Consider the following 57,671-nt stretch of genomic DNA (forward strand, 5'->3'; position numbering starts at 1 on the left):
ACTGACAAACAAATGCAGATCATCACCGAGCTATGGCCGGCCCTTCGGGCCGGAGTCCTGCGCTTCGCTCCGGACTAGCTCCGGGTTCCGCTGCGCTCCCTCGGAGCTGACCCCGTTTCACGGGGCTCGGGCCTTCGGCCCGTTGAGTGGAGCCGCTTCGCTCCTCCACCGGGCCTTCCGGCTTCGCCTCCAGGCCCAGCCCGCTACGCAGGCGTAGCAACAGGAACGGTGCTCCGGGGGGTTGAGTCGACCTCCAAAGCCTTGTGTCCCGGGTGGAAATTGTGATGATGACGGGGGCCGGGGCCCTCCCGCGGATAAAGGGGGAAAACGTGCACAGGGGACCACTTCGCTACCGCACCAGGCCAAACAAAACCTTCACCATCCTGTGGGCAGCGGGCATCCCATCCGCCCTCTTCCTGCTGGAAATCTGGACGGACGACCATCCCCACTCGATCCAGACCTCTATCACCGTCCTCATGACGGCGCTCTTCCTCTACATCCTCTGGTCGACGCCACGCACCTTCACTCATATCGACAACAACGGGATCTCCCTGCGGTCGAGCCTACGGACCCGGCGCCTCGACTGGGCGGACGTCTACGACCTCCGCACCGTTACCACGCCCACGCCTACAGAACCAACGGCCGACGCATACTCCTGCCGAACCTGAACACCTCCGAACTCGAACCAGAGGAGTTCCCTCAGGAAACGGCCGCCGTGCGACAGCTCCTGGAAAACCACCGCGGACCCAACTGGGTGCCAGACCCCCGCATGGAAGCAGACATAACCCGCCACGAAGCCCGGTACGCGAGGCGATACCGAGCCCTCACCGGCAGAACCTTCCTCACCCTGACCGTGATCGTCATCCTCGCCACCATCATCACCTGCACGACCGTATTCTGAGCACCCACAGCCAACGCCACCATCAAACTCCCACCACCCTCACGGCGGGCAGGAAACCTCCAGCCACCCGGTGACCAGAACCCCAGGCGCACAATGCCTGGGTTCTCCCCACCGGGGCGAGGCCGCGCCAACCCAACCCACCCGAGAAACTTCCAGACCGACCGGGAACGAGCAAAGACCCTCACTGCGATCCAGTACCACAATGCCGAACACTGCATCAAAATGATATCCAGCTCAACCCTGGACATCGAAGCGGGCATCGACCACACCCGGGCGGCCCTGCGAACCATCCGGGCCGCCTGACCGGACGGCGCCCCCATCTACGTGATCCTCGACAGCCTCTCCGCCCACACGAACTGGTGGATGAAAAGGTGGGCCGCCAAGAACAAGGTCGAGCTGTGCTTCACCCCGGCCTACGGCTCCTGGGCCAACCCCATCGAAGCCCACTTCGGACCGCTGCGGCAGTTCACCATGGCGAACTCGAACCATCTCAACCACACGGTCCACACCCGGGCCCTGCACGCCTACCTGCGCTGGCACAACCAGAACGCCCGCCACCCCGACGGCCTCGTCCACCGGCAGTCTCCGCGTCATGCCCGACCACCTCATCCACCGCAACCGGGCTCAGCGTACTGACCCGGTGAACCTTCCCGGTCAGAGCACTAGCGACCCTGAGGCCGGTGGGCAGCGTTGGCGGCGCCTGCCTCGTCTTTCGCCCAGGCCTCTTTCTCAGCGTCCGCCCCGCGCCGGGCGCGGTCCAGGAGCAGGAGGGCGTCGGCCCGGTACGGGCGGTGGCTGGTCTCGGTCAGGAGTGCAGCGGCCTGCTCGGCCCGCCGTGCGGCCGGCTCGAATTCGCCGCCCTCCAGGGAGACCTCGGCCAGCAGGAGCAGCGCCCTGGCCTCGAAGAGCCCGTACCCTCTGCGACCTGCCGACTCCCGCGCCTCCTCCGCGCATCGCGCCGCGTCCGCCGGCCGCCCCAGTCGCAGACTGCTGTCGGCCAGGCCCAGCAGGGCCCGGAGCTCGGGGGCGCGGGCGTTGCAACGCCGGGCCATGCCGCGCGCCGTCTCGAAGTGGTTCAGGGCGACGCCGTGGTTGCCGACGCTTTGCGAGAGCAGGGCCCGCCCGACGTACAGATAGGACTCGGCGCGGGCTTCACCGGTCGCCATCTCGAAGCCTTGGTCGATGTGGTCGAGGGCGCCCGACCGGTCGCCCGACCGGATCATGGTCAGCGCGAGCCAGAAGACGGTGTAGGCGATGTCGACCTGGTTGCCGAGCCGCCGCTGGATCCCGACCGCCCGGTCCAGGGCCGCGCGGGCACGCTCCGGGTGGCCGCTCTCGTACAGCACCGCTCCGAGATTGCGCTCGGCGAGCGCCGCCGCCGTCGGGAAGCCCAGCTCGTCGTAGAGGACCAGTGCCCGGGTGAGCTGCTCCTCGGCCTCGGCCAGTCGTCCCATCTCGTGGAGGATCGCCCCCACGTTGCCCGTGGCGATGGCCTCGCCGGTGCGGAAGCCCGTACTGCGGCCGAGCTCCACGCACTGCTCGCCGTGGCGCAGGGCCTCGTTCAGATCGCCCACGTACCACGTGGCGAGGCACAGACTGTTGTGCGCGGCGCTCTGCCCCTGCGTCGATCCCGTCGTGCGGTACAGCTCCAGGGCTCGGCGGTCGTGGGACATGGACATGTCGTAGTCGCTCTGGTTCAGGTAGGCGCTCGACAGGCTGCGGTGCGCCGCGGCCTGGCCGTTCAGGCTTCCGTCCGCCTCCGCCGCGGCGAGGCCCGCCGAGCCCACGGCGAGCCAGTCGACAGCGTAGGACCGCCGCATCATGTACGGACGCAGGGCGTCGGCGAGCGTCCACGCGAACTTGCGCGGTCCCTGTTCCGCGGCGTGCTGCACCAGGGCCACGGCGTTCGGCCGTTCCGCGTCCATCCACTCCAGGGCCGTGGCGGCGTCGGCGAAGCCGAGGCCTTGGCCGTCGCTCTCCACCGGGAGGCGCAGGGCTTCGGGCTGCAGCAGCCGCACGGCGTTGTCGGTGCTCCCCAAATACCAGGAGTGCAGCCGCTCCAGAGCGGCCGACTCCTCCTCCTGTTCCCGCACCCGCTCGGCGGCGTAGGCGCGCAGCAGGTCGTGGAAGGAGAACCGCCCGGGCGCGTGCTCTTCCAGCAGGTGGCTTCGGACCAGCTCGTCCAGCAGCGTCTCGGCGGCCTGGAGGTCCAGACCCGCCAAGGCCGCAGCGGCCTTGAGCGGGAGGTCGCCGCCGGGAACCACCCCGAAGAGGCGGAACATCCGGGCGGCGGTGGGCGAGAGCGTGGCGAAGGACATGTCGAGCACGGCGCGGACGGCGGTCCCCTCGTCCCCCGGCACCTGGAGCGCCCCCAGCCGGTCCCCGGCCAGCCGGGCGGTCTGCTCGGCGAGGGAGCGGTCTGGGTGGACGGCCAGGTCCGCCGCGGTGATCGCGACGGCGAGCGGCAGGTAGGCGCAGGCGGCGGTGAGGGCGGCGGCGGCCTCGGGCTCCGCGTCGACCCGGTGCGCGCCGATGATGTTGAGGAGCACCTCCTCGGCTTCGCCGGGTTCCAGCACCCGCAACGGCAGCGGCGTCGCACCCTCCCGTGCGACGAGTCCCGCGAGCGAGTCCCGGCTGGTCACCAGGACCAGGCACTCCGAGCTGCCCGGGAAGAGCGGGCGCACCTGGTCGGCGCTGTGCGCGTTGTCCAGGACGACGAGCATCCGCCTGCCCGCGCACAGGGAGCGGTAGAGGGCCGCGGCCCGGTCCGCCTCGACCGGGATGTGCTGGGCGGCCACGCCGAAGGCCTGGAGGAAGCCGCCGAGCGCGTCGATCGGCCGCAGCGGCCGGCCCGCGTCGTGGCCGCGCAGGTTCACGTACAGCTGTCCGTCCGGAAAGGAGTCGCGCCGGCGGTGTCCCCAGTGGACCGCGAGGGCCGTTTTTCCCGCGCCGCCCTGTCCGGTGATCAGCGCGGTCCGCACCACCCCGGTGGGCACGGTGCCGGTGGCGGGCAGCATGGCATCGAGCCGCCGCAGCGCGTCGGCCCGCCCGGCGAACGCCTGAGTGGATCCCGGCAGTTGGGCGGGCGGGGGCTGGCCCGCGGCCGCCCCGGCGCGGCGGCGCGCACCCCGCGGGTCCGCCTCGGTCCGCGGTGCGCGGGCGTCCATGAGGGCGGGGTCGCCGGCCAGGATGCGCCGGTGCAGCGCGGTCAGTTCGGGGCCGGGCTCAAGTCCCAGGTCGTGCACCAGTTGGGCGCGGGCCTGCTGGTAGGCGGTAAGGGCGTCGCCCTGGCGTCCCGAGCGGTACAGGGCGAGCATCAGCTGGCCGTGGAGCCGCTCGCGCAGCGGGTGGCCCCCGATCGCGGACCGGACCTCGCCGATGACATCGGCGTGCCGGCCCAGCCGGAGGTCCGCTTGAACCCGGTTCTCGAAGGCGACCATCCGCGATTCGTTCAGCCGGGGCGCCTCCACCTGCGTCAGCCGGTCCGCGCGGCTGCCTTCCAGCGCTTCCCCCTGCCACAGCGCCAGCGCCGCACGCAGCCGGGCCGACGCGGTGGCGTCGTCCCCGCGCTCCGACGCCTCCGCCGCGCCGCGGGTCAGCCCTTCGAACTCCCGCAGGTCCAGCACGCCGTGGTCGAGCCGGAGCACGTACCCGCCGGGCTCGGTGGCCAAGACGTCGCGGCCGGCGCCGCAGTCGGCCAGGGCGTGCCGCAGCCTCTTCACGTAGTTCTGCAGGGTGGTGCGGGCCGTCGAGGGCGGCGCCCCGCCCCAGATCCAGTCGATCAGCCTTTCGGCGGGCACCGGGCGGTCGGCGTTCAGCAGGAGCAGGGCTAGCAGATCGCGCTCCTTCGGCGCCGTGATCGCCACGGCCTCCCCCACGCGCTGGACGTCCAGCGGCCCCAGGACCCGATAGTGGAACACCCGCACCCCTCCCCTGCACCCGTTCGGGTATAGGGAGCTTACGGGAACTTTACGGGAACTCCCCGCTCGAGCCTCGCTAGCGATCCGCTAGTGGTGCCCTCGCATGCTGGCGCCACGTTGACCGCGCTACATCGGAGTTGCCTTCACTTTCCTCCCGCAGCGTCAACGAACGCACCGATGGTGCCGGATTTCGCCTTCGAACTCCCACAAGTGGTCGAGGCGACGGCCACGTACTCAAACCTGAGTATGGACGCCGGTCACGATAATGACAGGAACAAGCATTTATGTACGCCAGAACTGAAGCCGATGTTGAAGTGATCGTGACCTGGCAGAACAACGCCAGTCAGCTCCGCGGGACCAGCACCCGGGAGCGGATCAACCTGAAAGTCGGCGATCGGATGAACTTCGGCGTATCGAGCTGCACCGGCCAGTTCCAGCCCGGCGCGACGCCCAGCATCGGCGCCTTCGAGGTCTCAGACCGCCGACTGCTCTTCTCGAACTTCACCACCAGCACCACCTACGTGGTCGAGAACCTGGAGGGCGGCACGGAGCTGGTCAAGGCGCGCCCGCGCCACCTCGCCATGGTGGTCCCGTTCGAAATGTCACGGATTCTGATCCCGTCCAGCGAGGACGTGATCGAACTCACCGTCTTCGCTCCCGCGCCGCCCTTGCTCGGGCCCGCACAGGCCGCCACGGTCCCCGAGTCGGCGATGTCCAAGATGGACACGGCGAGCAAGTACTTCGCCGTTCTCGTCGCGCTGTGCGAGCCGCGGCTGCGCGGTTCCTCAATGGCCGCGGTGCCCTCCGTGCAGGAGGTGGTCAAACGACTCAGGGGGATCGAGCAGTTCAGGGATGCGAACCGCAGTAGCATCAACTACCACATCGATTATCTGACGGATCAAAAGCTCCCGGTCAGCCAGTGGGCGAAGTACGTGGATGAAGGCCGCATGCACTCCAAGCGCGAAGCCCTGGTCGCGTTCGCGCTCCGGTTCGACCTGGTGCGGGAGGAGCACCTCGATCTGCTCCCCGACCTGAACCGTTCGGGCCCGCGGCCCTCTTGAGGCGACGGGGTCACGCCGCGCGGCCGGTCTCCGTCGCCCGGGTTCCGGCCGCATCCGTCTCATGAGACACCGCGGGCGAGCCGCTTCGTCTCGGCTGGGCCGAGAACCCCGCAGTGCAGGTCCTCGAAAACCGCTCCCCGCGCAGCCTTCGGAGTCTCCGCCCTGAGACCGAGACGTATGTGGTCTATCCCCCGGGACCGGGCGTACTGGATCGGCAGGTGGAAGAGCAGGTTGACGTACAGCGCAAAGCGCTCGTCGCTGTCTTCGCCAGGCAGTCCGACCTCGTACACCTCCATTTCGTCCTCCCAGAGCAGGACTGTCTGCACGCCACGCAGACCGGGCGACTGGGCCGTGAGCGCCATCAGGTCCACAGCAGGATTCTGTTGCCAGTCGAAGTAGCGGAAGCTCACGAACTCGGACCGGTCCGGTTCGCCTTTGAGGGAGTTGTGCTCGGCTATCAACTCGGCGGCCCATGTCTCTATTTCGCACCACGGCGCCTCACTCACCGTCATGGGCACATCCGCGATCTTGCGCTGGTCCCGGCGGAGAGTGTTCCGGACCTTGGACGGGAGCGTGCTCTCCCACTGCGGGTCGGACAGGCCGAAGATGTGGGATTCACGTTCCAGCGCGGCCCAGACGATGGTGTCCTCGGTCGCCGCGGACAGCGCGTTCCGGGCATCGGTGTACATGTAGGGGAAGACCAGCGACCGGTCCTCGTCCACGGCGTGCCTGGCCAGTTCGACCAGGAGGCTGCGCAGTCGGGCCGGTGTCCGAGCAACCGCATCGACGTGGAAACCGGTGCGCCGGTCGGCACATCCGCCGACCAGCAGCGAATTTCCGGGGGAGCATCCGCCACCGGCGTCACCCAGCAGGTTCCATGACCGAGGATCGTAAAGCTTGTCGGGCCACGACTGGGTGCGGCACCGGTAGACCGGAACGGCCGCTCGCATCCGGTCTTCCTCGAACCAGCCGAGGTAGGACGTCAGCCATCTCGCGTCCTGCTCCTTCTGACGCAGCCGGTGGTAGGAGGAGGCGATACCAGCCGTTGTGTCGAGGGAGTCGAACTCCTTCTGGTCGAAATCTCCGATAGCCGAGGTAAAGCCCATAGCCATGTAGCAGCCCTCACGATCCCGTATGTACCGATACTGTTCAAGACCGGCGGGTGCCGGTGAGTTCGGGGTGGTCGCCGAAGTCGCCGGCGCTTCCCCGGCTGCCGGGCTGTCGGGCCGGCAGCCCCCGGCCACGAGGTTTCTCCGGAGGGGCGATCCGGGTGACCGGGCGGTCCCGCGTGGTCCGGAAGCAGCAAACGCGCTCATCGGCAGACCGAGGACTCTGCTTGCTCTGTCTGCCGACGTTCCCCGTCGGCAGCGGGCGAACCACGGCCGCTCGTGGGCCCCAGTCGCAACAGGGGGTTCGCCGTGTACGCGTCGGCCGTCCTGCGTCAAGCGTTCACTGCGAGGCGTGGTCCGATGCGGGCTTCGGGACGTCGCGCATGTGGCGGAGCGGGGAGAAGAACACGAACCAGCCAGCCGCCCAGGACCCGATGAAGGCCAGCCACAGCGCGGGCCGTACCCCGATCACCGTGCCGAGCACACCGCCGAGCACACCGCCGAGGGGCATCGTGCCCCACACCACCCAGCGCACCGCCGCGTTCATCCGGCCCATCAGTTCCGGCGGGGTCACCGACTGCCGGTAGCTGAGCTGTGCGACGTTGTAGACCATGCCTGCGAAGTAAGCGATGCCCCAGCCCAGCGGGAACAGCAGCACTCCCCAGCCCTCAAAGGCCATCGCGGCAACCACCTGTGGCGCGCTGAATACCAGCATCGACATCCAGATGATCCGCGCCGAACCGATCCTCTTCGCCAGCCGCCCGGCGAACGCGCCGCCGGCCATGCCACCGATCGCCGCGCCCGCCATGATCAGCCCGGTCAGCGCCGGACGCACGTGCAGTACGCGGATCAGGAACACCATCGCCAGCGCCGCACTCATGCCGGAGAACAGGTTGGCAGTACCCGTGCACGCCACGACCCGCCGCAGAATGCTGTGCCCGACGACGAACCGCAGACCCTCGGTGATCCGCCGCCGCAGCGGCTCGTCCACCCGCGGCGCCGGCGGCGGCTCCTCGCGCTTCCTGATCCCGAGGATCGACAGGACCGACACTAGGTACGACAGCGCGTCGGCCGTCATCGCACCCGCCGCCCCCAACAGCCCGACCAGGCCACCGCCCAGACTCGGACCGCCGAGCTGCGCGAATGCCTGCGTCGCCCCCATCTTGCCGTTCGCGGCCATCAGACGATCGGCACCGATCAACGACGGTACGTAACTCTGGTACGACACGTCGAAGAACACCGTGCACACACCAGCCGCCACCGCGACCGCGTACAGCTGGGCCATCGTCAGGACGCCGAACGCGGACGCCACCGGTATCGAGCCGATCAGCACCAGGCGGAGCACGTTGCAGATCATCATGATGGAGCGTTTGGGGCGGGCGTCCACGATCGCACCGGCCGGCAGCGCGATCACCGCGAACGCCAGCGTGGTGGCCGCGGTCAGCAATCCGACCTCCAGCGTGCTCGCCTGCAGTGCGACGACCGCGAGCAACGGCAAAGCGATCTGAGTGACCGCCGATCCCATCTCACTGACCGTCTGACCGCCCCACAGCAGCATGAAATCACGCTGCCGCCATAGGCTCGGACCGTCGAGCTCTGGCTCGACATCCTGCAAATCTTTCGCTACTTCCGTCACGGCATGAACGTAGCATGGCCGGTTCTGCTCAAGTAATGGTTCGCGTCCTGATACTTGTTAGGACTTCAAAGGCCGCGGTGCGGGCACAATGAGTTCACGTCGCATCGGGCAGGGGTTCGGATGCGGCGGTTATTCCCCCTGCGCTGGAAGACGACAGGCCGGCTGGCTGACCGGCTACAGCGGTCGGCATTTCTTTGAATTCTCATCACCGAGCTGGTCCGCGGGCGCAGAACCGCGGCTTACGGCCGAAACGGGCGAACCACATGACCTACAAGCTTCCCTTGTTGAGCGCGCAACTCGCCTTCGGGCTGGATGCGCAGCGCTCGGGCCGGCGGGCCACGGTCACTTTGATGTTCCGTACGCCGCCGTCCCGGATGTCGGCGGACGACGTCCGTCGGGTACTGCAATCGGTGGTGCTCCGGAATCCAGCGCTTTCGTACCGGATCCGGTTTTCGCGCGGCGTCGCGTATCAGGAGTGGCACCCGACCGTCGAGTGCGATTTCCTCGAAATCCGGGCGGCGAGTGCGGATGCTGTTCCGGGACGGGCGATGGAAGTGATCGAGGAATTCGAGACGTCGCTGGACGGCGCCGCGATGGCCGCCCGGCTCATCCGCTCGCCCGAGAGCGACGACCTGCTGCTGGTCTTCGACCACGCGCTGGTCGACGAGCAGTCACTGCTGATCATCAAGCGGCAGTTGGACTCCCCATCGCCGCCGGACGAACGGCAGCCGGCGCTCTATCAGGCTAGCGTCGAAGACCGGAAGGCCTTCGAGGCCGCGGTCACGAACGGGGCTGGGATCGGATTCTGGGCGGACCGCTTGAAATCCGCCGTCGGTGATTTTCCTCAGGCGCAGGAGAAGCCGACCAGGGTCATCCTGATCGATTCACTCCCGGCCGTCGCCGTGCCCCGTTCTTTTCGCGGCTCGCTGTTCCCGTACGTTCTCTTCTCGATCCATCGCGCCCTGCGCGACGTGGGGGAGCCTGGGCCAACCGTGATCGGATATCCATGGGGTGGACGGAACGCCGCCTATTCCGATGTCGTCGGTTGTTTCATGAACACCGCGATCTCCGTCGACGCGTCCACGCCTCATCAGGCTCCGCAAGCCGCGGGTGAATTCCTCAATAGGTGGTACGAGGAGATCGACCATGCGGATGTGCCCTTCACCGCAGTGTCCGCGCTCCGATCCGGGTTCTCCGGTTCGCTCACGGCACAGCTGAGTTACACGCACAGTGCGGCGCGCCCGGTCAAGATCGCGGGGATCGAGGCGGTGGAAGTTGTCTCGACTCTAGGCCGTGCTCCGCAGTCGTCGGCTTTCCTGGCCGCCGCAACGGTCCGCGAGAACGATATTCAACTCCGGCTGCTCCTCGACGAGCAGGCGGTCGGTTATGGAGCCCAAGAATTTGGCGCCCGATGGCGCCATTGGCTAAACATTGCCATCTTGAGTTCCATCGAGCAAAAAGCCTGAAGATCCGAAGAGCAGTGCCAATGGAGAGTAAAACATGCAGAATTCCACCTCGACGAGCTCACTGTGGCGGCCGTGGACGCCTATCACCAAGCAGGTCAATTCGCTGCGGATCGTCGAGACGCGGGGCACTCGCGTCCGCGATGCGGACGGCAACTGGTACCTCGACGGCATCTCCGGTGTCCTGAACGCCTCGTGCGGACACGGGCATCCGCGGCTGATCGAAGCCGCGACGCGGCAGTTGCAGCAACTCGTCCACTACGACCCCATGGTGTCCAGCCACGATCCGGCGGAGACCCTGACGGCGCGGCTCGCCGAGATCCTGCCGGGTGAGCTGAACGAGACCTGTCTGCACAACAGCGGTTCGGAGGCCACCGAGGCGGCCCTGAGGATCGCCCTGCAGTACTGGCGCAACATCGGCGAGGACCGCAATCGGGTCATCACCTTCACAGCGGGGTACCACGGTTCCACCTATCTCGCCCAGCAGCTTTCGGGCCTGCCGTTCACCGTCAGCGAGTGGGCCCGGCCCTTCCCGGTCGACCACGTCGACATGCCGATGTCCGCGCGCGAGGTGCGGACCGAGGAAGGCTCCGATGCGCTGATCGCCCTGTTTGCCAAGGCCATCGAGACCGGCCCGCCGGCGGCGGCTGTCATGGTCGAGCCGCTGCTCGGCCTCGGCGGCTGCGTGGTCCTTCCCGCGGGATTCCTCGCGAGGCTCCGGCAGTTGTGCGACCAGCACGGCACGCTGCTGATCCTCGACGAGGTGTTCTGCGGATTCGGCCGCACCGGCAGGATGTTCGGCTTCGAGCATGATGGGATCACACCGGACATCGTCACCATGAGCAAGGGCATCAGTGGCGGATACATTCCGCTGGCAGCGACAACGGTCACCTCGGCAATCAAGGCGTCGTTCGAGCACGAGCCGGTCACTCAGGGCCTCCGTTACGGGCACACCACGGGCGGCCACGCCGTCGCGGCCGCCGTCGCGAACGCCGTGCTCGATGTGATGGCCGACGAGAAGCTCGTCGAGAACGCGGCCACGCAGGGTACGGCGCTGCTGGAGGGTCTGGGGGAGCTCGCTTCGTGCCCGCTGATCACCGACGTCCGTGGTCTCGGCCTGGTCGTCGCGATCGAGACTGACAGCCCGGATTCGGCTGCGGCCATCGCGGCGGGCGCGGCGCAGTCCGGCGTGATGACCCGTCACGAGCGCGGCGTGGTGCGGATCGCACCGCCGCTGACGCTCACCGCCGAGGATACGGCGGAAATGCTCCAGAAGATCGGCACTGCGGTCGACCGTGCCGCTGCTGCAGCCAGCCGCTGAACCGGCCGGCTCGCGCCGCGTGTGGCCTGAACCGCGGCGATCCGGGGTGAGCGGGAATTCCAGCGTCCAGATGTCGATCGACGGTGATCCTCACTGAATCCCGGACAGTTCGAGTCAAGAGGAGAAAATCACATGAGCAAGGCTGCCCTCGCCCCGGGTGCCGCAGGAGTCGATTGGCCCACGGCTGGTTCGGCAGTCGCCGAAACGGCCGCGGTGCCTTCGCCGCGGGAAGGACCTCTTCCTTCCTTCTGCGCCCCGACCGGCTCACCGTTCTCGTGGCTGCACGACACGGCGGAGACCATTCGTGACCGCATGCTGGTGAACGGGGCAGTACTCGTCCGCGGCCTCCCGCTGGACGGCCCGAACAGTCTGGTCGAGGCGCGAACCGCCCTGGGCATCACGATCCACACCCCCGTTGAGGCATTCAACCAGCGGAACGACTTCGGGAACGGCATCGTCTCGCCGATCGGCTGGCCGGACGAGCGGAACATCTGCCCGTTCCAGGAGGGCTCCTTCAGCCGGGCCTTCCCTTCGGTGGTGCTCACGGCGTGTATCACCGCGCCGGACGGCGATGGGCAGGCCCACCTGAGCGACACCCGACGGATCGCCGCCCACCTGCCCGCCACCCTCGCCGACCGGATCCGCACAGATGGCTGGACGATGACCCGGGTCTTCCACGACGGGTTCGGCATCTCATGGCGGGAGGCATTCGGCGTTGCGGACCGCGCGGAGCTCGACCGGCTCCTCGCGACCGCCGGGATCGAGTCTCACTGGCTCCCCAACGGCACGCTGCGCACCGTACGGCACCGACCCGGCGTCATCGAGCACCCGGCGACGGGCGACGAGTGCTGGTTCAACCAGATCTCCTTCCTCAACGCCGGCAGCCTGGAGCCGGCCGAGCGCGCCATCATGACCAAGGCATTCGGGCAGGACATCCCGATGGACACCTTCTTCGGTGACGGCTCTCCGCTGTCCGAGGAGGACCTGGCGGCCATACAGCACGCCTACGACTCGGTGAAGATCGGTGTCCCGTGGCGCAGCGGGGATCTCCTGATCACCGACAACATCCTGACGGCCCAGGGCCGGTCGTCGTTCGCCGGTTCCCCTGAATTCCTGCTCGCCCTCGGCGAGGAGTTCAGCCCCGGATCGGTCCGTCGGCGCTAGCTGCGACCGGCGAGGTCCACCGGGTCGCGGCCAAGGCACTAGACCCGTACTTCGCGGGTGACCGTTTCAGGTCTGTGGCCAGCGGGTTTGTGTGATGTCGGTGTCGAGGAGGTCGAGGAGGTGGAGTTGGACGCCGCGGTTGATCTGGACGGTTGGCGGGTCGGTGACGTTGCCGATCCGCAGGGTGAGTTGGCCGAGGTGATAGAGGATCATCCGGCCGGTGGGGCGGACGCGACGATTGTCCGGGTAGAGGCCGGGCATGGTCTCGTCGGGGCCGAGCGCGCGTCTGACCTGCCGCTCGATCAGGCAGAAGACCAGCAGGGTCAGGCAGATGACCTGGATCAGCGCGGCGACGCGCCGGTTGTGCTGGACGAAGACCGGGGCGACTGCGAGGGGGCCCTTGAAGTCGTGGTAACGGCGTTCGACGGTGCCCTGGCCCTTGTAGTGGATCAGTACCTGGTCCGGGCCGGCCTTCTCGGGCGGGAGGCTGGTGATGAGCGCGTGCCACCCGTCGACGGCTGCTTCGGCCTCGAGTACGTCCTGGTCGAAGTGCCAGGCCAGGCTGGGGGCGCCGTTCTCGTCGGCGGTGATCTTCCGACGCAGGCAGGAGGTGACGCGGCGCTTGGCCGTAATAACGCCGATCCGGGCGGCGATCTTCTCCCTCGTCCTTTAATGCTGCCCGCCCGCCGCTGTGGTGAGTCCGTCGAGGTCTGCGGCGGCTTTGGCCAGTCGTTTGGCGCGGGCCGCCTGCTGGCCGGCCGCGACGGCGGTGGAGTGGATCAGGATCCGGCGCATGGTCAGCGGTGGGTCGCTCTTGCGACGGCCGGTAAGCGTGTGGGTGTCCTCCAGAACCCTGTATGTCTCCCGCTCCGCCTCGGGTTTCCTCTCATCCCGCTGGGGAACCCAGTCGACGGGCTCGGCCCGCCCACGGTCCAGGGCCGCGTAGAACTCATCCTTGATCTGCGCGGCCGGGACCGGTGCGATGAACTCCACCCCGGCCTGGAGCAGGGCGCTGATGTTGGAGTAGGACACCAGCTTGGAGTCGGCGGCCATCAGGAAGTCAGGGGTGCCGGCCATCGCTTTGAGGTCGTTCATCGCTCCGACGACCTGGCTGACCTCGGCGGCGGCACCGTCGAAGACCCGGGCGTGCACGGGGATCCCGCCGTCGGCCGTCACCGCGAGCCCGGTCTGGATCTGTTTCAGATCCAGACGACGGTCCTTGGGATGTCCGTTGCAGGCGACAAGCGGATACCGCTCGTCCTGGTCATGGGCGGGGAAGGCACCGTGGACGGACATGCTGGTCATGTCCCAGTGCAGCCGGGAGACGTCGATCCCGAACTCGGTGATCGCCCGCGCACCGACCGTGCCCGCGACAACCTCCAGCTTCGGGGCGATCGCGTCGAGCGCGCGAGCCAGGCGATCGTCGTTGAGGAGGTCCGGTGTGATGCCGAAGACCTCCTCCACCGCCCAGGTGCGGGCCCAGTCCCCGACCCGCACCAGCGGTGCGGGCGAGGTCAGCCGGCTGGCCACCAGCGCCTCGATTACCTGTCCATGCGTCAGTGGGCGCTCGCCCCGCCCGGACACACCTCGTCGACGATCCCGGCCACGTCCAGCCGGCGCAGAAACTCGGCAGCGACAGGCAGAGCGCCCAGACGCTTTTCCGCCACGGACGTCACCACAACTTCAAGGCGCTGACGCTCAGATCGTGGCCGCGGGGACCGGGAAGTCATCGACACATCCGGACCAACGCCAGACGACCGGTCCGGGACACTCCCGGACCGGTCACACCATACGAATCAACGACCCGCGAAGTACGGGACTAGAAGCAGAAGGCAGCGACGAGGTCCTGCCTTCCATCCCCACCCATCGAGTTGCTGGATTGCCAGCACCCAACAAAGGGAGACACAGGTCATGGTGCAGCTTCTTCGAGAGGCGACCCTGCAAGAGATCAAGGACCACCTGGAACTGGTGGTGGAGAACGGAAGCAGCATGAGTTTCCAGGACTCGGAGTCGGTGGTCCGCCGCCTCTCCGAGCCCAACGCGCTACGTTCCCTGCTCGGCCAGATCATGGAGGACGAAGACGCTCTCGCGGAGATCGCCGCCCGCTCGTACTACCACGCGAACGCCTTCCTGAAAGTCGTGCTCCTGGCCGGCGACAAGAACCCGTGGAAGCTTCGCCTCCACGTCTGGCACCCGCAGCCGGACGCCTTGGGGACCATCACCGAAGACATCCACTCGCACCGCTGGGACTTCACGACCGCTCTCGTGGTAGGAGAGTACTTCGCCCGCGAGTTCCAGATCGGCCCCGGCGAGGAGTACTACCACTTCAAGTACCTGCCGGTGGGCGAGGGCCAGGCCTTCTCCCTGGAGGCGCAGGGCACGGAACGTCTGCGCAGCGTGTTCGAGGCGATCCTGCCGGCCGGCACGGTGTACCACATCAGCCACGAGGTCCTGCACTGCATTTCGCGGTCGGCCGGCAAAGCGGCGGCCTCGGTCGTCCTGCAGCGGCCCGCTGTGGAGGAGTTCACGAACGTCTTCCGGACGTCCCCGGTTGCCGAGCAAGGCAAGAGCGAGATCAAGGTGCAGCGGCCATCCGTGGACCAGCTGCGGGCCGAACTGGCGCACTTCCTGAGCTGGCTCGACTGACCTCGCACCTCCGTGACAGCCCGTCGGTTCATGCGGCTGGTGGTTCGGGCCCCCCGATCTGGTGACGGGTCCGCGGATGGTCGCTGCGCGCCGGAGCGTGACGGACGGTCTGCGGTCTGCAGGGTGGGGCCGCGACGGCGAGACGGGGCGGCTCGTGTCGCGGTCCGTCCGACATCCAGCAGCAGGCTCCCGGAAATCCGGGAACGGGTGGGAACGCGGACTTCTGCGCGCCGCCCGTTCGTCCACCGGGCGCCGCGGATCAGCAGCCGGTTCCCTGACACCCGTGGTCGGCCAGGAGGCCGGTTCGGAAGCGTCAGACCCTTCCTCAAGACCTGAGAGACAACTCATGCGCGATGCCATAGCCGCTGACCAGCAGCGGTCCCACCTCAATAAGGCCGTGTCCCTGCCCAATCTGTTCCGTCAGGTCGCGGCGGTTCGCGGCGATGCTCCGGCACTTCGCGACGACGGACGGACGCTGAGCTACCGCGAGCTCGACCTCGTCTCGGACCAACTGGCGGCGAAGCTGGTGGCGGAGGGGGTCCTGCCCGGCGATCGGGTCGGGATCCTGCTCCAGCGCTCGGCCGAGGTCCAGATCTCCATCCTCGCTGTGATGAAGGCGGGCGCTGCCTACGTACCGCTCGAACCGTCCTACCCTGCGGAGCGGCTGCGGTTCCTGGTGGGCGACGCCGGTCTGGAGCTGGTCATCGGCGACGCCGAGCACCTGGCTGCCAGCGGGCTCACGGACGTCCGTGCGGTCGCGCCAAACATCGACGGGGACACACCGCCGCTGCCGCATGTCGAACCCGACGGCAGCGGACTGGCGTACATCATCTACACCTCCGGTTCGACCGGCACCCCGAAGGGCTGCATGGTCACCCATGACAACGTGCTCGAACTGCTGCGCGGCGCGCTGTCCGTGTTCGACCTGAACACCCAGGACCGCATCACGCTCTTCCACCCGTTCATTTTCGACGCCTCCGTCTTCGAGTTCTGGCTGGCGATGGCGTCCGGGGCCACGTCCGTCGTCGTTCCGCATCCGGTGGCACAGTCGGTACCCGACTTTCTCGAGCTGCTCCGCCGAGAAGCCGTGACTCTGATTTCCCAAGTCCCCACCGCCCTGCGGGCGCTCGCCCATTCCTACGAAGAGGCCGGCCGGCCGCAACTCGCCCTGCGCTACCTCCTTCTCGGCGGCGAGAGCGTGGAGCTCGGCGTGATCTCGGCTTTCCTGGAGAACTATCAGGGTTCCCCACCGAAGGTCGTCAACGTCTTCGGCCCGACCGAGGCGACGTGTGTCGCGACCTGCCGGGTTTTGACACGAGCAGACCTGGACGGTCCCGTGCGCTCGCCGATCGGCACTGCACTCCCCCACCTGCTCGTGGAGGTGCGCGGTGAGGGGATGGAACCGCTGGCAGACGGCGAGGTCGGAGAACTGGTGATCGCCGGCCCAGGGGTGGCGGTGGGGTATCTGGGGCGGCCCGAGCTGACGGCCGAACGTTTTGTCGTGATCGACACCCCGACAGGGCCACTGCGCTACTACCGGACCGGGGACCTGGCAAGACGGTTGCCGGACGGCTCCTTCGAATACCTCGGCCGCAATGACCAGCAGGTCAAGGTACGGGGGGCTCGGGTCGAACTCGGCGAGGTGGAGGCCTTCCTACGCACCCACGGACTGGTCAAGGACGCCGCTGCCGCCGTGGTCACCACCGCGGCCGGCGCCCAGTTCTTCGTCGCCTGCGTGGTGCTGGCAGATCAGGCCCCGGCAAGGCCCGAGGCGCTGCTACGGCAGCACATGCTGCACAACGTGCCGCGCTTCATGGTGCCGGATCGCTACCAGTTCGTGCCCGAGCTGCCGTTGACGGCTTCGGGCAAGCTGGACCGCCGCGCGGTACAGGAGCTGGCTGGTCCGCGCCGAACTCGGCATAACGAGCGCTAGCGCACCCGACGCAGGTACGAACAGCAGCGTGCCCGGCAGCCGACGATCACTACGGCCCACCCGTACGGAATTCGGCCGACACAGAACCACCGTGGATATTCAGTCGTGCACAAAAAGGGGAATCAAAAGATGAAGCCAGCCGAGATCGCAGCACTCATGGCAGAGGTCCTGCAGGTCAACGAGGTCACTGAACACGATAATTTCTTCGAGCTGGGCGGCAGTTCACTTCTCGCAGTGGCACTCGTATCCAAGATAAACGAAAAGTCGAGCGCCGAGGTTTCCCTCATCGACCTGATCTACGCTCCCACCGCTGCCGGGATCACAGAGAGATTGGCACGTGGCGGCGCCCGCTGAACTGGATATTGACCAGCCTCCCAGGTCAAGCAGAAATGGAATCACATGCTCATTTGCGGAATCAAAGCCTCGCACGATGCAGCCGTGGCTGTAATCGAGGACAATCGACTGCTATTCAGTATCGAAATAGAGAAGATCAACAACGCACATCGCTACTCCTCGCTGGGTTCGTTGGAACGCGTTGCGGAGATTATCCGGAACGAAGGTATCGACCCGGATGACATCGACCAGTTCATTGTCGACGGATGGTGGGCGGAGGGTGGCGGTGACGAGCCGTCCGTGGTGACATCGGCGAAATCGACCACTTTCCACCTCCCGGTTGCTCCCTACGTGGAAAATCCGCAATCCCCTGCCGTCCTCCAGCGGCACCGCTTCGACGACTACATGTTCAACGGACGGGGAATCGGCTATGCAAGCTATCACCACACCACTGGCCATGTGCTAGGCGCATACTGCACCAGCCCGTTCGCCCAGAAGGGTGAGGGTGCACTCGTCGTTGCTTGGGATGGCGCGGTGAGTCCTCGCCTGTACTGGGTGGACCCCAAAGAATATTCTGTAAAGTCCCTCGGCCCCCTCATGTGGATGAGCGGGAACATGTTCGCGGACTTCTGTTCCCACTTCGAACCATTTTACAGCCCCACTTACGAAGACGTCGACGGACGTCACGACGAAGCCTCCCTGCTGAACCATCTGGGCATCGCTGGAAAAGCAATGGCGTATGCAGCGCTCGGGTCGGTACACCATTCCACGTTCTCGTATTTCGACGCCTTTTTTGGCTCACTCCAAGGAGTGTCCAGGAGTGATGCATTCGAGCTGGGCAAACGAGTGGTCGACGAACGCGGCGGAATCTTCGAGGGTCCGAGCAGTCGTGCCGGAGTCTTTCACGGTCTGACTGGCGCGGACATCGTAGCCTCGTTCCAGCACTATTTGGGACGGCTTCTCTGCGACCGGCTGACGGATTTCACAACCCGCAATTTCCCCGAGCAGAGCGTGAATCTCGTGATGGCGGGCGGGTGCGCGCTGAACATCAAATGGAACGCCATGCTTCGCGACAGCGGCCTCTTCAGTTCCATATGGACCCCGCCGTTCCCAAACGACGCGGGAGCCGCCATCGGCGCGGCCTGCTCCGAAATGTTCACTTCCCGGCAGTCGGCGGCACTGACATGGGACGTCTACAGCGGCCCGTCGCTCACTCCGGAGCCGGTACCCGTCGGCTGGGCGGCTGCGGCGTGTGACGAGCGCCAGCTCGCACGCCTCCTCCACGAGGAAGGCGAACCGGTCGTCGTACTGTCCGGGCGAGCCGAACTCGGCCCGCGGGCGCTCGGGAACCGAAGCATCTTGGCCCCGGCCGTTGATCCGGGAATGAAAACTCGCCTCAATGAGATCAAGCGGCGCGCCGGCTATCGCCCGGTCGCCCCGATCTGCCTTGCGGAAGAATCGGCAGAAGTGTTCTCCCCTGGCGGCGTGGACCCCTACATGCTATTCGAGCACACTGTGCGGCCGGAATGGCGTGAGCGGGTCCCCGCAATTATGCACCTGGATGCCACCGCGCGCCTTCAGACCGTCGACGACACGTCGAGCTCGCGCGTGACTCGTATCCTGAGGGAGTACCACGCACTCTCGGGGATTCCGCTCCTCTGTAACACCAGCGCCAACCGCAACGGCAGTGGCTTCTTTCCAGATGTGGCGTCGGCCGCCCTGTGGGGCCGGACTGCGTACATTTGGTCGGACGGCACCTTGTATTCCCGGTCAAGCTGACCGTCCGTTCTTTGAATTCTGTCACGGGCCCAGCCGCCGAGCGGTTCGGCGGTCCTCGGACGCGTGGCGGCGGGAGCGCAGGGTTTCCGTCCCTGCGCTCCCAGATGGCGATGCCCGAAGGGAACGCGGCGACATCGAGCCGACGCATCTCGTCGCGGTGGTCAGCCGGGCCGCGGACGCCGTGGTGCAGCCGGTTCCCGACCTAGGCAACTTCCTGAGCCGCCCATGCACACCGGGTGCCTTGTGCATGACGGCCAGGTCGATGGCGGTCAACGGTTGGATGGCCGTAACGGCCGGCCCGAGAGCCCGAGCTCAACCCGTACGGCGGGCGACCGCGGTCACGGGTTGAGGCTCGGGTGGTTCCCGCGCGGGTGAGCCCGCAGTGCCTGCAGGTGTACGCAGATACCGCGTCACGAGCGTCGGCGCGGAGGCCGACGCCGACGCCGACGCCGACGCGTTCGAGCATCCGCCGGACATCCCCCGTACGGGGTGCCGGCGGGGGCTGGTCAAAGGGCAGCCGGAAGCCGTGTCAGGGGTCATGGCTGTCTGCTCCGGCACGAGTCGGACGTCGGTCGGAGCCTTCGCCGACCGGTTCTCGGGAAACGCGAAGGGCGCGACCGACACGGAGGGCGGGACGCGCTTCCTGTTCATCGGAGTCTTCGATGCGAAGGTCATGTGCCGGTTCATCGTCCGGCCGGATGCGCGACCCACCGCCCGAAGGTCGTCCGAGCGGGAGTGTCGGCCACGACGAGAGCGAGCTGCGCCTCTTGCCCTCGTACTCGCCCGAGCGACCCGGCCAGGAACACGGTGAGTCTCTGATCAATACGCCAGAACACTCACCTGGCAATACGAGTGGTCAGACTCGGTCGCCGCCACAGTAGTGGTGATCAGCCGCATCGCATGGCCGTAGAGGATGAAATCCTTCTGAACGCCCTTGGGCGTTGTGGGAGTTCCCTCGAACGCATTGAGATATACACCCGGCCGCAGAACGCCTGCGAGCACTTCCCCTATCTGACCATGGTTCAAGTCCATGGCGGCGAGGGCAGTGCCGGAATCGCCGATCGCCAGCAGATCTTCCGTGAGCATGTCCCACATCTGCGCGAATCTCGGCTCGGCGGAGTTCGCGCCGAAGCGATGCAGGGGGAAACAGTGCCCGTTTATGAGACCGAGCTTGCGATCCCCCAGATCTACCGACGCGACTGCATAGCCCTTGTCATGGAGTCTCCACTCGTCCCCGTTCGGGCCGGAAGCCTCCAGCCGAGGATTTGGAAAGGTCTTGTACACCGCATCCTTGATGGGAAACCGGGACAGGATCCCGAGTGCCAAGGAAGCATTCTCGGCCAAATGGGATGCGCTGGTGGGGAACGATGCGAAGTACGCGTATCCGGCGGACCTCGCCAGATATTCCGACTGGCTTTCTCGCCGTCCATGATAATCATGAGCCTCTTGCAGACAGACCACGTCAGGAAGATATTCCTTCAGGACTGAAACGTGATAATCCAGCGATGGACTCCTGCCTCGCTGATGGGACTCGCCAAGGATTCCGCCCCCGATGTTCCACGTCGCGAGCTTCAGAGGTATAGATCTCATGCATGAATCCTGTAAAGAGAGGGAGGAGGGCGGCCGGAACAATTCCGGCACGCGTTGTCGACCGCGACAAGATCCAGGGAACACCAAGGTGGAGCCAGTACAGCCCGCGACGTTCTCCCAGCGGTAGCCGGGGGGAAACGCCGCGGGCCGGAAGACGATTTGACGCCGGGCCCAAGCGCAGGCGCTGCCTGCGCGGGCTCGTCGGCACCCGTGCTTCAGTCCGCCTCGCGCACCACATCCGCCACGATCGCCGCAGCGGCGGAGATGTCCGGCGAGCTGAGACCGCGATGGGTGACGGCCCGGATCCGACCGTGGCCGAAGTCGGCCATCGCCAGGCCCCGCTGTCTCGCGGCGTGCAGGAAGCGCTTGTCGTCCAGCCCCTTGGCCGTGACACGGAACAGGACGATGTTCGTGGTGACCGAGCTCGCGTCGACCTCGATGCCGTCCACATCCGCCAGGCCCGCCGCCAGCTGCGCCGCGAGCTCGTGGTCCTCGGCGAGCCGGTCGATCATGGACGTCAGCGCAACCACCCCGGCTGCCGCGAAGACGCCCGCCTGCCGCATGCCGCCGCCGAGCATCTTGCGGATCCGCCGCGCCCCTTCGATGAAGCCGGCGTCACCCGCCAGGATCGATCCGATGGGCGCCGACAGGCCCTTGGACAGGCAGAATTGGATCGAGTCGGCGTGGGCGGCGATGTGCTTCGCGGGCACGCCCGTCGCGACGGCGGCATTGAAGATCCTGGCGCCGTCCATGTGCACGGGGATGCCGTGCCCGGCGGCGAAGCCCCTGAGCTGAGCCAGATACACCTGACTCAGCACCTGGCCCCCCATCCGGTTGTGGGTGTTCTCCACACAGATGAGCCCCGGGAGCGCGAACTGCGGGTCGTCCGGGTCCGGGGGCAGAGCCGCTGCCAGGTCGTCCATCGCGAGAGTACCGTCGGACTGAGTGGGTATCGGCTCGTACACGATCCCACCGCACACGCTCGCCCCGCCGGCTTCGTAGAGATAGATGTCGCTCTCGTTACCGACAAGCACTTTTCCGCCCCGCGGCACGTGTACGAGCAAGGCGGCCAGGTTCGCCATGGTTCCGCTGGGCATCAGGCACGCGGCGGCCTTGCCGACCATTCCCGCGGCGAGTTCCTCAAGGCGGTTGACCGTCGGGTCCTCGCCGTACACGTCGTCCCCGAGCACTGCCTGCGTCATCGCCGACACCATCTGCGGGGTGGGCAGCGTGAAGGTGTCGCTTCTCATCTCGATCATGTCAGGCTCGCCCTCGCTTCTTCGTTCGCCAACTGGACGGTGATGCAGTTCAGTGCGGCATCGAGCGACTGGTCGAGCTGCGCGACCGAGCTGGCCGAGGCGATGACGTAACCGATCCGGTCGTAGGCGTCGGTGGCCGGCCGAACCGGGTCGCCCGGCCGACGCGAGATCTGGACTTCGGTGACACCGCGGAGCTGCCGGGCCGACTCGACGCCGTCCAGGCTCGCCAGCTGTCCCTCCGCGGGGCACGTGACGAAGGCGACCCCGGTCGGGCTCAGCGGTCCCCACGGCAGCTCGATGGTCATCCCGGCCGCCGCGCGCAGCTGCTGCGTCAGCAGGTCGGGGCCGCCGGCCTGCCTGATCAGCTCGGGGATCATGCCACCCGCGAGCCGGGCATTGATCTCGATGATCGTCGGCCCGGCGGCGGTCAGGCGCAGCTCGGTGTGGCACGCGCCGTGGCGCAACCCGATGGTCTCTATGGCGGTCCGGACGGCTTGCTCGATCTCGCGGGCCGCCGCCTCGTCCAGCAGGGCCGGGAAGGTGTGTCGCAGCTCGACGAACGAGGGCGGTGCGGACAGCGTCTTGCGGGTGATGCCCACCACGTGGAGCACGCCGTTGGCGAAGATCGCCTCCACGCTGAACTCTGGACCCTGGGCGAGCTCCTCGACCAGCACCTCCGGCGGGACGGCCTGCCCCCGCACGTTGTGGGTGACCGCGAGCAGCTTCGCTGCGTGATCCTGTGCCTGCTCGACGGAGGTGCACAGCAGCACGCCGCTCGACGCCGAGTCGGAGGCCGGCTTGACCACGCACGGCAGGCCGGTCGCCGCGACCGCAGCGGGCACCTCGGCCGCCCGTGCCACGGGTACCGAGACCGGCTGGGGCAGTCCCGCGTTCGCCAGCATCCGACGGGTCACCGACTTGCGGCGGCAGGCGCGCACCGCGGCGGGCGGATTGGCGGGCACACCTAGCGAGGCTGCCAGGGAGGCGGCGGCCTCCAGGTAGAACTCGCTCGTGGTGGTGACGCCGCCCACCTCGTCGGGTTCGATGTGGGCGCGCACGGCCGCTTCCAGCGCGTCGGCATGGTTGGTGTCGCAGCGGATGACCTGGCAGTCGGCCTCGCCGATGCCCGGGTAGCGGCTTGGCAGGTTGGTGAGCAGGACCGGTGCCAGGCCGAGGTCCCGGGCACGGGAGAACGCGAGCATGCCGGTGCCCGTGGTGTTCGACTCGACGAACAGCAGGCGCCGCCGCGGCGAGGACGGCACCCGGGACCGCGCCCAGCCGTCGACCTCAGTGCCGTAGGGCACCTCGATCGGCTCGGCCCGGACGGGGAGTTCGTCGAGACCGGCCTGTTGCCCGTAGTCGTCGTGGTAGATCGAGTCGGCGTAACGGTCGCCCCGGTCGGGGAAGATACCGACGATGCGGGTGCCGGGTGCGGCGGTGGCGGCCAGGTGCTTCAGCACCCGGTAGACCGACCCGGAGGAGTTCCCGGCGAATATGCCCTCGTCGCGTGCGAGGTCACGGGTGGCGACGAAGGCCTCCCGATCGTTCAACCAGTGGATCTCGTCGATCTCCCCGTAGTCCAGGTTGCCCGGGATCAGGCTGTTGCCGATGCCGCTCTGCCTTCGTCCCGGTTGGTCTGGCTGGCCGAACAGGACGCTGCCGACGGCGTCGACGCCGACTACCCGCAGCGCATCGGACTTCCCGGCGGCCTCCAGCGCCCGGCGCAGGGCGCGGGCGGTGCCGCACAGCGAGCCGCCGCTGCCTGTGGCGCCGACCAGCACATCGATCGTGCCCAGGTCCGCTACCAGCTCCTGTGCCAGAGCGGCGTAAGCGAGCGGGTTCTGCGGGTTCGTGTACTGCCGCGGCCAGAACGCCCCCGGATACTCCTCGCGGAGGGCGGCCAGCCGCTCCAGCCGGGCACTCTGCCAGCCGTTCGCGGTCATCGCCTCGACCACGTGCACCGAGCAGCCGAGTGCCTTCAGCTTCGCGAGGGTGATCGCGTCGATGCGGGGATCCGTGACGATGTGCACCGGATGGCCGAGTGAGCTGCCCACCAGGGCCAGTCCCAGCGCCATCGTGCCCGAGGAGCTTTCGATGATGGGCGCGCCGGGGGCGAGTACCCCGTTCTCGCGCGCCTCGGTGATGACCTGACGGGCGACCCGGTCCTTCATCGCGAACAGGTTCTGCAGTTCAAGCTTGGCCACCGCCGTCACGCCTGCTGGCGCCGCCCGTAGCCGCACGGCGGGCGTATGCCCGATGGCGTCGACGAGGTCATTGAAGATCATTGCTTGTTCCACTTCCTGTGGGCTCAAAGCCCAACGTCTGGTAGCAGTACACTCGTTCGCGGTGTACGAGATGACCGCACCGGTTGATGGCCTCGGCCAGGCGGCTCCGGAAACCCGGGAGGTCGTGCGGGATCATCAGGCCGATCGTCGATCCGCTGTGCGCGGTCACCACGCCGACCCCGCCGATCTCGGCGCTGAGGGCGGTCATCGCACTCAGCGTCCGCTTGCGGCACAGTCGCTGATTGAGGTGGGCGCTGCGGGTCGCCACCCGGCCGATCGCCGCGACGTCACCGGCCCGCAGTGCCGTCCGCGCCTCGTCCAGCAGCCGGGCGTATTCGTGCCGCTCCTCGGCCGTGAAGTTCTTTGGGATCCGGTTGAACGCGACGGTGTCTACGGTGCCGCCTTCGTCGATGCCCACGATGGTCATCGGCGGCAGAACGCCCAGCCTGGCCAGCAGCGCCACATTGCGGTGCTCGAACGCCACCACCCCCGGATACATGACTCCGTCCGTCGGCTCGATCTGCCGCAGCAGGTCCTCGATGAGCGGCGGCGGCATGTCGGTGCCGAGTGCACTCCCCACAGCCCGCGCCGTCGCCACCAGATCGGCGGAGGAACTCGCCAGACCCTTTCCCTCCGGGAGCGAGCCGCTCAGCGTGAGCGTTCCACCGCCGCCGGCCGCCCGGGCGAGCACGGTCTCGGCGACCCGGCGGGCCTTCGACTTGGCGGCCGGGAACACCTCGACGCCGTCGCGGGCGCTGTCGTACTCGAACGTGGCGGTGGCCCACCGGGCGATCGGCAGGGTAACCAGGAAGTCCGGACCGTCGTCCGGCAGTGCACCCTGCAGCAGCTCCCCGAACGTACCGAAAGCGGAGCTCACCGCGACGGCCCGGGCGGGAGATCCGTGGTGCCGGGACGGGCGCGCGACCAGCTGCGGGACCAGCTGTCGGCCCGTCATCCCGCGCTCCCCACCGCGGGCGACAGGGCGGCGTCGGTGGCGGTGATCGCATTCCGCACGGTTGCCCTGCGGTTCTTCCATTCGGCCGTCAGCACGTCGAGGCGATTTCGCTGCTCGGCCAGCAGCACCAGCACGGAGGCGGGGCCGGCCGAGCCCGCGGACACCTTCGCGCGCAGTTGCGCGTCGACGTCCGTGGAGTTGGCCAGGTACGAGGCGGAGTCCTCCACCGGGTAGCCCGCCTCGCGGGCGGCCGCGGCGAGCGCGGCCGGGTCGCTGAGGCCGGCCCGGCCTGCGCCCTCGGTGAGCACGGCGGTGACGTACCGGCCGGCGATGACCTGAGCGGTCCGCCACGGCACTCCGGCCCGCAGTGTCAGCTCGTTGGCCAGGCTGAAACCGCCGAAGTGGTCCTCCTCGCAGACCGCACGCATCCGGTCGGTCCGCCACTGCAGCCGGTCGACAACCAGGGTGAAGCCGGCCAGCACCGAGCGGGCCGTGTCGAACATCGTACTTGCGTGCAGGCCCGCTTCCTTGGACACCTCCACCATGTTGCTGTACGGCGTGTTCCGCTGACCGGTGGCGAAGTCGACGTAGAACGCGGTCAGGTGGGCGGTGCGGCCGCGGAGGCGCTCCAGCAGCGGATAGTTCTTCTTCTGTGGCATGGCCGCGGAAATGCCTGCCAGTTCGTCCGGCAGCTCGACCAGCCCGTACGCGCTCGACGACCACGCCATCAGGTCGGTCAGGAAGCGGCTGAAGCCCACGCCTGCCGAGGCGATGTCCGCAGCGATGTCGAGCAGCCAGTCCCGGGACGCGACCGCGGCCAGCGCATGCGGAACCGGGCCGGTGCAGCCGATCGCCTGCGCCAGCCAGTCACGGTCCCAGGCCAGTTCCTGCCCGGCCATGGGTCCGGCGCCGAGCTGCGCATAGTTGATCCGGTCGTAGGTGCCGAGCAGCCTCGACGCCACACCCAGCGCATGCTCCGCCACGGCACTGAGGTAGAAGCCGGGGGTGACGATCTGCGCCGCCTGCAGGTGCGTGTACCCGGGCATCGGCGAGGTGACGTCCTGGGCGGCCCGCTCGTGCGCGGCTTCGGCCAACTGCAGGAGCATGGCTGCGATCTCGGTCACCTGCTCGCGTCCGTAGAGCAGTTGGGCACAGGCCTGCAGGTCGTTGCGGCTCCGGTCGACGTGCCAAGCCGGCACCGGCTCCGGCAGCGCCTTGGCCACCCCGGCCTCCATCGCCAGTGCGATGTCCGACAGTGCGGCGCCGGCGCCGGCGGTGAGCTCCTCTGCGGTCAGCCCGTCGAGCGCCACCGCAAGCCAACCCACCTGACGGACCGTGAGGACGCCCAGGCGACGGTACTCGCGCAGCAGCGCCTTCTCTATCAGCACGTACCAGCTCAGCAGGTTGGCGACTTCATGCCGGAACTGCGGTTCGAGGAACTCCTGCCTGATGAAGTCGTCGGGCGCTGCCGCGAGACGGCCGGTCAGCCTCAACGGGTGCCGCCCATCTCCATGGCCGAGATGGTCGCGGCGACCAGATCCGCCGCCGCGGCGGGGTGGCTGCGGACGAAATACCGGCCCGCGCCATCGAACTCGGCGAACTGCGCCGTGGGAAGCAGGGCAGAGTAGCGGGCCGTGGCATCGCTCTCGCCCGGCGCCCGTGGGATCGGGATGATGGTCGTGGGCAGGTCGAGGGCCGGGGCGCCCGCGCCGAGGTAGCGTTCCGCCTCGCCTAGGTCGTGCAGGTAGGCGCGCTCGACCAGCTCGCCGCGGGTCGACCGCCACTGGTCGACGTCGGTGAGCGCGCCGGCGTCGCGCAGCCAGGCGCCGACGTCTGCCGGGCCGGCCGCCTCGCCGCCCGCGGTCTGCTGCTGGGCGGCCGCCGCCAGGAACAGGTGCTGTGGCGGCGCGCCCGCGGCCTGGAGCGACCGGCCGGTCTCCAGCGCGAGCGCCACGCCCGCGCCGTGTCCCCACAGCGCCACCGGCTGTTCGATCCGGTCGAGGATCTCGTGGCACAGCCTGTCGGCCAGCCGGTCGAGGCCGACCAGTTCGTCGTCCGGCCGGGCGACGTCGTGGCCGGGCAGCTCCACCGCGTACACCGCCACGTCCGAGGAGGACAGTGCCCGCGCCATCGCCTCGAAGTTGAGCGCGTTGCCCGCCTCGTACGGCACGCACACCAGGGCCACCGATGCCTTCTCCGGCACCGACAGCGGCTGCAGCAGCGAGGTGCCGCCCGAGCCGGTGCTGTCTGCGGCCGCGGCCAGGTGTGCCAGGACCGGGTTCGCCATCAGGTCGACCAGCGAGATCAGCCCGCCGAGCTGCACGACGAGCCGGACGCCCGCCAGCGAACCGCCCCCGCAAAGGAAGAAGTCGTCATCGCGCCCGATCTCGTCGAGCGGCAGGCCCAGCACCTCCGCCCAGGCGGTGGCGATCCTCCGCTCGGTGGCGGTATGCGGCGGCATCAGGGTGTTGCCGTTGGCGCTGCTGGTCTCAAGGTCCGCCAGCGCTCGCTTGTCGACCTTGCCGTTGTCGGTGAGGGGGAGCTCGGGCAGCCAGCGCAGCGTGCGCGGCACCAGTTGCAGTGGCAGCAGTTCCGCCAGCTGCTCACGGGCGGCCGGGATCGCCGCCGCTGCGGTGTAGAAGCCCGCCAGTCGCTTGCTCGCGCCGTCGGGCATCACGATCACGCATGCCGACCGGACCCCTGGCACCCGCAGCAGCTGGGACTCGACCTCGCCGACCTCGACCCGGACACCGCTGATCTTCACCTGTTCGTCCCGGCGGCCGACGAACCTGAGCCGTCCGTCCGCCAGCCAGTGCCCGTAGTCCCCGGTGCGGTAGCGGCGCAGCCCGGGCCGGACCGGGTCGTGGCCGAACGCCTCCGCCGTGTGCTCCGGATCGTTGATGTAGCCGCGGCCGACACAGACGCCGGAGAAGGTGATCTCGCCGATCGCCTCGTCCGTCACCGGCAGCCCGTCCGCGCCGATCACGTCGACCAGGACGTTCGCGATGGGCACACCGACGGCGACCTGCTCGCCGTCCGCCATGCTGCGGATGACCTCGTGCGTGGTGTCGTCCGACGCCTCGGTGGCACCATAGGCGTTGACCACGGGTACCGCCGGGCACTGCGCGAACCAGCGGGTGAGCACCTGCTGGCTCACCGCCTCGCCGGTGACGCCGAGCATCTGCAGCGAGTCCGGCGCGCAGTCCCCGCGCTCCAGCCGGGAGACGACCACATCCAGGTAGCTCGGGACGAGTTGCAGGACGCCTACGCTCTCGGCGGCCAGCAGCCGCAGCAGCGCGGGGACGTCCAGCATCACCTCCGGGTCGATGATCACGGTGCTGCCGCCGACGATCAGCGGCGCGACCGCCTGCCACAGCGAGATGTCGAAGCACTGGGACGCGGTCTGGGCGACTACCGTGCCCGGCTCCAGGCCGAAGGTGTCCGCCTTCGCCAGCAAGTGGTTGAGCATGCCGGCGTGCTCGCAGGCCGCTCCCTTAGGAGCGCCCGTCGACCCGGAGGTGAAGTAGATGTAGGCGAGCGCCCCGGCCGAAACCCGGCCCGGCCGTGCGTGGGCGGCGGCCTCCGGCGCCAGCGGCAGCGCGCGGACGGCAGCAGCCTCGATCGGGGCCGCAGACGCCTGCTCCTCAACCAGCGCCAGTCGGCAACCGCTGCGGCTCAGCAGGTCGGCGATGCGCTCGTCGGGATACGCCGGGTCGACCGGAAGGTAGACCCCGCCCGCCTTGAAGATGCCGAGAATCGCGGCCAGCCAGTCCAGCGAGCGCTGGCTGATGACCGCGACGACACCCTCCGGATCGAGCCCGACCGCCAGCAACGCCCCCGCGACCCGGTCCGCGGCGGCATCGAGCTCCGCGTAGGTCCAGCGGATGTCCCGGTGCACGGCGGCGACAGCCGAAGGCGTGTTGCGTGCGCACTCCTCAAAAAGCTCGTGGGCGCGGCGGTCGGGAAGCGACCGCATCGGGCCGACTCCGCGTGGCTGCTGACCGCTGACTGCCTCGACGTGCTCCGTCACAGTGCCAGCCTTTCTGGCCGAACGTAGTGGCGGCCTGGATTTTTGAGCGAACATGACTAAACGAGGAAATGTGCGTTGAAGCACCGCCGCGGGATCCGGAATGACGATTCGCCGACAGTTCAGAAACTACCGCGCTGCCGACGGGACGGGTTCTGCACAGGGCACCCACGGGTCGCCATGGGTGCACCTGTGCAGCAGGTTCCGTGCCGCGAAGTCATGAACCGCCGAAACGGGCTGGTCGATTCACGGTACGGTCACCGAGATGACCGGAATCATGGGGCCATAGGCCCAGATGCCCTCGCCTCGAAAATCCGGATCAACGGTCATCAAAATTCAAGTGGTACTCGGCCCGACGGCAACGGCCTCTCATGGGACGGATGCTAGTGAGATGCCGGCTTGCCCCGTACTGACATCGGTCAGGGCACCTGCCGCTGCCGCCCAGCAGCCGGTATAACCACAGCTCAGCAGGGTGAAAGCTGGATCGACCGCCCCCTGAGGCCAGGTCGGCGTACTGGCAGGTATCAGTACCGGCAGAGCGCCGGGGTGACCGCATACTCGACTCCAGTCGCATCGACAAGGAGACCCGGTGTTCCCGCTCAGCGCCCCCCAGCAAATCATTTGGCTGCAGCATCAGATGCTTCCTGAAAGCCGCGCCTACTACAGCACCGCAGTGGTCGGATTCCATGGTGAAATCGACCCTGCGCTGCTCCGCAAGTGCGTCACCGGCGCAGTCGATCGGAACGATGCATTCCGGCTCCGGCTCTGCGATGTGAACACTCCGATCGCCTACCAGGAAGTCGTGGAAGTCGACTTCGACATTCCTGAGTACGACCTGCGCGGCGCAGAGGACATCGAGGAGCGCAGGACCGAGCTGCTCCAGCGGCAGATGCACACCGAATTCGACCTGCACGCGGCCCCGCTGGTCCGCTGGACGCTGGTCCGTCTGGCGGACGACCACTGGCAGCTCTTCATGACCGAGCACCACTTGGTGCACGACGGCCGGTCGACGGTGGCGTTCCTCGGCGACGTGATCGAGCAGTACGCGGCGGAAGCGGCCGGCCGGCCGTTCGTCGCCAAGGACGCGCCCACTTACCAGGACTACGTCGCGTACACCACCTCCGACGAGTACCTCGAAATGATCGGCTCCGCCATCGAGTGGTGGATCGAAAACCTCGACGGCGCCACCTTCAATGTCGACTTTCCCACCCTGGGCACCCAGCGCTCGGGCCTGTTCGACTACCGGGGCGGCCAGTACCGCCAGTCGCTGTCCGCCGAGCTGATGGCCGGCGTACGCGCCGCAGCCCAGCAGAGCGGCCACACCGTCTTCGCCGCAATGCTGGCGGTCTACGGCGAGCTCTGCCGCCGCCACTCCGGCCAGGACGACCTGGTCATCGGCATCCCGTTGGCCAACCGCCCGGCCGAGTTCGCGAGCACCGTGGGCATGATGGTCAACACCGTGCCGGTCCGGCTGGCGATCGACCCGAGCACCCCGGCCGGCGAGGTCGGCCTGGACGCCATGGTCTCGCTCTTCGACGCCGTCGACCACGAGGCGGCCCCCGTGCAGGACCTGGTGAAGGCGCTCGGGCTCGGCGGCAAGGGCCTGGACAACCCCTTGTTCAACGTCACGTTCGGCATGCACGACCAGCCGTTCCCCGACGTGGACGTCCCGGGACTCTCGGTCGACATGCAGGTCGCGCTGAGCACCAATAGCGCCCGCTTCGACCTCAGCGTCTTCGTCACGCCCGCCAACGTGCTCCACGGGGGCGACGGCGACTGCGGTTACGAACTCAACTGGGACTACTCCACGCAGCGCTTCGGCCCCGAGGACGCCGAGCGGCTCGCCTCGGGTTTCGAAGCCCTGCTGCTCGCATACGCCACGCACCCGCTCGACCCGATCGGCACCCTGGCCCTGGACACGGTCGCGCCGCCGGTGCGCATCCGGCACGTCGAGGGCGACCGGGTGACCGACGGGGCCGCGCCGGTCACCGGGGGCGCAGGCGACGAAATCCGACCCACTTCGGCGGACAACTGCGAACAGCGCGCCGAATCGCCGTGGTTGCAGGCTTTCCGCGACATCCTCGAGCACGACGACATCGACCAGGACACCGACTTCTTCCAGGCCGGCGGCTACTCGCTGCTCGTCCCCATGCTGCTGTCGCGCTACGAGTCCCTCTCGGGCTGGCGGCCGCCGACCAGCCTGCTCTTCGAGTTCTCCTCGCCGATCCTGCTGGAAGCCGCGTCGGCCGAGCGGCGCCCAGCCGAGGTCGGCGTTGAGCGCTGACGACGAGCCGGCCGGCCACCGGGACAAGAAGCATCGGACGATGGCCGCGTACAAACGCACGGCCGCCGAAGCGGAACGCTTCAGCAAGCACGGCATCGACCTCACCGTCTACGGCCAGAACGCCCCGTCCGCGACGGTCGTCCACGTAAAGGTCGAGCGCGGGCACTTCCAGGAGTTCTACAACATCGAGAGCGCCTACATCTACTACATCGTCAGCGGCCGGGGCACGTTCCGTCTGAACGGGGAGTCCGTCGCAGTGAGCGCCACCGACCTGGTCACGGTCCCGCCGAACACCCGGATCCACTACTTCGGGACGATGGAGATGGTGCTGACCGTGGCACCCGCGTTCGACGAGTGCAATGAACGGCACGTCAGGTTCATCAGCGAGAGCGAGAACCCGTACTGACACCGGACCGCCGCTGCTGTGCCCGGAGATTCCGGGCACAGCAGGCGCACAGGCGGCAGCAGAACCCATACGTCACAGGACCGGACCCGGCATGCACGCACGCATGCTCGGGACGGCCTCGTTCCATGCCGGCCCAGGGGCCATGCGATGCCTCTCGGCCCATTCCTCCCGGGGCCGGACACCACTACCAGCTGGATGGAGGACGGCATGTCGATCACAGACGACGCCGCACTGCTCACCGACTACGGCCGGCGCTCTCTGGCCTCGCTACCGAATGAACTGGTGCTGCCCACGGATCGCCCGAGACCGGTGCGCGGCTCGTCCGTCATGGACGTGCACCGCTTCGGCCTCGCTCCCGAGACACACCGGGCCATTCTCGCGGCAGCCGGGGAAGCCGGGGCGACGCTGTCGGCGGTGGTCCACGCCGCCGTGGCTGCCCTGCTGACCCGTCTGGGGGCCGGTGGCGACGTTCCGCTCGCCGCTCCGGTGGCGACCCGGCCCGGTGTCCCGCTGGGCGGTCCGGCGCAATTCCTCGCGCACCACCGTGTCCTGCGCATCGACACCTCGCGCGACCCGAGCCTGCGCGAGCTGCTGGAGCAGGTGCAGGAGGTCGACCGTGCGGCTCGCGCGCTCGACGACGTGTCCGTCGAACGGCTGGCGGAAGTCGTGGACCTGGCCCCGTACGCCGGGCGGAGCCCGCTGGTCCAGGTCTGCGTGCGCGTGAACGAGCAGACCGGCGCGACGGGCACCTCTGGGTTCGACCTCGCCGTCGCTCTCACCGAGTGCCATGACGGTCGGGAGCCGGCCGGCATCGTCGGAGAACTCGCCTACGACACCGATCTCTTCGACCGTGCGACGGCCGAGTCACTGGCCGAGCGGCTGGTCCGGCTGTTGACTGCATTCTCGGCCGAAGCGGGCACGCCGCTGTCCCGGGTGGAGCTGCTGTCCGGTCGGGAACGCCAGACGCTGCTGGAAACCTGGAACGGCGCACAGCGGGCGGCCGATGAGCACACGCTGGTGGAGCTGTTCGAGGCGCGGGTGCGGGCGACGCCCGACGCGGCGGCGGTAGAGGGCGGCGAGGTGTCGCTGACCTTCGCCGAGCTGAACGCCCGGGCGAACGCGCTCGCCCGGCGGCTGGTCGGGGACGGCATCCGGCTGGAGGAGCCGGTAGCCATCTTGATGAACCGGTCTCCGCAGCTCATCGTGGCCGTCCTGGCGACGCTCAAGGCCGGCGGCTGCTACCTGCCGCTGCACCTGGCCCACCCGGCCGAACGCATGCTCCGCACCATGGGGGACGCGGATGCCCGGATCCTGCTGACCGACGCGGCGCACGCCCGGCATGAGGCGGCGCTGAGCGCCGCGACGGCGATCGTGGTGCCGGAGGCCGGCCCGCACGGCTCGGACACGGCGAACCTCGACCGCAAGCCGCTGCCCGAACAGGCCGCGTACGTGATGTACACCTCGGGCTCGACCGGCGTTCCCAAGGGCATCCTCGTCTCCCACCGGAGCGTGGTGTGCCTGGCACTCGACACCAGCTGGAACGACAGCTCGCTGTCACGCATGCTGGTGCAGTCACCGCTGGCCTTCGACCCGTCGACGGGTGAGATCTGGCCGGCGCTGCTCCGGAACGGGCAGCTGGTGGTCGCACCGCCCGGAGACCTGGACGCGCGGGTGGTCAAAGGGCTTGTCGAGCGCCACGGCGTGACCAGCGCGCTGCTCTCCGGCGGGCTGTTCCGCATGATCGCCGACGATTCGGAGGATGCGTTCAGCGGGATGCTCGACGTGCACCTGGGCGGTGAGGTGATCTCGCCGGTCGCGGTGCGGAAGGTGCTGGAGGCCTGTCCCGGTCTCGTCGTGCGCCCCCAGTACGGACCCACCGAGGCCACCCTGGCCGTCACCCACCACCGGGTGGAGCGGGCAAACGAGCTGACCGGTGACGTCCCCATCGGGCGGCCGATGGACAACCGGCGCGTCTACGTGCTGGACGAGCACCTGAACCCGGTCCCGCCGAACACCACCGGCGAGCTGTACCTTGGCGGCGCCGGCCTGGCCCGCGGTTACCTGGGCAACCCCGGCTTGACCGCTGCACGGTTCCTGCCGGACCCGTTCCACGGCACCGGGGCACGGATGTACCGCACGGCCGACCTGGCCCGCTGGACCAGGGACGGCGTCCTGATGTTCGTCGGCCGAACCGACGACCAGGTCAAGGTGCGTGGCTATCGCATCGAGCTCGGCGAGGTCGAGACCGTCCTGGCCCGGCAGGAGTCGGTCCGGAAAGTCGCGGTGATCGTCAGGGAGGACCAGCCGGGCGACGAGCGCCTGGTGGCGTACGTCGTGCCGAGCGCAGGACGGACCGTCGACCCGGTGGTGCTCGCCGAGCAGGCGGGCACGACCCTGCCCGGCTACATGGTGCCGTCGGCGTTCGTCGCACTGTCCGAGCTTCCGCTGACGGCCAACGGGAAGCTGGACCGCACGGCGCTGCCGGCGCCGGACTACGGCGGCGGGTCCGGCCGCGGCCCCCGGACCTCCCGCGAGGAATGGCTGTGCGACCTGTTCGCCGAGGTGCTCGGCCTGCCGCGGGTCAGCATCGACGAGGGTTTCTTCACGCTGGGCGGGGACTCGCTGCTGGCGACCCGGCTGAGGGCCAAGATCCGGGCTGGCCTCGGGGTCGATCTCCGGGCGCAGGTGCTGGTCCGGAACCCGACGGTCGAGGAACTCGCGAAACTGCTCTGACCGGGCGGCAGGCAGGCTGGTCCTGTTTCGGAGGGCGGCCGCACACTGGTGCGGTCGCCCTCCGGGCGTTTGAACCAACGAACGAATGTCGTTACCTGTGGCCCTTGGCCGAGTGTCCGTCAGCTCAGCCATCGGCCGCCTCCGTGGAAGCGTCCTGGTGGCCCGACCGTGTGCAGCGGCCACCACGACGGGAGCGCCGCCCCCGATCGGGGGACGGCGCTGCGCTGGTGCGCGGCCCGGGAGGACCGGGCAGCTACTGCACGGGGGTGCCGAGGTAGCCGGGGAAGCGGCCGTCGGGGTCGCGGGCGGCGCGGATCCGCTGGAACTTCGACCAGGCCGCGTCGGACATGATCGTGTCGGGCCGGACGTCCAGGTCGCTGTCACCGAGGTAGCAGCCGGCCGAGTACGGTGCGACTCGCTCCATGGTGGCATCCAGCCACGTGCGGCAGTGGGCGTCCTCGTCCGGAGTCTCGCCGATCACGTAAGCGGCGAAGTACAGGTCGGTCTGTACCGACAGGGCCATGTCCGGCCGGTTCCGGTGACGGGACATCAGCGGTGTGAAGTCTCCCAACACGGTGAACGTCTTGGAGGTGGGTAGATCCGTCAGTGCGGGCAGCAGCGCCGGTACGAGATCCGCGGCGGTACCGGCGAGGAACGCGTTGTCCACGAAGTAGCGGTGGCGGTCCGGATTGGACCGCAACTGCTCGGCGTACAGGTCGCCGATCTTCACCGGCTGGGCAGCCTTGGACACCAGGGCCTCGTCGGCGACCGGGCAGGTGCCGAGCGGGGCCAGCGAGGACGGTCCGCCGTCGAACGACACCGCGTCGATGATCAGCACCGGAACGTCGAAGCCGGGGGGAGTGCAGCCGACGGCGGCCAGCTCCACGGACGTCGGCACGTCGTGGCGCGCCGCGTGGTACCACGTCAGCACCTCGGGGGCGAGCTCGGCGGGGTAGATGGAAGTGGACCGGGTCAGCTCCCGGAATCGGGGGCGGGTACGCAGTCGGAACTCGGTGACCACGCCGAAGAAGCCAGGGCCCGATCCGCGCATCGCCCAGAACAGATCGGCGTTCTCCGTCTCGGAGCACGGCACCAGCTCTCCGGAGGCGGTGACCACCTCCATGGACTCGATGGACTCCGCGGCCCAGCCCCAGCCGCGGCAGTTCCAACCGAGTCCGCCCTGCAGCAGGAAGCCGCCCATGCCCACGGTGGGGGCGTGCCCGATGGCGAAGAACCGGTCGTGTTCGGCGAGGTACGGGTCCAAGTCCAGGCCGCCGCGCACCGCCGGGCCGACCGCGACGATTCCGCTCAGCGAGTCGTAGGACATCCCGGTGAACAGGGCCAGGTCGATGAGCAGGGTGTCCTCGCGCAGCGACCAGGCGGCCCAGCTGTGCCCGCCGGAGCGGACCGCGACCTTCCAGCCCTCCGCCGCCGCCATCCTGACTCCGGCCACCACGTCGGCGGGGTTCGCGGCGCGCAGCACCGCCGCCGGCCGCCGTGACGGCAGCCGGTGGTTGAAGATGCGTGAGGTCGCGGCCTCGGCGAACCCCGTGTCGCCGCTCCGCCAGAAGGCCCCGGTGAATGCAGTCATCAGTGCGCGATCTCCAAGTCGCTCTGCACACCGCGCAGATCAGTGGACATGTGGACATACGTTCGGTCGCGCCTGGGAGGTAGGCCGAACAGGTGGTGGGTGTCGGTGGTGCGCCCGGCTCGGCGCACCACCACGGCCGAAGCCGTCGATCCTCAGACGTCAGACGTCGGGCGGCCGATCTCCCCGTGGCCGGACAGGCTCCGGCGCAGGCTTGCGGGCCTCAAGTCCGTCCAGGACCGGTCGAGGTAGGCGAGGCACTCGGCCTTCCGGCCCCTCGTACCGACCTCGGACCAGCCTGCGGGGAGATCCCGCCCTGCAGGCCAGATCGAGTACTGCAACTCGCTGTTCCGCACCACGCAGAACTCGCGCTCTTCATCGTCGAACATGCCACTCACCAACCTTCCTTGACCGGCACGAGCGCTGCGAGCGGTTCTCGCAGCGCCGGTCGACGCGGGCCGGACCGTCCGGCCCGGGCGTCGGCGCCATCACCGTGATGCGCCGAAAGAAGCGGCCGCGGCTCCTGGGTGCCGGGAAGCGGGTCGCCGTCCCATCGTCCCGTTGCCGTCCGGCAGCGCGAACCTCTCGGCTGCCTCGAGAAGTTGTTCCACAGCCGCGCCGGGGAAGTAGTTCTCGTTGTAGTACGCGGAGAGCCGCGGACCCGTCTCGTAGAGGTTCCACTCGACGACGACGGTCTCCGGCCAGCGCTTTCCGCCCTTGATGTCCAGGTCTGCATACTCGGCCTCGGTTCCGGTGAGCGGCGGCAGATCGGCCGAGGACGGCAGGTCCTCGTTCAGGGCCATGTACAGCCCGGGCTCTTGGTCCGGCACCATCAGGTCCTCGTTCCAGTACCGCCCCGCCACCCGGAGCGGAAGGCTGCACTCGAAGACGTCATGGGTGCGGAGGAACACCTCGCGGACCGTTTCGAGCGGGCTCCGGACCTCCAAGCCGAGGTGCAGCGGGACGGTCTGGACGAACAGCCCGACGGTCTGTGAGGTACCGGGCAGCATGCGACCGTGCTGGTTGGTCGAGATCCCCACCAGCGGATCGCCGGTGACCTCCCGCATGCCCGCGAGCACGCTCGCGGAAGTCACCGCGAACGGAGTCGCCCGGGCCTCCAGTGAGAACGCGTGCACCCGCGCCTTGGCATCCGCCGGCAGGTCGCGGGTGACGACCCTCAGCTTCGGCTCGCCCCTGTGCTCGGCACCCACCTGGAAGCGCGGAGGATACGTCCCGAACTCCTCGGCGTAGGAGTGCCAGAACGCCCGGCGCTCCTCACCCCAGGCACCAGCAAACCGGCTGCGCTGCTGCGCCGCGAAATTCTGGTAGGTGTTCTCCTGGGCGACATCGTCGGTGTCGCCGACCAACGCACGATTATAGAATTCGGCGAAATCACCGCGGATGCGGGCCCAGGAAATCTGATCGCTGATGATGTGGTCCACCGCGATACCGAGAAGGTGCCGGCGCTCACTGCGCTGCACGACGGCGATGCGCGAAAATCCCGGGCTGTCCAGGCTGAACGGAGTGCCGAGGATCCGGCCCATCAGTTCGATCCCCTCGGCGTCCGAATCTGCCGTATGGAATTCCACCTCGCTCACCATGCCCTCGGACGTGAACGCCTCGTCCGCCGACACGAAACTGCGGCGCATGACGTCATGGCGCAGACAGAGGCGTCGCCAGGCATGACGAACCGCATCGAGGTTCAATTCCCCGGTGAGCCACGTCGCCTTGTAGAGCAGATTGTGCCAGTCCGCGAACTCTCCGGACAGTCGGGCCATCTCGGCGAACGAAGTCGGACCCATGGCGCCCTTGACCTGCGCTGCCGTCATTTTCTACCTCCGGGCACGCAGGAGCGGCATGTCCTAGGCGCTGATGCCGTCCGCACCGGAATCCTCCTGTTTCGACTCGTTCTCCAGGAAGTCCGAAAGGCTGCGCGGGGAGGCGTGCGAAAACACGTGACGCAGCTTCACGTCCGCACCGAGGACATCGTAAATCTTGCCGGTGATCTGCAGGACGTGCAGCGAAGAGCCACCATTCTCGAATACGTCCGAATTCTCGTTGAGTTCGGGTATTCCGAGCACCTCCCGCCAGATTTCAGTCAGGGCTGCAACACGATCCGGCGCCGTTTGATATCGTGGATTCATGCCGGAGCACCTTTCGATTACTGTGCGATCCTTGGCGGAAATTTTCAGCCTGGTACGGGACGGCAATCTAGCGGTCGGCAGGATGCGCCTGTACTGACATCGGTCAGGATCTCGGCTTCGGCTTTCCCAGCCCGTGGCCGTTGCGTGCGGGTCACGGGCGGCGGTCCAGGAGGTCGCCAACGATCGAGTCGCGGTGGACGTCGCGCACGCCGTGACCGTCGCCGCCTTGGACGTCGCCACCCCGTACGTCAAGGCGGGCCGAGAACGGCGACATGTGGAAGGTTCTGGCCAGGTCGGAGATGTAGCCGGTACGGCACTGCCCCGACCGCGCGGTGATGCTCCAGGACCCGGCGTCGTGGCTGCCGGGCATCGCGATCCGGTTGAGCGGAGTACGGGCGAGGCGCGGGGCCAGGTCCCCCATCCACGAGCCGAGGCGGGTCCGTTCCGCTGCTGCGGGGCTGTCGGCACGCGCCTGGGCGCCAGCGGGCAGCCACGTCGTGGCGAGTGTCGCTGCCAGGACGAGGAGACCGTTCAACGCGGTTCTTCCTGGTGGTGAAGCACTTCTTCGCGATGCGGACATGGGCCCGTGCCTCCAGGGCATACACGGCGACGCCTGTCGGGCGCAGCCTGAGGGGCGCCGGTCAGAATGCCATGATGAATTGGCGTGGCCATGGCATTGCAGGGGCGCTCCGGGCGTTCCCCACATGTCCGGCTTCCTCTGGCCGCCGCCCCGGAGCTCCCCTCGATGCGAACGGGAGGGAACCTGGGCCGGGTCGTCAAACCGGCCGGCGCCGGGCGGCCCGTGGCGGGCCGGCCCGGGGACGTCGGCGGCCACCGAGCGCCGGTTGATCAAGCGGAATCGATTTTTCGGCTCAGGCACGTATCGGCCGACGAGCCGCTGGGGAGCCTCTTGTGGCACCGATCGTTCCGCATACCTCACCGCCGCCGACCGGTCCTGGCCCCTCGCCCGAGGCGGCGGCGTCACCCTCCCGACCTGACCACCCGGCCTGCGCTGAAGCACCGGCTGCCGGGCCAGGGCCGGCGAGCCATCTGCGGCAAGAAGGGCAACGCCTGATGGGCATCTACGGACAGGACTGGGCGTCCTACCAGAGCGACGAACCGAGCCTCGCCGGACTCGACTTCGTCTTCACGAAGATCACGGAGGGCCTCGGCTACACGAATCCGAGGTGGGTCCGCCAGCGCGACCACGCCAAACGCCACGGCCTGGTCTGGGGCGCCTACCACTACCCCCACATGGCAAACGACCCGGAGCGCGAAGCCGACTTCTTCCTCGACCAGGCGGCCTGGCAGCCCGGCGACATCCTGGTCCTCGACTGGGAGGGCTACGACAACGCCAACGCCGGTGTCTCCCCATCCCGCCAGCGGGCCTACAAGGAGGACTGGCTCCGCTATGTGAAGGGTCGAATGCCGGGTCACCGGGTCGGCATGTACTGCAACGCCGACTACTGGAAGAACGTCGACACGACCAGCTACTGCGGCGACTTTCTGTGGATCGCCACCGCGGGCCGCCGCGCGGGCGACCCCGGGATCAAGGCCGGATGGATGTTCCACCAGTACGACGACAACCCCGTCGACAAGGACTACTGCCCCCTGCCCAGCCGCGAGGATCTTCGCACCTGGGCCCTCGGATCCCCGGAGGACGACATGCCCCTGTCCCAGGCCGATCTCGACGCCGTCGCGACCGCCGTCTGGCGTCACACCGAAACCAACGCCGCCACCGGCCGCCCCGTCGACATGGGCGCGGTCATGGCCTGGATGGACAAGGTCCACAACAACCAGACCGACGCCGTCGCACGACAAATCGCCGCGACACAGGCAGCAGTGACCGCACTCGCCGCCCAACTCGGCCAGCAACACGGTGTCGACACCGACACCGTGGTCGCCGCGGTACGGCAGGCCATCGCCGACGCCGTCATCAACGTGGACATCCACGTGACCAGCACCCCCGCCCCGACCAGCTGAGAGGCAACACCCCCGCTCCGCCGCCGTCGGCCGCGAAAGAGGCGAAGCCGAACGCGCAGCGATCCGCTCAGCCGCCCCTCCACTTCACGAACTTCTGAAACGATCAAGGCATCCCGCAGCCTCCGCGGTGAACGCACCGGTGTCAGCGGCCCTCCAGGTCGCTCCTGATCAGGGACACGGCGGAGGCTGGCCGGCCGATGCCCTTCTGCACCTCGCGGATCCCCGCGGAGGCCCTGCGCTCGTCGTTCGCCCCGGCCCCGGCGACGCACTCACCGCCCCCGTGCTCGAAAGGCATCCAGGGCGTCGTTCCAGAAGCTCCGGGCCCTGTCGCTGGGGATGTTGCACCGATGCCGTCAGGAACCACGGCCCTGGGCAGGAAGAACAGCGGAACGGCCCCCGCACACCTGTCGGCCATCGCCGAGCTCTTCGGCCATGGCCGGGGCCAGGCGGAGGCGCATCACCGTCGTCGAGGCGCTCACCGGTGACCTGCCGCACTCCGGCCTGGTCCGGCTGCCGTTACTCCGGGCCCAGCCGGGTGCGGTAGCGCGCTGCGATGGCCGCGCAGGCGGCCATCGTCGCCACCCCGGCTCCCACCAGTACCGCCCGTGGTCCGAACCGGTCGGCGCACACCCCGAGCAGGAGTGCCCCGGCCAGTCCGCTGCCGTAGAACACCGTGGTCTGCAACGCGATCACACGGCCCCGCAGTCCAGGGGCCGCGCTCAGTTGCAACAGCACTGCGGAGCAGGTCGTGAACAGCATCGAGGCGAATCCGGCGGGCACCAGGAGCACCACGAAGACCGGATAGTTCGGTGCGAGGCCGCACGCGGCGCCGGTCAGCCCGGTGGCGGCGGCCGCCGCGAGGACGGTGACCGGGGACGGCCTCTCGGCGCGGCCCGCCACCAGGGCGCCCAGCAGGCAGCCGACCGTCACCGCCATGGCCAGGGAAGCGAACCCGGTCGCCGTGAGCCCGAAGGCGCGCGTCGCCATCAGGGTGTTGGTCAGCGTGAACTGCACGCCGATCGAACCGACCACGCCCGACGCGAGGACGACGGCCGCCAGCCGGGGCACGCGTCCCGCTTCGGCCAGGGCGTCCCGGAGCCCGCCGCCCCTGCCCGCGCCGGCCGCCGTGGCGGTGTCGTCCGTGGCCGGGTCGGGCAGGGTGAGCAACACCGCGGTCATACCGGTGAAGGTCGCCGCGTCCAACACGAAGATCCAGCCGACGTGCGCCCAGCCGACGATGATTCCGGCCACCAGCGGACCCAGGATCTGACCGGTGTTGAGCAGTGCGGTGTACAGGCCGAGCGCACGCGACAGCCGGGTCTCGCCCACCAGGTCGGTCAGGAAGCGCTGCCGCGCGGGATTGTCGACCACGGTCACCAGGCCCGCCGCGAAGGTGAGCAGGTAGATCTCCCACACCTGCACCGGGCCGAGGAAGACGACCACGGCGAACATCGCGGACAGTGCGGCGTGCGTGCTCTGGGTGGCGATCAGCAGTCGGCGCCGCCGGTACTGGTCGGCGATCCGGCCACCGCGGCCGCCGAACAGCAGCAGGGGCCCGAGCTGGAACGCGGCGAGCAGCCCGACCAGGGAGCCGTTACCGCCCGCCGAGGCGGCGAGCAGCCACGACTGGGCCACCTTGTACATGGCGTTGCCGAGGCTGGAGACCAACTGGCCCATGGCGAGGTGACGGAAGCCGCGCAGGCGCAGCGGGGAGAGGGCACCGGTGGTCCGTGAGGCCTCGGCGGGGCGTGAGTCCATGGGCTCTCCAAGGAGGGAAAGGACAAGAAGACATCGTGCGGAACGCCGATGCGGCGGGAGGACGGGAAGGCTCCGGTCCTCCCGCCGCGAGGCCCCTCGGGGGATGGGGGTCGGGACCGGCCACGGGGGTACTGCGCGTGGCCGGTACGGACGTCAGGTCATGGCGTCGAACCAGAGCCTGCGGATCACCCTGCGGCCGTTGAACGGCCGGCGGCGGTGCAGCATCGTCCAGTTGTCGACGAGCAGCACTTCGCCCGGCGCCAGCTCGCCGACCGTGACGACCTGGTCGGCCGCCGCCTCGACGGCCCGGTGAGCCGCCTCGACAGCGGCGCTGTCGTCGACCGCGATCATGCGGTCGCGCCGGTAGCGCAACAGCGGACCCTGTCCGTCGGGCAATTGTTCGAGAATCGGTGCGACCTGAACGCCCTCGACGGTCAGATAGGAAGCCCGCGCGGCGAGCGGTTCCGGGTCGATGTGCTCGACGGGCAGCAGGTCGAGCCCGCCGCCGCCGTCCGCCTCCACGACGGCTATGGCCATCCAGCGGGGCGGCACGGGCAGGAACGCCGCATCGGTGTGGAACCAGAAATCTCCGTGCTCGGCCACGAGTTCGATGTCGGTGTCGCCCGGCATGCCGATGGTGACGTCCCGGATCAGCCGCGCCTTGCCGCCGGTGAGTTCCTGTACCCGGTGCAGCAGCGTGCCGGAGGATCCGCCGGAGGCGAACCGCACGGCGCGGGGCGGCTCGCCCGGCCGCTCGGCGCCCTCGGCCGGCCACAGGCGGACGCCGGTGGTCCCCTCGTCCGCCCCCCTCACTTGGTGTACCCCAGCTTCAGGTAGTACATGGCGTCGGCGTCGCTGGCCACACCGTCCAGACCCAGCAGCGAGGCGGCGCGGCTCTCGGCGATGGCCGGCGTCAGCCATCCCGCGAGCCCGAGCTGGTATGCCGCCTGCAACACCTCCTGCGCGAACTCGCCCATCTGGATGAGGAGGTTGAGGTAGGCGCGCGAGTGGCGGTACAGCCACTGGTAGCGGTCCCACTGCACGGTGACGAAGAGGCTGACACCGCCGCCGCCGATCCAGTTCTGCCCCTGGATCGTGGCCGCGACCTCCTCGTCGGTCGGCTCCCCGCCCGTGGCCAGCAGGGTGTTGCGGACGGCGTCGTACTGGTACACCCCGCGCGGCACGCCCTCGACGCCCTGCACCACCACGTAGACGTGCAGCCAGGTGTAGAAGGAGTTGAGCAGGAAGTACGGGTCGCCGGAGGCCTTGGACTCCTCGGCCATCCGGACGTTGGCCGTCGCGTGGTACAGCACGGCACCGAGCGTCTCGGCGGTGACGGGCTCGTCCGCGAACTTGCGGACGCTGCGGCGCCCGAGCATGGAGTCCAGGCTGTAGGTGATCGGCTCGTCCGGTGTCGGCAGCGCGATCTCGTGGACGGGGTCGATCCGGAAGCGCTCCGGATATCCCTGGGCCGACTGGAACCCGGCGATCTGGCCACGCCGGAAGTCGGACAGCGCGGTCAGCTTCTCACCGCGGCCGACGGGCTCCACGTAGGGCAGGTCCTGCTGGGAGTAGAGCAGATAGGCGGCGCGCGACCAGCGCTGCTCCTCCCAGCGGAACATGTCCTCGGTGGCGGTGGCGTCCGCGTCGACCAGCAGGCCTGCCGCCAGTGCCTGTTCCCGTTCGGCCGGGCCGAATCCGGCGGCCGCCGCCTCGGACCCGGTGCGCGCTTCGAGGTGGAAGTAGAGGAGTTCCCAGGCGCGGGCCCCCACGGTCCGCAGCCGTTCGCGGGCCGCGAGACCGAGCGCGCTGAGCTGGTCGCCGCGGCGCTCGTGCGCGAAGAAGAAGGGGGAGGAGACGAGCCGGGCCGGAGCCGGGGCCGTGGTGTCCGTGGTCTGAGGCGTGCTCATACGAGGGTCCCGAGGAAGAGGGGTGTCATCCGTTCGACATTGATGCCGAGCAGCGAGGCGATGCGTTCGTCACTGAACTTCTGGTACGTGTAGCCGCCGACGCCGAGCCGCTGGATCACGGTGCGGTACGCCATCAGCGTGTGGCCGACGTCGATGAACGGCGCGCGGGCCGACCGGGCGTCGCGGTAGCGCCACATGGCCCGTTCCACCAGCGAGGAGAAGACGATCAGCCCGAACGGCTCGGAGTGGAACTTGTCGAAGAGGTCGAAGCTCGCCTCGCGGAAGTCGGCCGAGTGGTCCCCGGCCCGCAGCAGATCGAGCCGGTGGTGCGCCACGTTGTAGTGATACACACCCGGTTCCACCCCGCTGCCCGGGAAGAGCGCCACGAACGCCTCGGTGGGGTGACGGGCGCCGCCGGAAGGCACCGCCTTGCGCAGGAACTCGCCCTGGACCGCGAACGGACGCCGGGTGCGCTCGCCGAAGCAGACGTCCATCAACAGCGACAGCCCTTCGGGGCCGCGCCGCTGCTGCGGGGACATCGCGGCGAGCAGGGCGTCGGCGGACTCGTCCTCGCCCACCTTGCGCAGCGGCACGGAGCCGGCGGCGGGCATGTCCATGGTGATCGGCGGCGGCGCGCTGACGGCGATGTACTCCTCCATGCGCGCGTCGTCCGCGTCGAAGGCACCATCGGTGTCCATCTGCAGGAAGGGGTAGTCGCGGGTGGAGGCGTGGAACCGGTACGCCTCGTCCCAGTCGTAGGCCCGCCATGCGTCAGCGGCGGCGGCCTGTGCCGCGGGGACCAGCACGTCCTCGGCGACCAGGGTCGCCCACAGCTCGTCGGCGATCGGGGCCAGGTTCCCCTCGGCCCGCCAGAGCCCGGTGATCACCTCGCGGGTGCCGCTGTCCGGGAGCAGACTGATGGCGTGTGCGACGCGCGGGTCGCGCAGTACGAGGGGAGCCCTCGCGGAGCTGGTCTCGGCCACCATGACGCGCTCGTCACCGGAGAACGCCAGGGGGTACACCAGCAGTTGCGGATGCGGTGCGTAGGTCTGTGATGCGCCCGCCGGCGCTTCGATGGTCACGGTGGTGGAGCACTCCTCGTGTGCGATGGGTCCAGGGGCAGGCCGTGCCGCCGCGCCAGTGCGGGCACGGCGGCACGGCCCGGGTGGGTCAGCGACCGATGCCGTCCTGGCTGTAGTACTTCGGGTCGTTGCCGTTCTGGATCAGCGCGGCGCGCACGACGCTCTCCGGGGCACGCTCCACCAGGGAAACGCCGTCCTGGCTGTAGTACTTCGGGTCGTTGCCGTTCTGGATCAGCGCGGCGCGCACAACGGTCTGCGGAGCGCGCTCCACCAGGGTCTCGGACATGGGAATTCCCCTTTCGATCGGGACGCCCGGACGGGTGGTCCGGACGGTTCGCCCACCGCCGGTCGCGGTGGGAGTCTGTGGGCCGGGGCGGTGAGCCACGGGGCCGGAGAACGGAGCGGACGGGCGGGAGGCGGCCGCGTCAGCCGCGCTGCCAGACGCCGTACACGATGCGGTGTTCGTGCTCGGGGCTCCCGCCGTGCGCATGGGTCAGATCGCGGTGCCAGACCTCGCGGGGGCCGCGGCCCAGCCCGGCCAACGCGTCGCCGACCAGGGTGCGGCTCGGCAGGTACGCCTCTTCGTAGGTCAGCGGGACCTCGTCGCAGATCCAGCTCACGGCCAGCGGCCCACCGGGGGCGGTGAGGGCATCGGCGGCCAGCAGCATGCGGTGGACCGTGTCGGGTCCACCGGCGTAGTGCAGCACTCCGAGTAGCAGGACCGCGTCGAACGGCCGGTCCTGAGCGAGCGAGAGCAGGTCTGCTCGGCGCAGCTCGACCGATCCGCCGCCGGGCAGCGGTTCGCCGCCGTCTGTCGCGACGTCCGCGGCCAGCTCGACGTCGATCCCGAGGACGTGGTGCCCCGCGTGCTCGGCGAGCCAGCGGGCGACCGAACCGCTTCCGCAGCCGGCGTCGAGCACACGGGAGCCGGCCGGCAGTGCCGCGACGGGCTCCACCACACGGTGCATGTGGGTGTTGAACGGCCGTGGGACGTCCGTGCTGCGCAACGCGCTCAAATTCGCTCCTCCGTCGTCTCCGTCGTGTGGTTCACGGATCCGGCGGGCTGAGGCGATGGCCGCCCGGTCCGGATGACAACGAAGCTAGGCGCGGGAGATCGACAGCCGATCTACAGTGAATTCGGCCGCGGCCCCGCACCGTGCGCCGGGCCACCCCGAGAAATCGGGCTGCGGAGCACTGACACCCCCTGCGACCTGCGCTTAGATCGTATGTAGATCGTCGTCGAGCAGGATGTCCCGTGGAACAAGACGTACCCGGCGGCTGGCGTTTCCTCGGCCCGCACGTGCCGGGCACGCCCGTGGAAAGGGACGCACGTGATCTTCAGCAGCAACTCGGGCCTACGGCTGGCCAGGACTGCCGCGGTGGCAGCCGCCTTCGTGGCGCTCACCGGTACGGCCGCGGGCGCCCTGACCGCCGCCGACGCACCCGCCGGGTCCCACGTCCGGCAGGACGAGCGGACCCTGGCGGGCTCGGGGGACCCGGACTGGAACAGCACCGGTTCGGAGTGCAAGGTCTGCACGGAGCGGTGACGAGCACGCCCGCGTGACCGTGGACGCCCGCATGCCGCTCAGCCGAGCGGCACGCGGGCGTCCAGGGTGTCGAGGATCCAGCCGACATCGGCCGCGTCGGGCAGCTGGAGGGCGATGAACAGGGACCGAGCCTGCTCCAGATGGGCGCGCGCGGTGTCGGTCCGGCCGAGTCCGATCCAGGCCCGGCCGAGGACCGTCAGGGCGTGCGCCTTGTCGCGCAGCGCCCCGAGTTCCTCGCACCGCTCGACCGCGTCCGCGGCGTGCCGGGCGGCCTCGGCGTGCCGGCCGACCTGGCACAGGGTGTCGGCGAGCCGGTACCAGGCGTGCGCCTCGCGCTGCCGCAGCCCTGCCGTGCGGCAGACGTCCAGGCAGGCCGTGTAGCGGGAGACGGCCTCCGCGTAGCGCCGCTGCTCGTGCAGGGCCAGCCCCCACACGTAGAGGGCGTAGGCCTCGCCCTCCCGGTCTGCCAGTTCCCGAGCCGTGGCCAGCGCCGACTCGCAGATCGCCGCCGCCTCCGCGGCCCGGCCGCTGCGTACTCGGGCCAGGGCCGCGTTGATGGTCGTGGCAGCCTCACCGGAACGGTGCCCAAGGCGCCGGGCGAGCGTGATGGCCTCGTCGTAGCAGACGACGGCCTCATCGAAGCGGCGCTGGAACTGCACGGCGAGGCCCAGGTCGTTGAGGGCCTGCCGCAGGATGATGGTGTCGCCGATGCTCCGGCTCGCGGCGACGGCCAGGCGGGCGTGTTCCTCTGCTTCGGCAGGGCGCGCGGTCTGCAGGGCGGTGCTGCTGCACATCAGCCGGGCCCGCGCAGCTGCCGCCAGGTCGCCGTTGCGCTCCGCGGCCGCCGCGAGCCTGCGCGCGACCGATGCCGCGCCGCTCGTCGCGGGCTGACCGAACGGGCTGACCGCCAGCAGGAGATTGGCGGCCGTGCACAGCCGGTCGCCTCCGTCTCCGGGACGTTCCACGGCACACTGCACGGCGGCGATGACGGCGTCGAATTCGTAGCCGACCCAGACGCGGGCGGCTTCGACGTCGGCGAACGCCAGGCCCGCCGGGCCGTCGGCCGCCCCGAGGGCGTCGCCCGCCGGATCGCCCGGCACCGCGAGCTCGAAGGCGTTGCGCGCGGTGGCCAGCAGGAAGCCGAGCAGTCTGCCGAGGGCGGCGTCGGCCTTCTGGTGGTCCAGTCGCTGCAGCGCGAAGACCCGTACCAGGTCGTGGTAGCGGTAGCGCCCGGGCGCCGGTGACTCCAGCAGCACGGCGTCCACCAGCGCCTCCGCCAGCGCCTCCGCGTCCGCGAGGTCGGTGTCCAGCATCGCCGCGGCGGCCGCGAGGCCGATCCCGGCCGGCCCGGCGACGGCGAGCATGCCGAACGCCGCCGCCTGGTCCGGTGTCAGCTGACGGCAGCTCACCTCGAAGGCGGCGTCGATCGCCAGCCCGCCCACCCGCAGCTCCTTGATCCGCGCCTGCTCGTCGGCGAGCCGGGCGGCCAGGTCGGCGAGGGTCCAGCTGGGGCGCGAGGCCAGCCTGGTCGCCACGATCCGGATGGCAAGCGGAAGATGGCCGCAGGCCGACACCAGGTCCAGCGCGCTCGACGGCTCGGCGGCCAACCGCCCGCTTCCGACAACGTTTTCCAGGAGGCTCAACGACTCCTCCGGCTGGAAGGCGTCCACCGTGACCTGGCAGGTCAGCGGCAGTCCGACCAGCAGCGAGCGGCTCGTCACGATCACGCCGCACCCGGCCGAGCCCGGCAGGAGATGCCGAACCTGAGCTGCGTCACGCGCGTTGTCCAGCACCAGCAGCACCCTGCGCCCGTCCAGAGCCGAGCGCAGCAGGCGGCTGCGCTCCTGGAGCCCGTCCGGGATGGAACGGGCCGGGATGCCCAGCGCGGTGAGGAACTCCGCGAGGACCTGATCCGGCTCGGGGGATCCGGGGCCGCTGCCGTGCAGGTCGGCGTGGAGCTGTCCGTCGGGGTAGTGCCCCCGGACACGGTGTGCGACGTGCAGCGCGAGCGTGGTCTTCCCGGTGCCGCCCATCCCGGTCACCGCCAGCGCGACGGGCGCGGTGCGCCCGTCGTCGGTCAGCAGTGCGCACAGTGCGGCCCGTTGCCGGGCGCGTCCGGTGAAGTCGGGGATGTCCGCGGGCAGCTGTGCGGGAATCGGCAGCCGTGCCGACTCCGCGACGGCCGGAGCACCGGGGCGCCGCCCGCCGGCCCCCTCCCGCGACCGGTCGTCGGCCGTGGTCGCGGTGACGAGCGCGGGATCCGCGGCCAGGATCCGCTGGTGGACCGCGGAAAGCTCGGGTCCTGGATCGATGCCCTGCTCGTCTGCGAGGAGCCGCCGGAATTCGGCGAACAGTGCGAGGGCCTCGGCCTGCCTGCCCGCCGCGTAGAGCGCCCGCATGAGGACGGCGCGCGGACGTTCCCGCAGCGGATGGGCCGCGGTGATCTCGGCCAATCCCGGAATGGCGCGCGCGTGCTTGCCCAGCAGCACGTCCAGGTCGTACCGCTCCTCGACGGCCGCGAGCCGCAGCTCCTCCAGCCGGTTGCGCTGAGACTCGGCGAAGCGGCCGGGCACACCCGTCAGGGGTTCGCCCTGCCAGAGTGCCAGTGCCTCGTCGAGCAGTGCCGCGGCCTCGTCCGGACGCCCTTCCCGCCGGGCTTCGGCCGCCCGGCCGACGAGGGACTCGGCCTGCCGGGCATCCAGCGCGTCGGCGGACACCATGAGGCGGTAGCCGCTGCCTGCCGACACCAGTACGACGGGCTCGGCGGGGTCCGGTTCGAGCAGCCGGCGCAGCTGCCAGGCGTAGGTACGGACGGTCGTCACAGCCTTGTTCGGCGGCGTCTCGCCCCAGACGGCGTCGATCAGTTGCGCCAGCGAGACCGTGAGCCCGCCCCGTACCAGCAGCGCCGCCAGCAGTGCTCGCTGCTGCGGCGGCCCCAGCCGGATCTCCGTGTCACCGCGGTGGGCGCGTATCGCGCCCAGTACGGCGAAGCGCAATCGGTCCGTGTGCATGCCACTCCCCATCCCCGTATCCGTACCGGCAGCTCGCTCGCCCTCATGACGACGAGGGCTGTAAGACGGCTGGTCGGGCCGTGACGCACCACGACGGATCGGGCAACTGCGACCGGGCTGCCAATGATCACATGGCGCGCCCGCCGCTCGCCCCGCCGCCGCAGGTCGGCCACCACCTGCCAGGGGCCAGCTTTCCGTTGAGGGCGGCCCGGTGGTACGGCTGCCCCCGGAGCGCTCTGGGCACCGGGCCGCCGAGGGGCCGAGGGGCCGAGGGGCCGAGGGGAATTTCACCCCTCGCTCTCACAGTCGTATCGCGTGGCGACCGCACGGTGGATGTTGAGACGGTTGATCCCGCACTCGACCGCGTGACGCTCACGGTAGTCGACCGGGGCGAAGCCCGGTGGCCGGCCGGCCCGGGAGCCGAGCTCCCGGAGGTTGCGTGATCCCGTTCGCCACTGCCGCGTGCGCAGCGAGCGGAGCGTGGGAAGGCGCACGCCTGCGCCGGGGCAACGTCTTCGGGCGTATCCAGGTCGGCGAGGTCTTCGGTCTGGTGCGTGGAGAGGATGACCTGCACGCTGCCCGCAAGGTCGGCAACGAGCTCACGGAACACCACGCGCTGCGTGGGGTCGAGGCCGGCGGCTGCGCAGACCGCGATGAGGGTGTCGGGGCCGTTCTGGTCGTTGGCGTACGCCTCCACGCCACGCCGCACTCCACGGCGTCCGCTCCGAGTCGAAAACTTCTGCGAGCGGGACGATTGCGTCGGGTGGTCAACTCAAGGGCGGGCGGCGTCGTCTGTGCTCCATGCCTGTGATGGGGCAAGGAGTGTGGCGGCCGCGCGCACGGCGGACGTCTCGTCGAACTCCTGGTCCCACGTTTTCCAAGCCGAGCCGGTCCCGCTGACTTCGGCCAGGATGACGTCGCGGACATGCCAGGGAACTGTCATTTTGCTGCGGCGAGACAGGTGTGCCCGGCTGGCGTGCCGAACAATCTCCGGCATCAGCTTGGCCTCGCGGCCGATCCGGATCGGCGGGCAATGTTTCGTCCCAGGTGATCTGCACTGAGGGTTGGAGCCGTTGCCATACCGATCATGGAGTCTGTCGATCGAACGGAAGTCTCGATCGGGTGATCGCGGGCACTGCCCGGCATGAGAGCAGGGCCTGGCGGTATACGGGGAAAATCCAGAGGAGCGGGACGGCCGCGCGCTGCTACGGTCGGGCGCTATGAGCTGGCTCCCCGATAACTTCGTCCATCCCGTCCTGGTACCGCTGCCGGGCAGCGGTCATCACCTGCGGCCGATCCGGGAGGCGGACACCCCGCTCGACTATCCGGCGGTGATGGGTTCGCGCGAGCGGCTGTGGACCATCTTCGGCCCAGCCTGGGGCTGGCCCGCGGCCACCATGACCTACGAGGCCGACCAGGCCGACCTGTTGCGGCACGAGAAGGAGATCGCCGCACACCAGTCTTTCAACTACGCGCTGTTCGACGCGGCGGAGACAGCTCTGCTCGGCTGCGTCTACATCGACCCACCGGAGAGGGCCGGCGCGGACGGCGAGATCTCCTGGTGGGTGGTGGACGAGCTGGTCGGCAGCAAGGTCGAGCAGGCCCTCGACGAGCTGGTGCCGCAGTGGATAGCCGCCGACTGGCCGTTCGAGCAGCCGCGCTTCCTCGGCCGAGAGATCTCCTGGCCGGACTGGCTCGCCCTGCCGGTGCACCCCGACGCGTAAGTAGCTTTTGTCGTAGTGCTCTGGGGACGGGTGCTCGAACGGCCGTCTCGATCGGGTGGTCGTCGGGCTCTCCGCCTCGCGATGTACGGAACCCAAGGGCACCACACACCAGTTGCAGCACCGGGAGCGGGCCGGCGCCCGCCCGGGCCGGCCCAGCCCGGCCCAGCCCGAGGCTCTCCCAACGTTCTGACCGCGCGCCAAGAGTCCGACGGCGCCGGGGTTGTCGGTCCCCGGTGTTAGCGTCGCCACCATGGCAAACCGTTCATATCTCTACTCCGCGGACTCGATGCCGAACGAGGCAGAGATCCCCAAGCGGATCCGATGCATATCCGAGCACAACTGGGACATCCCCCTCGCGCACAAGCTCATGGCGGGGCACGGGACCGCGATCGTCCCGTCCATGATCTGGAACCCTCCGATCGGCATCTCCGCGGATTATGCCGACGGGGCAGCCCTGTTGCGCGACCTCCTGCACGCGGTCGGCAAGGGCCTGGAGGACGACGCCGAGTTCGCCGAATGCGTTGCCAGGACAACGGCCCACCTCGAGAAGCAGCAGGCGAAGTACTTCGTCCTGGAGACCGGGGAGATCGTCTCGATGTCGGGCGACGATCCGGCAGCGAGCGTGCGGCGTCTGGCGTCCGAGGACATCCCAGACGCCGTCGCCAAGGCCGTGGCGGCGATCGCCGGCCAGAACGACGACTGGCTGGCCTCGGTCCGAGCCGACTGGCAGAGGCACTTCGCGTCCTTCTACAGCGAGGCGCTCTACTTCTCCTTCCCCGACTGACGGGGCCGACGACCCAGCGGGAGTGCTCCCCGCCGACGCGGGGGTGGTTTGCCCGGCGGCCGATTTACGCTTCGACGTAGGCGACCAGGATCAGCGTGCCCAGAGCGGTCGGTACGTACAGGATGCGAACCCCTTCCTGCCGGTGCTCGCGAACAGACCCGTGTTTCGACAGCACACCGATCTCAGGGTTCCGGGAAACGGAGACGAGCACCGGGTCAAGTCGCGCGCGCTCAACCTCGGACATCCGCTCGACCTGCTCCTGAGCCACGTCGTAGAAGACGACGCGAGCACGCCGCGGGCCGTGCTTGCCCATCACGCCACGTCGGCAGCGGAAGCGCTGTCGTCCAGCGGGGGCTGACCGAGGTTCTCCCGCAGGTCCTCCCACGGAGTGATCCGGTCCAGATCGATGCCCTCGCCGGCCAGACGCTCCAGCACATAGGCAATCTGCGGATCCACACCAGCCAGGTCGCGCGCATCGGCACGCAGCGCGTCCTGCTCCGCCTCGTCGAAGACGATCCGCATCAGGCCCTCCCGGAGATGGGTGTGCCACGAGGCTAGCGCAGGCACCAGCGTGTGCGGGACCGATCGCCTTTCCTGGACCGCGCCAGCAACTCCCAGTGGGCTCGGAGTCGGCCGCGTCGGCGTCTGGAGCCCTTGCGCTCGCGGGCGCCGTGGGCTTCAGGCATGTCCACGCCCTCCACATCGCCTCACCATGCAAAGGCGATGCGAAGCCGCTGAGAAGTCGCAGGTCGCGAAGTGTGCTCCCCGCCGACGCGGGGGTGGACCGAACTCCACGCGCTGAGGTGCGCGCTCACGCCGCGGTGTCGGGCCAGCCCAGCAGGCGGGCGCCGATCACCGCGGTCTGGAGGGTGTAACGGTTCACCGGGTCCGCAGGGTCGGCACCCGTAAGGGTGTGGATCCGCTCGAGGCGGTAGCTCAGCGCCCGCACGCTCAACGACAGGCGACGCGCGGCCTCGGTCGCCACGCAGCCACTGTCGAAGTACGCGGTGAGGGTGTCGATGAACAGCCGGGCCCCGCCCCGTCCCTTGTGCAACGGCCCCAGCACACTTTCCACCAAGTCGGCCATCGCCTGCCGGTCCCGCGTCAGGACCGGGTAGACCAGCAGATCCGCAGCGTGCAGCACCGGCCCCTCCAGGCCCATCCGCTCCGCCAGATCGAGCGCGTTGAGCGCCTCCTCATAGGAGTGCACCACGCCGCCGGCACCAGGGTGGGAGCGGCCTATCGCGACCCGGCCACCGTCGGTGGCCCCGTACGCATGCTTCGCGAAGAACGCCAGAACATCCGGCTGGTCTCCGGGAGCCACACAGATCAGCCGCCCGTGCTTCGTGGCGAGCAGGATCTGCCGGCCCGCGAACCGGGCCAGCACCGCCGACTCGATCCCGCGCGCCACCGGATACCCGTCCCCGTACGGCTCCGGGCCCATCGCCACGGCCACCGCATGGGCCTGTGAAAGGCGCAGCCCGAATCGTTCGGCACGCTCGGCCAGCCGGCCCAGATCGCTGCGCCCGTAGAGGAGGTCGTCGATGAACTCCCGACGTGCGGCTTCCTCCTGGCGTACTGCCTGGTGCTGGGCGCGCTCGTAGCCCTCGACGAAGGCGTCCACCGCCTGCTCCAGCACGGCCAGCAGTGAACCTGCCGCCGCGGGGGGCAGTGTCGCGAGCACCTCCTGCACCACACGGAGGTGCTGCCGCACTGGCCCACGGACCGGCGCACCCGCCTCCGCCGCCCGTTCGCCCCTGACTCGCCTGGCCTCCAGTTCGGCGCGGGTCAGTCGGCGGCCCGTGAGACAGGCATCGTGCAGAAGCTCGGGGAGGCCGGCCACGTGCTCGCTCGGTTCTGCCTGGTCAGCCACGTTTTCCCCCGGGTCACGACGCCTCTATGACACGGAACAAGGGTGCCATGCGGGCAGACGGGGGCTACCTGTGCCTCCAGGAGAGTGCGGTGTGCTGCTGGTGGCGGCAGCTCTGGTGCGCGCCGACCATGCCGCGCGCAGCGGGGTCAGCGGTGTCCCAGGCAGCGAAGTGTCCTTCACCGGCAGCGAATGGTGAGTGAAGACTGCCGGTCAGCGGCAATGTGCTGCCGCGCAGCGACGGAGATGATCAAGAACATCCTGTGGCCGCAGCGCCGGACGCGGACGTCCCGCCCAGCTGTCGCCCGCGGCCCCGCGTGCCATCGCCGGTTCGCAAGGGGCAGCGGAGAAGGGCGGTTTGACACCGCATAGGTAGATGCATCGTGAGTTGAACGGGGGCGATCGTGTCGGGGGACTTCGCACAGGAGTGGGGCAGCGAGAGAGCAAGGGCCGCCGATCAGGCAGCGATGCGGCTCAACGGTGTTCCGGCAGCCGACGGCGGGGGCGGGGGGACTTTCGCGTCGACGCCGGCGCAGAAGAGGTCTGCCGCCAACACCATCGAGACCGAGCTGGAGCCGAACACCAAGAAGGCCACGGAGCACGCGGACGAGAGCACCAACACCGCGGTCAAGGGCTTCGACGGCTGGGACGCGGCTGGAGGCATGAAGAAAGTGGCGGACACCTGGGACCAGCAGGTGAAGACCCTGATGGGCCGGCTCAGCTCTGAAAAGGGATCGCTGCGCGGCGCCTCGGGCCTGTTCGTACGGAACGACCTCGGCACGGGGGACGGGTTCCGCCCCCTGGGCACCCAGTCGAAGCTCAACGGTCTGTAAGGGGGAGCAGTCCATGCTGACGTACCACGAAGTGATGTCGACCGACCTGGGCCTGCTGACGACGGCAGCGGGCAAGTGGGACGAGATGGCGGGCGAGCTGAAGAAGGTCGAGACCCGTTACGGCGACAGTGTCCAGAAGATCACCATGGGGCCCGACTGGAGTGGCGTCAGCGTCGGCGTCGCCCACTCGAGCTTTGCCGCCACGCGGTACGAGTACTCCGCCGCGCAGATCCAGGCCAAGGCGGTCGCGAGCCTGCTGCGCGATGCCCATACGCAGTTCACCGACCTGAAGAAGCGCGTCGAGTCCGCGCGCGACGACGCGATCAAGGCGGGGATGACCGTCTCGGAGCAAGGCACGGTCGCGTTCGACTACGCCAAGCTGACTCAGGCCGAGCGCAGGGCTTACCACAACGATCCCGACGGCCAGACCACCATCCGTGACGCGGTGAACAAGTGGCAGCAGCACATCAACGATCAGGTCAAAGCCGTCTCCGAAGCCGACCACGGGGTCAAGATCGCCCTTGAGGCGGTCGTGGTGGACAGCAACAAGGACGCCTTCGGCAAGGGCAACGACGGAACCCTCAACGGTTTCAACGCCGACGCACAGGGCGACATCGAGGTCTACGAGGCCCGCAACGCCGAGGACATCGCCACCCGTATCAACAGCGGCGACAAGGTGTCGGCAGCCGACTACGCCGAGCTGGACCGCTCCTTCCGCGACAATGCCAAGAGCACCGAGTTCAACCAGACCTTCCTCAACGGGATGGGCGCGCAGAACACGATCAAGCTGACCAACAAGCTCAGCGACCACGCGTACGGTGACGACAAGGGCAACCAGCAGCGATACGCCGACCTGCAGAAGGGTCTCGCGAGCTCGCTGTCCAACGCCATGCAGGACCCGAAGTCGAAGTTCTACCAGGACTTCCGGGCGCAGCTGAAGCAGGCCGGACTCCAACAGTTCGACCTGAAGCAGATCGCCGACAGCCCCCAGATCGGCACCGGCCACGGCCAGAAGGTCCGTGGTTACCAGAGCCTGATCACGCTCATGCAGAACGGTGACGGCTACTCGGCACCCTTCATGCACGATCTGGCCGACGACATGCGCAGCGCAGAAGACAAGAAGCGTGGCGGGAACCCTGACGTCTGGGATCTGACGAGCGACTTCAGCGGCAAGAACAAGGGCTGGTTCGCGAACGACCCGCTCGACGGCCTCCTCGGCATCATGTCCAAGGACCCCGCGGCCACGACTTCCTACCTCGATCCCGGGCCGGACGGCAAGAACGACAACCTGCAGTACCTGGTAAAGGACCGCGACTGGAACCACGTCGACACCACGTCCTGGATGGGGAACATCGAGCACACCGGCAGTGACACCTTCGACAAGGACGTCCGGGCGGGACTGGGGCTCGCTCTGGAGAGCGCCACGACCGGCCATGCGCCGGGAGCTCCCGGTACGGAGTTCGGACGGCACCCGGAGGCCGAGGCTCGCGTCATGCATGAGGCTGTCAACCTGCTCGACTACGGCGACGGCAACGGCAAGGACGACAAGGGGCAGCTCAAGGGCCAGGGCGACAGCGTCCTCAAGAGCGAGGAGTACGCGAACGTACGCGGTCCCCTCGCCCGGGCGCTCTCCTCCTATTCACCCGACATCGTGGACATCATTGCCGGCGATGGCCCCGGTGACCTGGTCGGCAAGGACGATGCGCTGGCGAACGGCGACCGCTCCCAGATTCAGAACAGCAGGAGCAGCTTGCTGCGCGTGCTGCGCGGAGTGTCCGAGGACCCGGAGAACTACTTCCTCCTGCACGAGTCCGAGCGCCGGTACATGGCCGAGCAGCTCACCACGCAGGACCTGTCCGACCCCGAAGCACTGAAGAACCGTGCCGCGAAGTTCGGTGAGGTCAACGGCGCCATCAATGCCATCGGCGGCGACGTCCACCTCAGTGAACGGGATGCCAAGCTCAGTGCGGCCGGTGACATGCGCGTTTACGGCTACCACGTCATCGGCGGAGCGATCACAGGCATCCCCGTCGTCGGCGACATGGCCCAGCGTGTGGTCGACAGCTGCTGGAACGAATGGCTCAAGGGAGTCAGCGCCGAAGAGGGCCTGCTGGCCCGGGAACGCATCAGCTCCGGCAACGACGCGGCACAGACGGACCTCGGCCACTTCTTCAAGGGCTGGGGCGACGAAACCCACCAGTCGGACACCACGGTCGGTGCCGCCCAGCGCGAAGCACAGCAGAGTTACACCAGCGGGCGGGAAAGCGCCTACTACGCGCTGCGAGAACGGAAGTAGTCCAATGTCTGCGAAGACTCCACGTACACGCCGGCGCCGCATCGTCGCCGGGCTGGCTGCCGCCCTCGTACTGCTGGGCGGCGGCGGGCTGCTCGCCTGGTGGAACACCGACATGCTGGGGCCGGATCGGTTCTGCGGTGACGCCCTGAACTCGTCGGAAGTGAGCGCCGTGCTGGGCGGCCCCGGAAGACTGGCGCAGAGCGGCCTCTATGAGGCATCGGATCCGTATTACTCCTTCTCGTGCAAGGTCCAGCGCACCAGCACATTCGTGGGCGGCGACCAGCCGCTGCTGCAGGCGGAGCTCTCTTTCGACAAGGCCGATTTCGGCCTGGGCGG

47 protein-coding genes and 1 pseudogene (1 of these 48 running past the window's edge) are annotated in these 57,671 nt (G+C 68.9%); 21 read left to right on the forward strand and 27 right to left on the reverse strand.

Features of this window, described 5'->3' with window-relative positions; translation table 11 throughout:
* The first annotated feature begins 272 nt into the window (after positions 1 to 272).
* The 3 genes and pseudogenes from ADK52_RS22490 to ADK52_RS22500 all read left to right on the forward strand — a co-directional run.
* Complete coding sequence (locus tag ADK52_RS22490; protein WP_159046004.1) at positions 273 to 668, forward strand: PH domain-containing protein; 396 nt, start codon at positions 273 to 275, stop codon at positions 666 to 668.
* A gap of 101 nt (positions 669 to 769) precedes the next feature.
* Complete coding sequence (locus ADK52_RS44570; RefSeq protein ID WP_267887282.1) at positions 770 to 901, forward strand: hypothetical protein; 132 nt, start codon at positions 770 to 772, stop codon at positions 899 to 901.
* Between the two features lie 255 nt (positions 902 to 1,156).
* Positions 1,157 to 1,537 (forward strand): annotated as a pseudogene (locus ADK52_RS22500) (transposase); the annotation flags it as partial.
* Between the two features lie 26 nt (positions 1,538 to 1,563).
* Here the strand turns inward: ADK52_RS22500 and ADK52_RS22505 are convergent.
* The gene (locus tag ADK52_RS22505) at positions 1,564 to 4,821 is read right to left on the reverse strand and encodes an AfsR/SARP family transcriptional regulator (protein WP_053691652.1); all 3,258 of its coding nucleotides are present in this window, start codon (positions 4,819 to 4,821) and stop codon (positions 1,564 to 1,566) included.
* A 284-nt stretch (positions 4,822 to 5,105) separates the two neighbouring features.
* Here ADK52_RS22505 and ADK52_RS22510 point away from each other — a divergent pair, with 284 nt between their 5' ends.
* Positions 5,106 to 5,882 carry a hypothetical protein gene (locus ADK52_RS22510; protein WP_234344151.1) on the forward strand — a complete coding sequence of 259 codons (777 nt, stop codon included), beginning with the start codon at positions 5,106 to 5,108 and terminating at the stop codon, positions 5,880 to 5,882.
* Positions 5,883 to 5,941: 59 nt separating this feature from the next.
* Here the strand turns inward: ADK52_RS22510 and ADK52_RS22515 are convergent, their stop codons facing one another.
* Positions 5,942 to 6,994, reverse strand: coding sequence for a hypothetical protein (locus ADK52_RS22515; protein WP_053691653.1), 1,053 nt, complete (start codon positions 6,992 to 6,994; stop codon positions 5,942 to 5,944).
* Positions 6,995 to 7,331: 337 nt separating this feature from the next.
* On the reverse strand, positions 7,332 to 8,627 hold the full coding sequence (locus ADK52_RS22520; RefSeq protein WP_053691654.1) for an MFS transporter: 1,296 nt from the start codon (positions 8,625 to 8,627) through the stop codon (positions 7,332 to 7,334).
* Positions 8,628 to 8,890: 263 nt separating this feature from the next.
* On the opposite strand from ADK52_RS22520, the gene ADK52_RS22525 reads away from it, so the two are divergent.
* The 3 genes from ADK52_RS22525 (at position 8,891) to ADK52_RS22535 (ending at position 12,575) form a co-directional block, all read left to right on the forward strand.
* The gene (locus tag ADK52_RS22525; RefSeq protein ID WP_053691655.1) at positions 8,891 to 10,093 is read left to right on the forward strand and encodes a hypothetical protein; all 1,203 of its coding nucleotides are present in this window, start codon (positions 8,891 to 8,893) and stop codon (positions 10,091 to 10,093) included.
* Positions 10,094 to 10,127: 34 nt separating this feature from the next.
* Complete coding sequence (locus tag ADK52_RS22530; RefSeq protein WP_053691656.1) at positions 10,128 to 11,411, forward strand: aspartate aminotransferase family protein; 1,284 nt, start codon at positions 10,128 to 10,130, stop codon at positions 11,409 to 11,411.
* Between the two features lie 213 nt (positions 11,412 to 11,624).
* Entirely contained in the window at positions 11,625 to 12,575 is a 951-nt protein-coding gene (locus tag ADK52_RS22535; RefSeq protein WP_053691657.1) for a TauD/TfdA family dioxygenase, read from the forward strand.
* 66 nt (positions 12,576 to 12,641) lie between these two features.
* Here the strand turns inward: ADK52_RS22535 and ADK52_RS41710 are convergent, their stop codons facing one another.
* Together ADK52_RS41710 and ADK52_RS42490 are read right to left on the reverse strand one after the other, a co-directional pair.
* Positions 12,642 to 12,836 (reverse strand): hypothetical protein, encoded by a 195-nt coding sequence (locus ADK52_RS41710; protein WP_053691658.1) that lies wholly within the window; start codon positions 12,834 to 12,836, stop codon positions 12,642 to 12,644.
* A gap of 408 nt (positions 12,837 to 13,244) precedes the next feature.
* Complete coding sequence (locus ADK52_RS42490) at positions 13,245 to 14,105, reverse strand: IS1634 family transposase (RefSeq protein ID WP_063783911.1); 861 nt, start codon at positions 14,103 to 14,105, stop codon at positions 13,245 to 13,247.
* Between the two features lie 381 nt (positions 14,106 to 14,486).
* On the opposite strand from ADK52_RS42490, the gene ADK52_RS22555 reads away from it, so the two are divergent.
* The 4 genes from ADK52_RS22555 to ADK52_RS22570 all read left to right on the forward strand — a co-directional run bounded on the left by ADK52_RS22555 (position 14,487) and on the right by ADK52_RS22570 (position 19,266).
* Positions 14,487 to 15,221, forward strand: a complete 735-nt coding sequence (locus ADK52_RS22555; RefSeq protein WP_053691660.1) for a hypothetical protein — start codon at positions 14,487 to 14,489, stop codon at positions 15,219 to 15,221.
* Positions 15,222 to 15,567: 346 nt separating this feature from the next.
* Positions 15,568 to 17,154 (forward strand): amino acid adenylation domain-containing protein, encoded by a 1,587-nt coding sequence (locus tag ADK52_RS22560; RefSeq protein WP_053691661.1) that lies wholly within the window; start codon positions 15,568 to 15,570, stop codon positions 17,152 to 17,154.
* A 129-nt stretch (positions 17,155 to 17,283) separates the two neighbouring features.
* Positions 17,284 to 17,508 carry a phosphopantetheine-binding protein gene (locus ADK52_RS22565; protein WP_078988526.1) on the forward strand — a complete coding sequence of 75 codons (225 nt, stop codon included), beginning with the start codon at positions 17,284 to 17,286 and terminating at the stop codon, positions 17,506 to 17,508.
* Positions 17,509 to 17,553: 45 nt separating this feature from the next.
* A complete protein-coding gene (locus tag ADK52_RS22570; RefSeq protein ID WP_053691663.1) occupies positions 17,554 to 19,266 on the forward strand; it encodes a carbamoyltransferase N-terminal domain-containing protein in 1,713 nt (570 codons plus the stop codon).
* An 819-nt stretch (positions 19,267 to 20,085) separates the two neighbouring features.
* Here ADK52_RS22570 and ADK52_RS22575 read toward each other — a convergent pair.
* The 6 genes from ADK52_RS22575 to ADK52_RS22600 all read right to left on the reverse strand — a co-directional run bounded on the left by ADK52_RS22575 (position 20,086) and on the right by ADK52_RS22600 (position 29,331).
* On the reverse strand, positions 20,086 to 20,856 hold the full coding sequence (locus tag ADK52_RS22575) for an endonuclease/exonuclease/phosphatase family protein (protein WP_053691664.1): 771 nt from the start codon (positions 20,854 to 20,856) through the stop codon (positions 20,086 to 20,088).
* 215 nt (positions 20,857 to 21,071) lie between these two features.
* Entirely contained in the window at positions 21,072 to 22,115 is a 1,044-nt protein-coding gene (locus ADK52_RS22580; protein WP_053691665.1) for a GntG family PLP-dependent aldolase, read from the reverse strand.
* Complete coding sequence (locus ADK52_RS22585) at positions 22,112 to 24,400, reverse strand: pyridoxal-phosphate dependent enzyme (protein WP_053691666.1); 2,289 nt, start codon at positions 24,398 to 24,400, stop codon at positions 22,112 to 22,114. Before ADK52_RS22585 ends, ADK52_RS22580 begins: the two co-directional genes overlap by 4 nt.
* Entirely contained in the window at positions 24,387 to 25,355 is a 969-nt protein-coding gene (locus tag ADK52_RS22590; RefSeq protein ID WP_053691667.1) for a kinase, read from the reverse strand. Before ADK52_RS22590 ends, ADK52_RS22585 begins: the two co-directional genes overlap by 14 nt.
* Entirely contained in the window at positions 25,352 to 26,848 is a 1,497-nt protein-coding gene (locus ADK52_RS22595) for an argininosuccinate lyase (protein ID WP_053691668.1), read from the reverse strand. The genes ADK52_RS22590 and ADK52_RS22595 overlap by 4 nt, the downstream gene beginning before the upstream one ends.
* Positions 26,845 to 29,331, reverse strand: a complete 2,487-nt coding sequence (locus tag ADK52_RS22600; protein ID WP_234344162.1) for an amino acid adenylation domain-containing protein — start codon at positions 29,329 to 29,331, stop codon at positions 26,845 to 26,847. The genes ADK52_RS22595 and ADK52_RS22600 overlap by 4 nt, the downstream gene beginning before the upstream one ends.
* A 640-nt stretch (positions 29,332 to 29,971) precedes the next feature.
* On the opposite strand from ADK52_RS22600, the gene ADK52_RS22605 reads away from it, so the two are divergent.
* From ADK52_RS22605 to ADK52_RS22615, 3 genes are all read left to right on the forward strand, one after another.
* The gene (locus ADK52_RS22605; RefSeq protein WP_053691670.1) at positions 29,972 to 31,666 is read left to right on the forward strand and encodes a condensation domain-containing protein; all 1,695 of its coding nucleotides are present in this window, start codon (positions 29,972 to 29,974) and stop codon (positions 31,664 to 31,666) included.
* 40 nt (positions 31,667 to 31,706) lie between these two features.
* On the forward strand, positions 31,707 to 32,072 hold the full coding sequence (locus ADK52_RS22610) for a cupin domain-containing protein (RefSeq protein WP_053691708.1): 366 nt from the start codon (positions 31,707 to 31,709) through the stop codon (positions 32,070 to 32,072).
* Positions 32,073 to 32,279: 207 nt separating this feature from the next.
* Positions 32,280 to 34,805 (forward strand): non-ribosomal peptide synthetase, encoded by a 2,526-nt coding sequence (locus ADK52_RS22615; protein ID WP_053691709.1) that lies wholly within the window; start codon positions 32,280 to 32,282, stop codon positions 34,803 to 34,805.
* A gap of 253 nt (positions 34,806 to 35,058) precedes the next feature.
* Here the strand turns inward: ADK52_RS22615 and ADK52_RS22620 are convergent, their stop codons facing one another.
* The 5 genes from ADK52_RS22620 to ADK52_RS22640 all read right to left on the reverse strand — a co-directional run bounded on the left by ADK52_RS22620 (position 35,059) and on the right by ADK52_RS22640 (position 39,072).
* On the reverse strand, positions 35,059 to 36,396 hold the full coding sequence (locus tag ADK52_RS22620) for an FAD-binding oxidoreductase (RefSeq protein WP_053691671.1): 1,338 nt from the start codon (positions 36,394 to 36,396) through the stop codon (positions 35,059 to 35,061).
* Between the two features lie 152 nt (positions 36,397 to 36,548).
* On the reverse strand, positions 36,549 to 36,782 hold the full coding sequence (locus ADK52_RS22625) for an MbtH family protein (protein WP_053691672.1): 234 nt from the start codon (positions 36,780 to 36,782) through the stop codon (positions 36,549 to 36,551).
* 99 nt (positions 36,783 to 36,881) lie between these two features.
* Complete coding sequence (locus ADK52_RS22630) at positions 36,882 to 38,222, reverse strand: condensation domain-containing protein (protein ID WP_063783912.1); 1,341 nt, start codon at positions 38,220 to 38,222, stop codon at positions 36,882 to 36,884.
* A 33-nt stretch (positions 38,223 to 38,255) separates the two neighbouring features.
* Positions 38,256 to 38,537 (reverse strand): phosphopantetheine-binding protein, encoded by a 282-nt coding sequence (locus ADK52_RS22635; protein ID WP_053691673.1) that lies wholly within the window; start codon positions 38,535 to 38,537, stop codon positions 38,256 to 38,258.
* Between the two features lie 151 nt (positions 38,538 to 38,688).
* Complete coding sequence (locus ADK52_RS22640; protein WP_053691674.1) at positions 38,689 to 39,072, reverse strand: hypothetical protein; 384 nt, start codon at positions 39,070 to 39,072, stop codon at positions 38,689 to 38,691.
* 539 nt (positions 39,073 to 39,611) lie between these two features.
* Between ADK52_RS22640 and ADK52_RS22645 the strand changes: the two genes are divergently transcribed.
* Positions 39,612 to 40,520 carry a glycoside hydrolase family 25 protein gene (locus ADK52_RS22645; RefSeq protein ID WP_053691675.1) on the forward strand — a complete coding sequence of 303 codons (909 nt, stop codon included), beginning with the start codon at positions 39,612 to 39,614 and terminating at the stop codon, positions 40,518 to 40,520.
* A gap of 142 nt (positions 40,521 to 40,662) precedes the next feature.
* Here the strand turns inward: ADK52_RS22645 and ADK52_RS42495 are convergent, their stop codons facing one another.
* From ADK52_RS42495 to ADK52_RS22675, 7 genes are all read right to left on the reverse strand, one after another.
* Positions 40,663 to 40,815, reverse strand: coding sequence for a hypothetical protein (locus tag ADK52_RS42495; RefSeq protein ID WP_159046005.1), 153 nt, complete (start codon positions 40,813 to 40,815; stop codon positions 40,663 to 40,665).
* A gap of 221 nt (positions 40,816 to 41,036) precedes the next feature.
* Positions 41,037 to 42,278 (reverse strand): MFS transporter, encoded by a 1,242-nt coding sequence (locus ADK52_RS22650; RefSeq protein ID WP_053691676.1) that lies wholly within the window; start codon positions 42,276 to 42,278, stop codon positions 41,037 to 41,039.
* A 153-nt stretch (positions 42,279 to 42,431) separates the two neighbouring features.
* Positions 42,432 to 43,091 carry a TauD/TfdA family dioxygenase gene (locus ADK52_RS22655; protein ID WP_053691677.1) on the reverse strand — a complete coding sequence of 220 codons (660 nt, stop codon included), beginning with the start codon at positions 43,089 to 43,091 and terminating at the stop codon, positions 42,432 to 42,434.
* The gene (locus ADK52_RS22660; protein WP_053691678.1) at positions 43,088 to 44,188 is read right to left on the reverse strand and encodes a SagB/ThcOx family dehydrogenase; all 1,101 of its coding nucleotides are present in this window, start codon (positions 44,186 to 44,188) and stop codon (positions 43,088 to 43,090) included. The genes ADK52_RS22655 and ADK52_RS22660 overlap by 4 nt, the downstream gene beginning before the upstream one ends.
* Positions 44,185 to 45,270: a SagB/ThcOx family dehydrogenase gene (locus ADK52_RS22665; protein WP_053691679.1), complete on the reverse strand. Its 1,086-nt coding sequence runs from the start codon at positions 45,268 to 45,270 to the stop codon at positions 44,185 to 44,187. Before ADK52_RS22665 ends, ADK52_RS22660 begins: the two co-directional genes overlap by 4 nt.
* Positions 45,271 to 45,358: 88 nt before the next feature.
* Positions 45,359 to 45,556: a hypothetical protein gene (locus tag ADK52_RS22670; RefSeq protein WP_030871150.1), complete on the reverse strand. Its 198-nt coding sequence runs from the start codon at positions 45,554 to 45,556 to the stop codon at positions 45,359 to 45,361.
* Between the two features lie 139 nt (positions 45,557 to 45,695).
* Complete coding sequence (locus tag ADK52_RS22675; protein WP_147420139.1) at positions 45,696 to 46,286, reverse strand: class I SAM-dependent methyltransferase; 591 nt, start codon at positions 46,284 to 46,286, stop codon at positions 45,696 to 45,698.
* Between the two features lie 315 nt (positions 46,287 to 46,601).
* On the opposite strand from ADK52_RS22675, the gene ADK52_RS42500 reads away from it, so the two are divergent.
* The gene (locus tag ADK52_RS42500) at positions 46,602 to 46,817 is read left to right on the forward strand and encodes a hypothetical protein (protein ID WP_119097892.1); all 216 of its coding nucleotides are present in this window, start codon (positions 46,602 to 46,604) and stop codon (positions 46,815 to 46,817) included.
* A gap of 38 nt (positions 46,818 to 46,855) precedes the next feature.
* Here the strand turns inward: ADK52_RS42500 and ADK52_RS22680 are convergent, their stop codons facing one another.
* A complete protein-coding gene (locus tag ADK52_RS22680) occupies positions 46,856 to 49,828 on the reverse strand; it encodes an AfsR/SARP family transcriptional regulator (protein WP_078988528.1) in 2,973 nt (990 codons plus the stop codon).
* 1,220 nt (positions 49,829 to 51,048) lie between these two features.
* Here ADK52_RS22680 and ADK52_RS22685 point away from each other — a divergent pair.
* Together ADK52_RS22685 and ADK52_RS22690 are read left to right on the forward strand one after the other, a co-directional pair.
* Positions 51,049 to 51,552: a hypothetical protein gene (locus tag ADK52_RS22685; RefSeq protein ID WP_053691681.1), complete on the forward strand. Its 504-nt coding sequence runs from the start codon at positions 51,049 to 51,051 to the stop codon at positions 51,550 to 51,552.
* A 250-nt stretch (positions 51,553 to 51,802) separates the two neighbouring features.
* Entirely contained in the window at positions 51,803 to 52,336 is a 534-nt protein-coding gene (locus tag ADK52_RS22690) for a hypothetical protein (RefSeq protein WP_053691711.1), read from the forward strand.
* Positions 52,337 to 52,400: 64 nt separating this feature from the next.
* Here ADK52_RS22690 and ADK52_RS22695 read toward each other — a convergent pair whose 3' ends face one another.
* The 3 genes from ADK52_RS22695 to ADK52_RS22705 all read right to left on the reverse strand — a co-directional run bounded on the left by ADK52_RS22695 (position 52,401) and on the right by ADK52_RS22705 (position 54,209).
* A complete protein-coding gene (locus tag ADK52_RS22695) occupies positions 52,401 to 52,649 on the reverse strand; it encodes a hypothetical protein (RefSeq protein ID WP_063783916.1) in 249 nt (82 codons plus the stop codon).
* Positions 52,649 to 52,858: a hypothetical protein gene (locus ADK52_RS22700; protein WP_147420140.1), complete on the reverse strand. Its 210-nt coding sequence runs from the start codon at positions 52,856 to 52,858 to the stop codon at positions 52,649 to 52,651. Before ADK52_RS22700 ends, ADK52_RS22695 begins: the two co-directional genes overlap by 1 nt.
* A gap of 289 nt (positions 52,859 to 53,147) precedes the next feature.
* Entirely contained in the window at positions 53,148 to 54,209 is a 1,062-nt protein-coding gene (locus tag ADK52_RS22705) for a PucR family transcriptional regulator (RefSeq protein ID WP_053691684.1), read from the reverse strand.
* Between the two features lie 464 nt (positions 54,210 to 54,673).
* On the opposite strand from ADK52_RS22705, the gene ADK52_RS22710 reads away from it, so the two are divergent.
* The 3 genes in view from ADK52_RS22710 to ADK52_RS22720 are tightly spaced (at most 13 nt apart) and all read left to right on the forward strand, a layout consistent with a single transcriptional unit that may run on beyond the window.
* Entirely contained in the window at positions 54,674 to 55,039 is a 366-nt protein-coding gene (locus tag ADK52_RS22710) for a hypothetical protein (protein WP_063783914.1), read from the forward strand.
* Positions 55,040 to 55,052: 13 nt separating this feature from the next.
* The gene (locus ADK52_RS22715) at positions 55,053 to 57,335 is read left to right on the forward strand and encodes a hypothetical protein (protein WP_107090149.1); all 2,283 of its coding nucleotides are present in this window, start codon (positions 55,053 to 55,055) and stop codon (positions 57,333 to 57,335) included.
* A gap of 4 nt (positions 57,336 to 57,339) precedes the next feature.
* Positions 57,340 to 57,671, forward strand: partial view of a hypothetical protein gene (locus tag ADK52_RS22720; RefSeq protein ID WP_053691686.1) — the beginning only. 712 nt of this gene lie beyond the right edge of the window; the window shows 332 of its 1,044 coding nt (coding positions 1–332); it begins with the start codon at positions 57,340 to 57,342; its stop codon lies beyond the right edge, outside the window.

This window comes from Streptomyces sp. WM6372, assembly GCF_001279655.1.
Classification (GTDB): Bacteria; Actinomycetota; Actinomycetes; order Streptomycetales; family Streptomycetaceae; genus Streptomyces.

Coding starts and splice junctions, on each gene's coding strand:
- ADK52_RS44570 (WP_267887282.1), top strand. CDS start 770: ATGGAAGCAGACATAACCCGCCACGAAGCCCGGTACGCGAGGCGATAC.
- ADK52_RS22510 (WP_234344151.1), top strand. CDS start 5,106: ATGTACGCCAGAACTGAAGCCGATGTTGAAGTGATCGTGACCTGGCAG.
- ADK52_RS22515 (WP_053691653.1), bottom strand. CDS start 6,994: ATGGCTATGGGCTTTACCTCGGCTATCGGAGATTTCGACCAGAAGGAG.
- ADK52_RS22525 (WP_053691655.1), top strand. CDS start 8,891: ATGACCTACAAGCTTCCCTTGTTGAGCGCGCAACTCGCCTTCGGGCTG.
- ADK52_RS22530 (WP_053691656.1), top strand. CDS start 10,128: ATGCAGAATTCCACCTCGACGAGCTCACTGTGGCGGCCGTGGACGCCT.
- ADK52_RS41710 (WP_053691658.1), bottom strand. CDS start 12,836: ATGCCCGGCCTCTACCCGGACAATCGTCGCGTCCGCCCCACCGGCCGG.
- ADK52_RS22555 (WP_053691660.1), top strand. CDS start 14,487: ATGGTGCAGCTTCTTCGAGAGGCGACCCTGCAAGAGATCAAGGACCAC.
- ADK52_RS22560 (WP_053691661.1), top strand. CDS start 15,568: ATGCGCGATGCCATAGCCGCTGACCAGCAGCGGTCCCACCTCAATAAG.
- ADK52_RS22565 (WP_078988526.1), top strand. CDS start 17,284: ATGAAGCCAGCCGAGATCGCAGCACTCATGGCAGAGGTCCTGCAGGTC.
- ADK52_RS22570 (WP_053691663.1), top strand. CDS start 17,554: ATGCTCATTTGCGGAATCAAAGCCTCGCACGATGCAGCCGTGGCTGTA.
- ADK52_RS22575 (WP_053691664.1), bottom strand. CDS start 20,856: ATGAGATCTATACCTCTGAAGCTCGCGACGTGGAACATCGGGGGCGGA.
- ADK52_RS22580 (WP_053691665.1), bottom strand. CDS start 22,115: ATGATCGAGATGAGAAGCGACACCTTCACGCTGCCCACCCCGCAGATG.
- ADK52_RS22585 (WP_053691666.1), bottom strand. CDS start 24,400: ATGATCTTCAATGACCTCGTCGACGCCATCGGGCATACGCCCGCCGTG.
- ADK52_RS22590 (WP_053691667.1), bottom strand. CDS start 25,355: ATGACGGGCCGACAGCTGGTCCCGCAGCTGGTCGCGCGCCCGTCCCGG.
- ADK52_RS22600 (WP_234344162.1), bottom strand. CDS start 29,331: ATGCGGTCGCTTCCCGACCGCCGCGCCCACGAGCTTTTTGAGGAGTGC.
- ADK52_RS22610 (WP_053691708.1), top strand. CDS start 31,707: ATGGCCGCGTACAAACGCACGGCCGCCGAAGCGGAACGCTTCAGCAAG.
- ADK52_RS22615 (WP_053691709.1), top strand. CDS start 32,280: ATGTCGATCACAGACGACGCCGCACTGCTCACCGACTACGGCCGGCGC.
- ADK52_RS22620 (WP_053691671.1), bottom strand. CDS start 36,396: ATGACTGCATTCACCGGGGCCTTCTGGCGGAGCGGCGACACGGGGTTC.
- ADK52_RS22625 (WP_053691672.1), bottom strand. CDS start 36,782: ATGTTCGACGATGAAGAGCGCGAGTTCTGCGTGGTGCGGAACAGCGAG.
- ADK52_RS22630 (WP_063783912.1), bottom strand. CDS start 38,222: ATGACGGCAGCGCAGGTCAAGGGCGCCATGGGTCCGACTTCGTTCGCC.
- ADK52_RS22635 (WP_053691673.1), bottom strand. CDS start 38,537: ATGAATCCACGATATCAAACGGCGCCGGATCGTGTTGCAGCCCTGACT.
- ADK52_RS22645 (WP_053691675.1), top strand. CDS start 39,612: ATGGGCATCTACGGACAGGACTGGGCGTCCTACCAGAGCGACGAACCG.
- ADK52_RS42495 (WP_159046005.1), bottom strand. CDS start 40,815: ATGCCTTTCGAGCACGGGGGCGGTGAGTGCGTCGCCGGGGCCGGGGCG.
- ADK52_RS22650 (WP_053691676.1), bottom strand. CDS start 42,278: ATGGACTCACGCCCCGCCGAGGCCTCACGGACCACCGGTGCCCTCTCC.
- ADK52_RS22660 (WP_053691678.1), bottom strand. CDS start 44,188: ATGAGCACGCCTCAGACCACGGACACCACGGCCCCGGCTCCGGCCCGG.
- ADK52_RS22670 (WP_030871150.1), bottom strand. CDS start 45,556: ATGTCCGAGACCCTGGTGGAGCGCGCTCCGCAGACCGTTGTGCGCGCC.
- ADK52_RS22680 (WP_078988528.1), bottom strand. CDS start 49,828: ATGCACACGGACCGATTGCGCTTCGCCGTACTGGGCGCGATACGCGCC.
- ADK52_RS22685 (WP_053691681.1), top strand. CDS start 51,049: ATGAGCTGGCTCCCCGATAACTTCGTCCATCCCGTCCTGGTACCGCTG.
- ADK52_RS22690 (WP_053691711.1), top strand. CDS start 51,803: ATGGCAAACCGTTCATATCTCTACTCCGCGGACTCGATGCCGAACGAG.
- ADK52_RS22695 (WP_063783916.1), bottom strand. CDS start 52,649: ATGGGCAAGCACGGCCCGCGGCGTGCTCGCGTCGTCTTCTACGACGTG.
- ADK52_RS22700 (WP_147420140.1), bottom strand. CDS start 52,858: ATGCGGATCGTCTTCGACGAGGCGGAGCAGGACGCGCTGCGTGCCGAT.
- ADK52_RS22710 (WP_063783914.1), top strand. CDS start 54,674: ATGCGGCTCAACGGTGTTCCGGCAGCCGACGGCGGGGGCGGGGGGACT.
- ADK52_RS22715 (WP_107090149.1), top strand. CDS start 55,053: ATGCTGACGTACCACGAAGTGATGTCGACCGACCTGGGCCTGCTGACG.